This is a genomic window from Photobacterium kasasachensis (assembly GCF_050336885.1).
Lineage (GTDB): Bacteria > Pseudomonadota > Gammaproteobacteria > Enterobacterales > Vibrionaceae > Photobacterium > Photobacterium kasasachensis.
On the sequence record NZ_JAKJSH010000016.1, the window covers coordinates 1 to 57,671 of the forward strand.

46 protein-coding genes and 1 other RNA gene (1 of these 47 running past the window's edge) are annotated in these 57,671 nt (G+C 51.7%); 32 read left to right on the plus strand and 15 right to left on the minus strand.

From position 1 onward, the window contains the following. Positions 1 to 258 precede the first annotated feature (258 nt). The 15 genes from rnpB to lpxC all read left to right on the plus strand — a co-directional run bounded on the left by rnpB (position 259) and on the right by lpxC (position 17,710). An RNA gene (rnpB, locus tag L4D19_RS20725) (RNase P RNA component class A) lies at positions 259 to 641 on the plus strand. 374 nt (positions 642 to 1,015) lie between these two features. Beyond that, positions 1,016 to 1,963, plus strand: coding sequence for a 16S rRNA (cytosine(1402)-N(4))-methyltransferase RsmH (gene rsmH / locus L4D19_RS20730; RefSeq protein WP_160652229.1), 948 nt, complete (start codon positions 1,016 to 1,018; stop codon positions 1,961 to 1,963). Next, on the plus strand, positions 1,960 to 2,280 hold the full coding sequence (gene ftsL, locus L4D19_RS20735) for a cell division protein FtsL (RefSeq protein WP_239410088.1): 321 nt from the start codon (positions 1,960 to 1,962) through the stop codon (positions 2,278 to 2,280). Before rsmH ends, ftsL begins: the two co-directional genes overlap by 4 nt. A gap of 8 nt (positions 2,281 to 2,288) precedes the next feature. Beyond that, entirely contained in the window at positions 2,289 to 4,058 is a 1,770-nt protein-coding gene (locus L4D19_RS20740) for a penicillin-binding transpeptidase domain-containing protein (RefSeq protein WP_075762362.1), read from the plus strand. Further along, the gene (murE, locus tag L4D19_RS20745) at positions 4,045 to 5,556 is read left to right on the plus strand and encodes a UDP-N-acetylmuramoyl-L-alanyl-D-glutamate--2,6-diaminopimelate ligase (RefSeq protein WP_428454073.1); all 1,512 of its coding nucleotides are present in this window, start codon (positions 4,045 to 4,047) and stop codon (positions 5,554 to 5,556) included. The genes L4D19_RS20740 and murE overlap by 14 nt, the downstream gene beginning before the upstream one ends. After that, complete coding sequence (gene murF, locus L4D19_RS20750) at positions 5,553 to 6,956, plus strand: UDP-N-acetylmuramoyl-tripeptide--D-alanyl-D-alanine ligase (protein ID WP_428454074.1); 1,404 nt, start codon at positions 5,553 to 5,555, stop codon at positions 6,954 to 6,956. The genes murE and murF overlap by 4 nt, the downstream gene beginning before the upstream one ends. Beyond that, the gene (gene mraY / locus L4D19_RS20755; RefSeq protein WP_160652217.1) at positions 6,956 to 8,038 is read left to right on the plus strand and encodes a phospho-N-acetylmuramoyl-pentapeptide-transferase; all 1,083 of its coding nucleotides are present in this window, start codon (positions 6,956 to 6,958) and stop codon (positions 8,036 to 8,038) included. The genes murF and mraY overlap by 1 nt, the downstream gene beginning before the upstream one ends. Beyond that, a complete protein-coding gene (gene murD / locus L4D19_RS20760; RefSeq protein WP_428454075.1) occupies positions 8,039 to 9,376 on the plus strand; it encodes a UDP-N-acetylmuramoyl-L-alanine--D-glutamate ligase in 1,338 nt (445 codons plus the stop codon). After that, the gene (ftsW, locus tag L4D19_RS20765) at positions 9,376 to 10,584 is read left to right on the plus strand and encodes a cell division protein FtsW (RefSeq protein WP_428454076.1); all 1,209 of its coding nucleotides are present in this window, start codon (positions 9,376 to 9,378) and stop codon (positions 10,582 to 10,584) included. The genes murD and ftsW overlap by 1 nt, the downstream gene beginning before the upstream one ends. Beyond that, entirely contained in the window at positions 10,571 to 11,635 is a 1,065-nt protein-coding gene (gene murG / locus L4D19_RS20770; RefSeq protein WP_428454077.1) for an undecaprenyldiphospho-muramoylpentapeptide beta-N-acetylglucosaminyltransferase, read from the plus strand. The genes ftsW and murG overlap by 14 nt, the downstream gene beginning before the upstream one ends. Before the next feature lie 11 nt (positions 11,636 to 11,646). Beyond that, positions 11,647 to 13,107 (plus strand): UDP-N-acetylmuramate--L-alanine ligase, encoded by a 1,461-nt coding sequence (gene murC / locus L4D19_RS20775; RefSeq protein WP_428454078.1) that lies wholly within the window; start codon positions 11,647 to 11,649, stop codon positions 13,105 to 13,107. A 260-nt stretch (positions 13,108 to 13,367) separates the two neighbouring features. Then, entirely contained in the window at positions 13,368 to 14,123 is a 756-nt protein-coding gene (locus L4D19_RS20780) for a cell division protein FtsQ/DivIB (protein ID WP_428454174.1), read from the plus strand. 67 nt (positions 14,124 to 14,190) lie between these two features. Continuing rightward, complete coding sequence (ftsA, locus tag L4D19_RS20785; RefSeq protein WP_075762355.1) at positions 14,191 to 15,447, plus strand: cell division protein FtsA; 1,257 nt, start codon at positions 14,191 to 14,193, stop codon at positions 15,445 to 15,447. 34 nt (positions 15,448 to 15,481) lie between these two features. Next, positions 15,482 to 16,678, plus strand: coding sequence for a cell division protein FtsZ (gene ftsZ / locus L4D19_RS20790; protein WP_428454079.1), 1,197 nt, complete (start codon positions 15,482 to 15,484; stop codon positions 16,676 to 16,678). 114 nt (positions 16,679 to 16,792) lie between these two features. After that, the gene (gene lpxC / locus L4D19_RS20795; protein ID WP_075762353.1) at positions 16,793 to 17,710 is read left to right on the plus strand and encodes a UDP-3-O-acyl-N-acetylglucosamine deacetylase; all 918 of its coding nucleotides are present in this window, start codon (positions 16,793 to 16,795) and stop codon (positions 17,708 to 17,710) included. Positions 17,711 to 17,804: 94 nt separating this feature from the next. Here lpxC and L4D19_RS20800 read toward each other — a convergent pair whose 3' ends face one another. Further along, the gene (locus L4D19_RS20800; RefSeq protein WP_428454080.1) at positions 17,805 to 18,266 is read right to left on the minus strand and encodes a DUF721 domain-containing protein; all 462 of its coding nucleotides are present in this window, start codon (positions 18,264 to 18,266) and stop codon (positions 17,805 to 17,807) included. Positions 18,267 to 18,673: 407 nt separating this feature from the next. On the opposite strand from L4D19_RS20800, the gene secA reads away from it, so the two are divergent. Both secA and mutT read left to right on the plus strand, forming a co-directional pair. Then, positions 18,674 to 21,400: a preprotein translocase subunit SecA gene (gene secA, locus L4D19_RS20805; RefSeq protein WP_428454081.1), complete on the plus strand. Its 2,727-nt coding sequence runs from the start codon at positions 18,674 to 18,676 to the stop codon at positions 21,398 to 21,400. A gap of 156 nt (positions 21,401 to 21,556) precedes the next feature. Continuing rightward, a complete protein-coding gene (mutT, locus tag L4D19_RS20810) occupies positions 21,557 to 21,955 on the plus strand; it encodes an 8-oxo-dGTP diphosphatase MutT (RefSeq protein WP_428454082.1) in 399 nt (132 codons plus the stop codon). A 105-nt stretch (positions 21,956 to 22,060) separates the two neighbouring features. Here mutT and yacG read toward each other — a convergent pair whose 3' ends face one another. The 8 genes from yacG to nadC form a co-directional block, all read right to left on the minus strand. After that, the gene (yacG, locus tag L4D19_RS20815; RefSeq protein ID WP_428454083.1) at positions 22,061 to 22,282 is read right to left on the minus strand and encodes a DNA gyrase inhibitor YacG; all 222 of its coding nucleotides are present in this window, start codon (positions 22,280 to 22,282) and stop codon (positions 22,061 to 22,063) included. Positions 22,283 to 22,289: 7 nt separating this feature from the next. Continuing rightward, positions 22,290 to 23,027, minus strand: coding sequence for a cell division protein ZapD (gene zapD / locus L4D19_RS20820; protein ID WP_428454084.1), 738 nt, complete (start codon positions 23,025 to 23,027; stop codon positions 22,290 to 22,292). A 24-nt stretch (positions 23,028 to 23,051) separates the two neighbouring features. Beyond that, entirely contained in the window at positions 23,052 to 23,657 is a 606-nt protein-coding gene (gene coaE / locus L4D19_RS20825; RefSeq protein WP_428454085.1) for a dephospho-CoA kinase, read from the minus strand. A gap of 2 nt (positions 23,658 to 23,659) precedes the next feature. Further along, entirely contained in the window at positions 23,660 to 24,529 is an 870-nt protein-coding gene (locus L4D19_RS20830) for a prepilin peptidase (protein WP_428454175.1), read from the minus strand. A gap of 78 nt (positions 24,530 to 24,607) precedes the next feature. Then, entirely contained in the window at positions 24,608 to 25,834 is a 1,227-nt protein-coding gene (locus L4D19_RS20835; RefSeq protein ID WP_428454176.1) for a type II secretion system F family protein, read from the minus strand. A 14-nt stretch (positions 25,835 to 25,848) separates the two neighbouring features. Beyond that, on the minus strand, positions 25,849 to 27,552 hold the full coding sequence (gene pilB, locus L4D19_RS20840; protein ID WP_428454086.1) for a type IV-A pilus assembly ATPase PilB: 1,704 nt from the start codon (positions 27,550 to 27,552) through the stop codon (positions 25,849 to 25,851). Between the two features lie 3 nt (positions 27,553 to 27,555). Further along, positions 27,556 to 28,053 carry a pilin gene (locus L4D19_RS20845; RefSeq protein ID WP_428454087.1) on the minus strand — a complete coding sequence of 166 codons (498 nt, stop codon included), beginning with the start codon at positions 28,051 to 28,053 and terminating at the stop codon, positions 27,556 to 27,558. A gap of 374 nt (positions 28,054 to 28,427) precedes the next feature. Beyond that, on the minus strand, positions 28,428 to 29,315 hold the full coding sequence (gene nadC, locus L4D19_RS20850) for a carboxylating nicotinate-nucleotide diphosphorylase (protein ID WP_428454177.1): 888 nt from the start codon (positions 29,313 to 29,315) through the stop codon (positions 28,428 to 28,430). Positions 29,316 to 29,580: 265 nt separating this feature from the next. On the opposite strand from nadC, the gene ampD reads away from it, so the two are divergent. From ampD to lpdA, 5 genes are all read left to right on the plus strand, one after another. After that, complete coding sequence (gene ampD, locus L4D19_RS20855) at positions 29,581 to 30,135, plus strand: 1,6-anhydro-N-acetylmuramyl-L-alanine amidase AmpD (RefSeq protein ID WP_075762344.1); 555 nt, start codon at positions 29,581 to 29,583, stop codon at positions 30,133 to 30,135. A gap of 291 nt (positions 30,136 to 30,426) precedes the next feature. After that, complete coding sequence (pdhR, locus tag L4D19_RS20860) at positions 30,427 to 31,200, plus strand: pyruvate dehydrogenase complex transcriptional repressor PdhR (protein WP_075762343.1); 774 nt, start codon at positions 30,427 to 30,429, stop codon at positions 31,198 to 31,200. Positions 31,201 to 31,339: 139 nt separating this feature from the next. Then, a complete protein-coding gene (gene aceE / locus L4D19_RS20865) occupies positions 31,340 to 34,003 on the plus strand; it encodes a pyruvate dehydrogenase (acetyl-transferring), homodimeric type (protein WP_428454088.1) in 2,664 nt (887 codons plus the stop codon). 14 nt (positions 34,004 to 34,017) lie between these two features. Then, a complete protein-coding gene (aceF, locus tag L4D19_RS20870) occupies positions 34,018 to 35,886 on the plus strand; it encodes a pyruvate dehydrogenase complex dihydrolipoyllysine-residue acetyltransferase (RefSeq protein WP_428454089.1) in 1,869 nt (622 codons plus the stop codon). A gap of 197 nt (positions 35,887 to 36,083) precedes the next feature. Next, a complete protein-coding gene (gene lpdA / locus L4D19_RS20875; RefSeq protein WP_428454090.1) occupies positions 36,084 to 37,514 on the plus strand; it encodes a dihydrolipoyl dehydrogenase in 1,431 nt (476 codons plus the stop codon). 93 nt (positions 37,515 to 37,607) lie between these two features. On the opposite strand, the gene aphA is transcribed toward lpdA, so the two are convergent. Together aphA and L4D19_RS20885 are read right to left on the minus strand one after the other, a co-directional pair. Next, complete coding sequence (aphA, locus tag L4D19_RS20880) at positions 37,608 to 38,321, minus strand: acid phosphatase AphA (RefSeq protein ID WP_428454091.1); 714 nt, start codon at positions 38,319 to 38,321, stop codon at positions 37,608 to 37,610. Between the two features lie 247 nt (positions 38,322 to 38,568). Continuing rightward, positions 38,569 to 40,485 (minus strand): methyl-accepting chemotaxis protein, encoded by a 1,917-nt coding sequence (locus L4D19_RS20885; protein ID WP_428454092.1) that lies wholly within the window; start codon positions 40,483 to 40,485, stop codon positions 38,569 to 38,571. A 61-nt stretch (positions 40,486 to 40,546) separates the two neighbouring features. On the opposite strand from L4D19_RS20885, the gene L4D19_RS20890 reads away from it, so the two are divergent. Both L4D19_RS20890 and acnB read left to right on the plus strand, forming a co-directional pair. Further along, complete coding sequence (locus L4D19_RS20890; RefSeq protein ID WP_428454093.1) at positions 40,547 to 42,853, plus strand: patatin-like phospholipase family protein; 2,307 nt, start codon at positions 40,547 to 40,549, stop codon at positions 42,851 to 42,853. A gap of 231 nt (positions 42,854 to 43,084) precedes the next feature. Further along, positions 43,085 to 45,682: a bifunctional aconitate hydratase 2/2-methylisocitrate dehydratase gene (gene acnB, locus L4D19_RS20895; RefSeq protein WP_428454094.1), complete on the plus strand. Its 2,598-nt coding sequence runs from the start codon at positions 43,085 to 43,087 to the stop codon at positions 45,680 to 45,682. Positions 45,683 to 45,779: 97 nt separating this feature from the next. On the opposite strand, the gene L4D19_RS20900 is transcribed toward acnB, so the two are convergent. Together L4D19_RS20900 and L4D19_RS20905 are read right to left on the minus strand one after the other, a co-directional pair. Continuing rightward, positions 45,780 to 46,916 carry a glycerate kinase gene (locus L4D19_RS20900; RefSeq protein WP_428454095.1) on the minus strand — a complete coding sequence of 379 codons (1,137 nt, stop codon included), beginning with the start codon at positions 46,914 to 46,916 and terminating at the stop codon, positions 45,780 to 45,782. Positions 46,917 to 47,102: 186 nt separating this feature from the next. After that, positions 47,103 to 48,260, minus strand: coding sequence for a sugar diacid recognition domain-containing protein (locus tag L4D19_RS20905; RefSeq protein WP_428454096.1), 1,158 nt, complete (start codon positions 48,258 to 48,260; stop codon positions 47,103 to 47,105). A gap of 153 nt (positions 48,261 to 48,413) precedes the next feature. Between L4D19_RS20905 and L4D19_RS20910 the strand changes: the two genes are divergently transcribed. From L4D19_RS20910 to L4D19_RS20935, 6 genes are all read left to right on the plus strand, one after another. Next, positions 48,414 to 48,782, plus strand: a complete 369-nt coding sequence (locus L4D19_RS20910) for a YacL family protein (RefSeq protein ID WP_428454097.1) — start codon at positions 48,414 to 48,416, stop codon at positions 48,780 to 48,782. Positions 48,783 to 48,974: 192 nt separating this feature from the next. Then, positions 48,975 to 49,313 carry a P-II family nitrogen regulator gene (locus L4D19_RS20915; protein WP_075762333.1) on the plus strand — a complete coding sequence of 113 codons (339 nt, stop codon included), beginning with the start codon at positions 48,975 to 48,977 and terminating at the stop codon, positions 49,311 to 49,313. 27 nt (positions 49,314 to 49,340) lie between these two features. Then, positions 49,341 to 50,570 carry an ammonium transporter gene (locus tag L4D19_RS20920; protein WP_428454098.1) on the plus strand — a complete coding sequence of 410 codons (1,230 nt, stop codon included), beginning with the start codon at positions 49,341 to 49,343 and terminating at the stop codon, positions 50,568 to 50,570. A gap of 237 nt (positions 50,571 to 50,807) precedes the next feature. Further along, on the plus strand, positions 50,808 to 51,821 hold the full coding sequence (locus L4D19_RS20925; protein WP_428454099.1) for a Fe(3+) ABC transporter substrate-binding protein: 1,014 nt from the start codon (positions 50,808 to 50,810) through the stop codon (positions 51,819 to 51,821). Between the two features lie 179 nt (positions 51,822 to 52,000). Further along, the gene (locus tag L4D19_RS20930; protein ID WP_075762331.1) at positions 52,001 to 53,629 is read left to right on the plus strand and encodes an ABC transporter permease; all 1,629 of its coding nucleotides are present in this window, start codon (positions 52,001 to 52,003) and stop codon (positions 53,627 to 53,629) included. Continuing rightward, complete coding sequence (locus L4D19_RS20935; RefSeq protein ID WP_428454100.1) at positions 53,629 to 54,669, plus strand: ABC transporter ATP-binding protein; 1,041 nt, start codon at positions 53,629 to 53,631, stop codon at positions 54,667 to 54,669. The genes L4D19_RS20930 and L4D19_RS20935 overlap by 1 nt, the downstream gene beginning before the upstream one ends. Positions 54,670 to 54,763: 94 nt before the next feature. Here the strand turns inward: L4D19_RS20935 and L4D19_RS20940 are convergent, their stop codons facing one another. Continuing rightward, the gene (locus L4D19_RS20940; RefSeq protein ID WP_428454101.1) at positions 54,764 to 55,369 is read right to left on the minus strand and encodes a TetR/AcrR family transcriptional regulator; all 606 of its coding nucleotides are present in this window, start codon (positions 55,367 to 55,369) and stop codon (positions 54,764 to 54,766) included. Positions 55,370 to 55,594: 225 nt separating this feature from the next. Between L4D19_RS20940 and hpt the strand changes: the two genes are divergently transcribed. Further along, positions 55,595 to 56,128, plus strand: a complete 534-nt coding sequence (gene hpt / locus L4D19_RS20945; protein ID WP_428454102.1) for a hypoxanthine phosphoribosyltransferase — start codon at positions 55,595 to 55,597, stop codon at positions 56,126 to 56,128. A gap of 87 nt (positions 56,129 to 56,215) precedes the next feature. Here hpt and can read toward each other — a convergent pair whose 3' ends face one another. Further along, complete coding sequence (gene can, locus L4D19_RS20950; protein ID WP_075762328.1) at positions 56,216 to 56,869, minus strand: carbonate dehydratase; 654 nt, start codon at positions 56,867 to 56,869, stop codon at positions 56,216 to 56,218. 170 nt (positions 56,870 to 57,039) lie between these two features. On the opposite strand from can, the gene L4D19_RS20955 reads away from it, so the two are divergent. After that, on the plus strand, positions 57,040 to 57,671 hold the 5' portion of the coding sequence (locus L4D19_RS20955; protein ID WP_428454103.1) for an ABC transporter ATP-binding protein. 292 nt of this gene lie beyond the right edge of the window; the window shows 632 of its 924 coding nt (coding positions 1-632); the start codon lies at positions 57,040 to 57,042; its stop codon lies beyond the right edge, outside the window.

Sequence of the window (57,671 nt, forward strand, 5' to 3'; positions counted from 1 at the left end):
GGGTTAGGGTGGGGTTATGCGAAATGACCAGCCTTTGCCGTTGCTTGAAACTATCGCTACCCCCTCCCAGCCTCCCCCTTGAAAAAGGGGGAGGAGCAATAGCAGCGTGTCTTTAGTGTTCGCCACCTTGCTGGGCCAAAGGTACCAACTTGAAACTCGTTCCTAGTTACCCGCTTTCGGTAGCTTTTTCGACCGTTTCGGCTTGTTGTGGGATATTTCACTGGTAACTGTGACCCGAGTCCTATACAATCCGTCGCCGGAGTTGGCTAAGGTAACCGCTGCCTCGTTGATGTCCTTTGGGAGACTGACGGGGGGGAGGAAAGTCCGGGCTCCATAGGGCAGGGTGCCAGATAACGTCTGGGGGGCGTGAGCCCACGACCAGTGCAGCAGAGAGTAAACCGCCGATGGCTCGCTTGCGAGTACAGGTAAGGGTGAAAGGGTGCGGTAAGAGCGCACCGCGCGGCTAGTAATAGTTCGTGGCACGGTAAACTCCACCCGGAGCAAGACCAAATAGGTCCCTAATGGCGTGGCCCGCGTTGGGGACGGGTAGGTTGCTTGAGCCTGTGAGCGATTGCAGGCCTAGATGAATGGTTACCACCGCGTAAGCGGGACAGAACCCGGCTCATCAGCCAACTCCCCTCTTTTTGCATAGAAGGTGGTGCCATGCTTTGGAAACAAAGCGGGCATCACCTTTTATCGTTTTAGGGCTCAATTTCACAAAATTGAATTAATTAGCCCGTATCTGCCTAGTATCAATGTAAAACCTCCATATAGCATTATTATTTGTTTGTCAGAAATCGGGGCTCTCGCTTGACAACTTTTTTGTCTCATACGTACACTTTGCGGTGGGATTTTGCGGGAAAAGCCGTTTTTAACGATAAATAAATGTGCTTAATTACCTAATGCTATGAATTGGCAAGGTTATTTTCCTTCTGAATATACACTTTCAGGCTGAGGTTGTCGCAGCATACCTGGACATCCTTGGTTGGCTTTCACTACAGCTGAACTTATTTTTATGTCTGAACAATTTGAGCACGTTTCCGTTTTACTCCAAGAGTCTGTAGACGGTCTGGCTATTAAACCTGATGGAATTTATGTCGACGGGACTTTTGGCCGTGGTGGACACAGCCGATTGATTTTATCTCAGCTCGGTGAAAATGGTCGTCTATACAGTATTGACCGCGATCCGCAGGCGATTGCCGAAGCACAGAAAATTGATGATCCGCGCTTTACGATTATCCATGGCCCGTTTTCAGGCCTGGCTAAATATATGGAAGAGCGTGATCTGATCGGCCGGGTAGACGGTGTGCTGTTGGATCTTGGCGTGTCATCGCCGCAGCTGGACGATGCCGAGCGAGGCTTCAGCTTTATGCGTGACGGCCCGTTGGACATGCGGATGGATCCGACTTCCGGTGTTTCTGCTGCCGATTGGCTGGCAGAGGCGGACGCCGACGATATTGCCTGGGTATTGAAAGAGTTTGGTGAGGAGCGGTTTGCCAAGCGCATTGCCCGTGGCATTGTCGCGCACCGCGAGAACCCGGAGAAAGAGCCGCTGACACGTACCACACAGCTGGCCAGCCTGATTGCCGAGGTCTCCCCTTTCAGGGACAAACATAAACATCCGGCAACCCGTAGTTTCCAGGCTATCCGTATTTACATCAACAGTGAGCTGGAAGAGATTGATACGGCGTTGCACGGCGCCGTTAAAGTATTGGCTCCGGGCGGCCGACTGTCCGTGATCAGTTTCCACTCGCTGGAAGACCGGATGGTAAAACGCTTCATTCGCAAGCAGAGCAAAGGGCCGGAAGTACCGGCAGGCCTGCCGCTGACCGAAGATCAGATCAAGGCGCTGGGTACGGCCGACTTGAAGACGGTCGGTAAGGCCATCAAGCCGTCGAAGTCAGAAATTAGTGATAATACGCGCTCGCGAAGTTCAGTGTTGCGACTGGCTGAGCGCGTATGAGTTCGGCACCGGAACCCACAGAGAGCCTGGCTCGCCTGATCGCACGGGATCTCGTGTCGGTAGGGCGGGTACCGTCGGTGCTGCTGGTTCTGGTGCTTGTATCTGCCTTGGGGGTGGTATTGATCACCCATCATTCACGCCAGTTGATCGCCCAGCAGGAGCAGCTGCTGATTGAGCGGGATCAGCTGGATATCGAATGGCGAAATCAGATCCTTGAGGAAAACTCCCTGTCGGAACACAGTCGGATCGAGCGACTGGCCGAGAAGGAGCTTGAGATGAATCGCCCTTCCAGAGACAGTGAAGTCGTCGTACAGTAATAGGTTTGATGAATATATTTAAGCGCCAGCAATCAAAGAATCAGCGTCGCCAAAAAGCGCCACCGGTTTTTATTCCGTGGCGCTTTGGTGTTATATGCGGTTGCGTTGTATTGGCTTTGGTTGCCCTGGTTGGCCGGGCGGCCTACATTCAGGTGCTGGAGCCGGGCAAGCTGATACAGGAAGGCGATATGCGCTCGCTGAGGGTCAAGGCCATGCCTTCGGCCCGCGGGATCATTTCCGATCGTAACGATGAACACCTTGCTGTCAGTGTACCGGTTCAGGCCGTCTGGGCCGATCCGGTGCAAATCTATAAAAACGGGGGGATCCAGGTACCGGAACGTTGGTTCGCGCTGGCGGATGTCCTTGGACTGGATCGCCAGAAGCTGCTTGCCCGCCTTGAAAAAAACAAAAAGCGCCGCTTTATCTACCTCCAGCGCCAGGTCAGCCCGGCGATGGCGTCCTATGTCAACAAGCTTAAGCTGCCCGGCGTCGGCCTGAAAGATGAATCTCGCCGCTTTTATCCCGCCGGCGAAGTCAGTGCTCACCTGATAGGGGTGACGGGGATCGACAGTCATGGCCTTGAAGGTGTCGAAAGTACCTATGATGGCTGGCTGACCGGTGAACCGGGTCGCAGGACGGTACGCAAAGATCGTTATGGCCGGGTCGTTGAAAATATTTCCCTCAAGAAGCGCGAGCCGGGTCAGCCGTTGACCCTCAGTATCGACCAGCGCTTGCAGGCCGTTGCCTATCGTGCCGTGAAACAGGCGGTTGCCGATTATCAGGCGACCTCAGCCACGGTGGTGATGGTCGATGTACGTACCGGTGAGGTACTGGCGATGGTCAATGCCCCTTCCTATAACCCGAACAACCGCAACCAGCTACAGAGCTTCAGGATGCGCAACCGCTCCATTACCGATGCCATGGAGCCGGGGTCGACAATCAAGCCGTTTGTGGTCTTGGCTGCCATGGAAAATGGCGTGGCTGACGAAGATACCATTATCGATACCGGTAACGGCCTGATGCAGGTCGGTGGTAGCCGGGTCAGGGACGTGTCCCGGGTCGGTAAGGCCAATCTGGCCAAAATCCTCCAGAAATCCAGTAATATTGGGGTCAGCAAGCTCTCCCTGGCGATGCCGATCGATGCGGTGCTGGGCATGTACAGCAGCGTTGGTCTGGGGGATGCCTCGGGGATCAACCTGATAGGCGAGGCACAGGGCTTTTTCCCGGATCGCCGTCGCTGGTCGGATTTTGAAAGGGCAACACTGGCCTTCGGGTACGGGATTTCCGTGACGCCGATTCAGCTGGTACGCGCCTATGCCACGCTTGGGGCGATGGGCGTGAACCGCCCGTTGTCGATCTTAAAAACGGAAGATGTTGTCCCGGGACGCCAGGTTGCCTCGGTAGAAAATACTCGCAAGTTGCTGAATATGCTGGAGATGGTAACCGGCGAAGAGGGCAGCGCCAAACGAGCAGCCGTACCGGGCTATCGCGTCGGGGCGAAAACCGGTACCGCCAAGAAAGCGGCGGCGGGTGGATATAGCGATGAATACATTGCAATGACCGCCGGACTGGCACCGATCAGCAATCCTCGCCTGGCGATGGTGGTTGTAGTGAATGAGCCACAGGGTGACAAATATTACGGTGGCGCCATTGCGGCACCCATTTTCTCGGAAGTGATGGAAAGTGCACTTCAGATTTTGAATGTTCCACCGGATGCAGGAACAGGTGAACAGTTGAATATCGTCAATAACAGAGGCAATGCGCATGCCGGTACTTAATCAGAATAATAAAGTGGGAGCGTTGCTGTCTCCATGGGTGGCAGCACTGCCTGCCGAGCTTGCCGATATAAAGTTAACCGGGATGACACTGGACAGCCGTCAGGTACGTACCGGTGAGATGTTTGTGGCGGTTAACGGCCATGCGGTGGATGGACGGCGGTTTATCCCTGCTGCAATCGAAGCGGGCGCGGCTGTGATTTTGGCGGAGGCTGACGAGAGCTCCGACAACGGGACGGTGGCAAGCCAGAACGGGGTTGCGATTGTTTACCTTTACCAGCTTGGACAGCAGTTATCGGCGATAGCCCGTCGTCTTTATGGCCAGCCTGATGAGCAGTTGAAGCTTGTTGCTGTCACGGGAACCAACGGCAAGACCACTATCAGCCAATTGCTGGCACAGTGGGCCGAGCAGCTTGGCTATTGTGCCGGGGTGATGGGCACAACCGGTAACGGTTTGCTGCAGCAGTTGAAACCTGCAGTAAATACCACCGGTAGTGCGATTGAAATCCAGCAGGTACTAGCGGGGCTGGTTGAAGATGGTGCCAATTTTGCCGCGATGGAAGTCTCTTCTCATGGCTTGGTACAGGGGCGGGTCAAGGCTCTTGATTTTGCTGCAAGCATCTTTACCAACCTGAGCCGGGATCATCTTGATTATCATGGTGATATGGCCTCTTATGCCGCGGCTAAGCAAACCCTGTTTACCGACCACAACTCAGGCACTGCAATTATTAATGCCGATGACGAGGTTGGCCGCGAGTGGTTGCTCACATTGCCGGAAGCGGTAGCGGTTGTCAGTGATAAATCCCGTCTGAGTGGGCATGCCGGCCGTGCCTTGTGGCTTGAACAGGTGGAATATAGCACCCGTGGTGTAACCGTTTGTTTTGACTCCTCATGGGGGGGCGGACAGTTTACGGCACCGCTGGTTGGCTCATTTAACGTGATGAACCTGATGCTGGCGCTGGCGACCCTGCTGGCCACCGGACACGCTTTGCCGCGCCTGATTGAGACTGCGCCAAAGCTGCAAGCAGTGATTGGCCGAATGGAAGTTTTTCAAAAGCCTGACAAACCTATGATGGTTGTTGATTATGCTCATACCCCAGATGCGCTGGAAAAAGCTTTGCAGGCTCTACGCGTGCACTGTCGCGAAAAGTTATGGTGTATTTTCGGCTGCGGTGGAGATCGTGATAATGGCAAGCGCCCGATGATGGCTGAGATCGCAGAGCGGTTGGCAGATCACATCATTCTGACTGACGACAACCCGCGCAGTGAAGACCCTACTGTTATCATGGCGGATATGCAGGCCGGGCTGAAACAGCCGGATTCAGCTGCTGTGATCCATGACCGCCATGCCGCCTGTAAGTGGGCACTGACCCATGCCGGGGCAGACGATATTGTGCTGGTTGCCGGTAAGGGCCATGAAGATTATCAGATCCTTGCTGACCGGACTATTCACTACTCCGACCGCGAAACTGTCGAGGAACTACTGGAGAATAATGCATGATTGAAGTTCAGCTTTCACTGTTGGCTGAAGTACTTGAGGCTGAACTGATAGGTAGTGATGCGATCATTGCCGATGTGTCAACCGATACCCGCAAGATTGCGGATCAGACCCTGTTTATCGCGCTCAAGGGCGAGCGTTTCGATGCCCATGACTTTTGCCAGGCAGCCAAGGATAACGGGGCTGGCGCGCTGTTAGTGAGCAGGCACTTACCCATTGAGCTGCCACAACTGGTGGTTAAAGATACCCGCCTGGCACTGGGACAACTCGGAGCCTGGCTCAAGGCCAGAATGCAGCAGCAATATGGCCTGAAGACACTGGCACTGACGGGCAGTTGCGGCAAAACCACGGTCAAAGAAATGGTTGCCGCGATCCTGAGCCAGAAAGGCAAGGTGCTGGCGACCGGCGGCAACTTTAATAATGATATTGGTGTTCCCCTGACGCTGTTGCGCCTGGAGCCTGAACATGAATTTGCAGTGATTGAACTCGGTGCAAACCACCAGAAGGAAATCTCCTATACCACGACACTGGTGAAACCACAGGTTGCGCTGATCAACAACCTGGCTGCCGCACACCTTGAAGGGTTCGGCTCGCTGCAAGGGGTTGCCAAGGCCAAAGGCGAGATTTTTGAAGGCCTTGCGCCTGGTCGGGAAGACAGCGAGGTTGCGACGACGGCCATTATTAATCTTGATTCGAATGAACTGGCTATGTGGCAGCCTGCACTGGCCAGTCATCGGGTGGTGACTTTCTCTGCCACCCAGTCTGATGCTGATTTCTCGGTTAGTGACATATTTATTAACAGTCTGGGGCGGGCTTGTTTTACAATGCGCACCCCTGACGGTGACGTGCCTGTCGAGCTGACCTTGCCGGGTGCCCACAATATTGCCAATGCGCTGGCCGCTTCTGCGCTCAGTATGGCAATGGGAGCGACACTGGAGCAGATCAGGCAAGGGCTGGCAGAGGTGGAAAACGTCAAGGGGCGGGTTGATATTACCTCGCCGCGTTCAGGGCTTCGCCTCATCGACGATACCTATAATGCCAGTGTGGCTTCGGTGAAGGCTGCGATTGATCTGCTTGCGACTTTTTCGGGCCAGCGCTGGTTTGTGCTCGGTGATATGGCAGAGTTGGGCGATGACAGTGCAGCCCTGCACCGCGAAGTCGCTGAGTATGCCATGGCCAAACAGCTGGATCAGGTGCTGACATTTGGCCAGGCCAGTGCCGTGGTTAGTGAAATGAATCACGGACAACATTTTGATGATAAATCAGCCCTGATCCGCTTGCTGAAGGAACAGCTGCATCATCAACAACTTAATTCACAACATACTGAAATTACAGTGTTGGCAAAGGGAGCACGTAGTTCCCGAATGGAAGACGTTATTGCCGCGCTGCAGGAAAATGCATAATGATTTACTGGTTAGCTGACTTATTAGAGTCCACGTTCCCTTTTTTCCGTCTGTTTGAGTACCTGACGTTCCGTGCGATTGTCAGTGTGCTGACGGCATTGCTGCTCTCGCTGTGGATTGGTCCGCGTCTGATTGCCCGTCTGCAACTGCTGCAAATCGGCCAGGTTGTACGCCATGACGGCCCTGAGTCGCACTTTAGCAAGCGGGGTACGCCGACGATGGGTGGCATCATGATCCTGGCGGCGATAGCCATCACTGTGTTGCTGTGGGCTGATCTGTCTAACCCTTATGTCTGGGCGGTGCTTACCGTCATGCTGGGCTACGGTGCCGTCGGTTTTGTCGATGATTATCGCAAAGTCGTTCGTAAGAACACCGATGGCCTGATCGCGCGCTGGAAGTACTTCTGGCAGTCGGTGATTGCCTTTGGTGTCGCCTTTGCCCTGTATGTGCATGGTCAGGACACAGTGGCAACGCAGCTGGTGGTTCCATTTTTTAAAGATGTGATGCCACAGCTGGGCCTGTTTTATATTGTCTTCACTTATTTTGTCATTGTCGGTACCAGTAACGCGGTAAACCTGACCGATGGCCTTGACGGGCTGGCAATCATGCCGACGGTCATGGTGGCGGCCGGTATGGCATTCATTGCCTGGGCAACCGGTAACGTGAACTTTGCCAACTACCTGCATATTCCTTATCTGAAAGATGCCAGTGAACTGGTCGTGGTCTGTACGGCAATTGTTGGTGCAGGTCTGGGTTTCCTTTGGTTCAACACCTATCCGGCACAAGTCTTTATGGGCGATGTGGGCTCGCTGGCTTTGGGCGGGGCGCTGGGGACGATTGCCGTGCTGGTACGTCAGGAGCTACTGCTGGTGATTATGGGCGGTGTATTCGTGATGGAAACCGTATCGGTGATCCTGCAGGTCGGTTCGTACAAACTGCGTGGTCAGCGTATTTTCCGTATGGCGCCGATCCATCACCATTATGAACTCAAGGGTTGGCCGGAGCCGCGGGTTATTGTCCGTTTCTGGATCATTACCCTGATGCTGGTTCTGATTGCATTGGCAACTCTGAAGGTACGTTAAATGAATGGCTTAGACGGTGTGAAAAAGGTTGTGGTTATCGGCCTGGGAATGACCGGGCTGTCGGTGGTCAACCACCTGCTGCGTCAACCGGGCGAGATGGATATTAAAGTGATCGATACCCGTCCGACACCGCCTGGGCAAGATAAGCTGCCGCTGCAGGTTGCACTATGCAGCGGGAGCTGGAACATGGACTGGCTGCTGGCCGCAGATATGATCGTGGCCAGCCCCGGTATCGCCCTGGCGACCCCTGAGCTGGTGACAGCCGCAAAGGCGGGCATCGAGATAGTTGGCGATATCGAGTTGTTTGCCCGGGCGGTTAACAAGCCGGTTGTGGCAATCACCGGCTCGAACGGAAAAAGTACCGTTACCAGCCTGGTCGGTGAAATGGCCAGGGAAGCCGGGGTCAATGTGGGGGTCGGCGGCAATATTGGCTTTGCTGCCCTGGATATGCTGGCGCAGGATCATGATCTCTATGTGCTTGAGCTATCCAGTTTTCAGTTGGAAACCACCTCTTCACTGCAGCTGAAGGCGGCGGTCTATCTCAACCTTTCCGAAGATCATATGGATCGTTACAACGGTCTGGCAGACTACAGCCGGGCCAAAATGCGGATCTTTGACCATGCCGAGCTAGCGGTGTTTAACCGTGATGATCTGGCTACCCGCCCTGCGGCTTTTATCGGCGAGATAACCAGCTTTGGCTTTGATTCCGAAGCCTATGGCTTGATTAGCATTGATGGCGAGGAATACCTTGCTGTATCACAGCAGTCGGTGATGGCAACCCGGGAGATTGCCCTGGTTGGCCGTCACAACGTTGCCAACAGCCTGGCGGCACTGGCACTGGCCGATGCGGTAGAGATTGAACATTCGGCGGCATGCCGGGCATTAAAGCGATATAACGGCCTGGCTCACCGGTGCCAGCTGGTGGCCAGCTACCATAATGTCCAGTGGGTGAACGACTCGAAGGCAACCAATCTGGCCAGTACGCTGGCGGCACTAAAAGGACTGAACCTATCCGGCAAGCTGCATTTGCTGGTTGGAGGCGATGGCAAAGGGGCGGATTTTTCTGAACTTAAGCCCGTGTTAGCTGACTTAGATGTACAGTTATATTGTTATGGGCGGGACGGCTATCAGTTTGCCCCGCTTGTTGAAACCCCGTTATCGGTCGAGACCATGGAGCAGGCAATGATTATAGCGGCAGAAACAGCTCAGGCTGGTGATATGGTGTTGTTATCGCCTGCATGTGCCAGCTTTGACCAGTTCCCGAACTTTATGGCCCGGGGCGATGCCTTTGTCGAGCTGGCGACCGAGCTGCAGTTCAAAGTTGCCGGAGTGAGTTGATGCTGGGAGCGTTCAGAGAGAATTGCGCATCTTTCGGCGAATGGCTGACAAGGCCGGCGGCACCTAGCATGTATGATCGCCAGCTGGTGTGGATTGCACTGGCATTGATGGTGACCGGACTGGTGATGGTGACATCTGCCTCCGTGCCTGTTGCAACTCGACTGACCGATATGCCTTTCTACTTTGCCCTGCGTCACGGCTTTTTTCTGGCTTGCTCGCTGGTGATAGCCGGTTTCATGGTGCAAATTCCGCTTGAACGCTGGCGACAGCTTAGTGTGCCTATGCTGCTGGTCTCGATTTTGTCGTTGATTGCCGTGCTGGTCGTCGGACGGTCGGTTAATGGTGCTGCTCGCTGGATCCCGTTGGGGATATTTAACCTCCAGCCGGCAGAGGTGGCAAAGTTGTCGCTGTTTATCTTTTTGGCCGGTTATCTGGTCCGCCAGTACCATCAGGTTCGCGATAGCTTTTTTGGATTTATCAAACCGTTGGTCGTGCTGGCTGTGTTGGCCGGTTTGTTGCTGCAGCAGCCGGATCTGGGCTCATTCGTCGTTATGTTCGTTACCACCGTCGGCATGCTGTTTATTGCCGGCGCCAAATTATGGCAGTTTCTGGCGATGCTGGCAGCTGCGATGATGGGAATCGCCCTGCTGATTGTTTTTGAGCCGTATCGTTTGCGTCGGGTTACTTCGTTTATGGACCCGTGGGAGGATCCTTTTGGTAGCGGTTACCAGCTCACCCAGTCGCTGATGGCCTTTGGCCGCGGAGATTGGCTGGGTCAGGGGCTGGGCAACTCGATTCAGAAACTGGAATATTTACCCGAGGCGCATACGGATTTTGTGTTTGCCGTTCTGGCTGAAGAAGTCGGCCTGATTGGGGTGACGGTTGTACTGTTGTTGATTTTTTCCCTTGTTTTCAAAGCGCTATTTATCGGGCGCAAATGCCTGCAGTCAGGGCAGCTGTTTGGTGGCTTTCTGGCATTCGGCTTTGGCTTCTGGTTTGCCTTCCAGACTCTGGTCAATGTAGGAGCGGCCGCAGGGCTGGTCCCGACCAAGGGGCTGACACTGCCGCTGATCAGTTACGGTGGCTCCAGTTTATTTATCATGGCAACGGCAGTCGCCATATTGATACGCATTGATCATGAGCAGCGTCTCGCTGCCAAGTATGGTCCTGCAGAAGAATTAGATGATGACGACAATGAACAAGAATAAACGCCTGCTGGTGATGGCCGGTGGCACTGGTGGCCATGTTTTTCCCGGACTTGCCGTAGCCAAGAAGCTTCAGCAAGAGGGATGGGACATTCGCTGGCTGGGGACTGCCGACCGGATGGAGGCAGATCTGGTGCCAAAGCATGGTATCGAGATTGACTTTATCAAGGTGAAGGGGCTGCGGGGGCAGGGTATTGCCCGCTTGCTGGCGGCACCGTTTAAGATCCTGGGGGCGATTTTACAGGCGCGTCAATATATCAAGGCCTGGCAGCCCGATGCGGTATTGGGCATGGGCGGCTATGTCAGTGGTCCGGGTGGCGTTGCTGCCTGGCTTTCCGGTGTACCGGTTGTCCTGCATGAGCAAAATGCCGTGGCGGGGCTGACCAATCAGTGGCTCTCGCGCATTGCCTCGAAGGTGTTGCAGGCGTTTCCTGGCGCGTTTACCGATACCGAGGTTGTCGGTAACCCGGTGCGCAAGGATGTGACCTTGCTGCCTGCGCCGAGCGAGCGTTTTGCCGAACGCCAGGGGCCGATCCGTATTCTGGTGATGGGCGGCAGCCAGGGCGCTCGTATTTTGAATCAGACGATGCCAGAGGTTGCCGGCATACTGGGCGACAAGGTGACCATTTGGCACCAAGCGGGTAAAGGCAGCCTCGATGCCACCGAACAGGCTTACAGAGACAAAACAGTAACGGCTCACAAGGTAACCGAGTTTATCGATGATGTTGCTGCAGCCTATGCATGGGCGGACATTGTTGTCTGCCGCTCCGGTGCTCTGACAGTATCTGAGCTATCGGCTGCCGGCGTCGGCGCCATCTTTATCCCGTTTATGCACAAAGACCGCCAGCAGGCATTGAATGCCGATCACCTGGTGCAGTGCGGGGCGGCGAAAATGATTGAGCAAATGGATCTGACCGCACAGAGCCTGGCAGAAGAATTAAACCAATTAGACCGTGGCTCGCTTGTCAAGATGGCAAGTGCTGCGCGTGATGCAGCGATCCTTGACGCCGACGTGCGCGTTGCCGATGTGATCAAGTCGCTAGCAAATAAATAAGAGACAGAGTGATGAGTAAACTGGATAACCCGCAATTAGCAAAAATCAGAACCATGGTGCCAGAAATGCGCCGCGTTGAGCGTATTCACTTTGTTGGAATTGGCGGGGCCGGCATGAGCGGTATTGCCGAAGTATTGATTAATGAAGGCTATTGCGTGAGCGGCTCGGATATTGCCCCGAACGCTGTTACCGAGCGCCTGACAGAAAAAGGCGCCGAGCTTTTCTTTGGTCATGCCGCCAGTAACGTTGAGGGGGCGAGTGTGGTCGTGGCCTCTACGGCAATATCTGCCGATAACCCTGAACTGGCCACTGCACGTGAGCTGAGGATCCCGGTTGTGCGCCGGGCAGAGATGCTGGCCGAACTGATGCGCTATCGCCACGGTATTGCGATTGCCGGTACCCATGGCAAAACGACCACAACGGCACTGACCACCCAGATCTATTCGGAAGCAGGTCTCGATCCGACATTCGTCAACGGTGGCCTGGTGAAAAGTGCCGGTACCAATGCTCGCCTGGGCTCCAGCCGCTATCTGATTGCCGAGGCCGACGAGAGTGATGCCTCATTCCTGCACCTGCAGCCGATGGTGTGTGTGGTGACGAATATTGAAGCCGATCATATGGAAACCTATGGCGGCGACTTTGAGGTGCTGAAGCAGACCTTTGTCGACTTCCTTCATAATCTGCCTTTCTACGGCCTGGCCGTGATGTGTATTGATGATCCGGTTGTGCGTGAGCTGCTGCCGAGGATTGGCCGCCAGGTGATCACCTATGGCTTCTCTGAAGATGCCGATGTCCGCCTGGTCAACTATCGCCAGAAAGGCCAGCAGGGGCACTTTACCATTTTACGTTCGGGCAAGCCGGCGCTTGATATCGAGTTAAATATTCCGGGTCAGCACAATGCACTGAATGCCACGGCTGCCGTTGCGGTGGCAACCGAGGAAGGGGTTGAAGATGACGCGATTATTCGCGCGCTGGCAGAATTCCAGGGAACGGGCCGTCGCTTTGACCACCTGGGTGAGTTCGAGTCCGGCAACGGCAAAGTAATGCTGGTGGATGATTATGGCCACCACCCGAGTGAAGTGGACGTGACAATCAAGGCCGCAAGGGCTGGATGGCAGGAAAAGCGCCTGGTAATGGTGTTTCAGCCTCATCGTTACAGCCGTACCCGTGACTTATATGATGACTTTGCCAATGTACTGGAGCAGGTTGATGTGCTGGTGATGCTGGATGTATATGCAGCCGGAGAGGCTCCGATTGCCGGGGCCGATGGCCGCGCACTTTGCCGCACTATTCGCGGACGCGGCAAGATCGATCCGATTTTTGTCCCTAACAGCGAGGCATTGCCGTCTGCGTTGGCCAATATCATTCAGAATGATGATTTGGTATTAACTCAAGGCGCCGGTGATGTTGGCAAGATAGCCCGTCAACTGGCTGAAATGGAGCTGAATATTTCAGAAATGCGCCGGGATTGATTACTTATCAATAGTTGAAAGCAAAATGGTACATTTATTGCATCATTTTTAAGCGGCAAAGTGCCCGTGATATAACCATTTATTAGGTTTTGATCTCAGGATATGAAAGGAAACCTTCAACAATAGTTGGAGAGCAACGGGTTGGTCGGTATAATCGATCAACTTTGTGCATTCCTACCTGACTTTTCCAAGCGTCAGTTATCCCTCCCGGTGATGTTAGAGGGGTAATGATGATTGAGGTAAGGGCAAACAAACGTTATATGGCTGATGCAGTCTTAAAAAGAGTATCCCAGCCTTCTTTGGGTAAGGCGGCACATTGGGGAGGCGTGGCATTTTTTCTCTTTGTTATCGGTTTTATCGCCTGGCTGGTTAGTGCAGGGTTAAACTGGATGACAGACGCCAACCGGCTGCCGTTATCGCAGCTGGTGATTCAGGGAAAGCTTGAGTACCTGAGTGCCGACGATGTTCGCCAGGGAATACTGCAGTTGGATCACCTGGGCAGCTTCATGACCCAGGATGTCGATGAAATCCAGCTGGCTCTGGAAGCGTTACCTTGGATTTCGAGAGCGTCGGTACGAAAACAATGGCCTGACTCCATCAAGGTTTTTGTGGTTGAGCACCAGCCGGCTGCAATCTGGAACCAGCAATACCTGGTAAATACTGACGGTGCGGTGTTTGAGGCACCGGCGGAACAGGTCACAGAGAAACATCTGGCCGGGTTAAGCGGGCCGGATGGTAGCAGCCACGAAGTGCTGACCGCGTTGCATGAAATGCAACCAAGATTACAACTTGCCGGGTTCGACATTGCCAGATTGGCATTGAATGAACGCCGGGCCTGGCGAGTATGGCTAAAGAATGGAATTCGGCTCGAGTTGGGTCGAGAAGCCCGAATGGAGCGTCTAGAGCGTTTTATCGGCATATATCCGGAATTAGAGCAGCAGGGAAAAGCCATTGAGTACGTAGACTTGCGCTACGATACCGGGGCTGCTGTGGGTTGGAAAGTGGTTCCAGAATAATACAACCAGAACAAGCCTCTGAATAACCAGGGCAGTTCGGTGAGTATAACTATAAGAGCGTGCGCTAATGACGAAGGCGGCAGATAAAAAACTCATAGTGGGCCTGGATATCGGCACATCCAAAGTGAGTGCTTTGGTTGGGGAAGTCTTGCCAGATGGCAATGTAAATGTCATTGGTGTCGGCAGCAGCCCGTCACGGGGAATGGACAAAGGCGGGGTTAATGACCTTGAGTCCGTTGTCAAATCTGTTCAGCGCGCAGTCGATCAGGCTGAGCTGATGGCAGATTGCCAGATTTCCTCTGTGTTTTTGTCGTTATCCGGCAAACATATACGTTGCCAGACAGAAAAAGGCATGGTGCCTATTTCTGACAAAGAGGTAACGCAGGATGACGTTGATAATGTTATTCATACAGCGAAATCAGTAAAAATTAGCGATGAACACCGAACTTTGCATGTAATTCCTCAGGAATTTGCTATTGATTATCAAGAGGGAATTAAAAACCCTGTTGGATTATCAGGCGTTCGGATGGAAGCCAGTGTGCATTTGATCACCTGCCACAACGATATGGCTCGCAATATTGTAAAAGCGGTCGAGCGCTGTGGACTAAAGGTTGATCAGCTGATCTTCTCTGGTTTGGCTGCCAGCCATGCGGTACTGACAGCCGATGAGCGCGAACTGGGTGTTTGTGTGGTTGATATCGGTGGCGGTACCATGGATTTAGCGGTCTGGACCGGCGGAGCATTGCGGCATGCCGAAGTGATCCCTTACGCCGGCAATGTCGTGACCAGTGATATCGCCTATGCATTCGGTACGCCTCCGGGTGATGCCGAAGAAATTAAAGTGAAATTTGGCTGTGCGTTGAGCGAGCTGGTGAGCAAAGATGCGAAGGTCGATGTACCGAGTGTCGGTGGTCGACCGTCACGCAGCCTGCAGAGCCAGACACTGGCAGAAGTGATAGAACCCCGCTACAGCGAGCTGTTGGGGCTGGTTAATCAGAAACTGCTGGAAATACAAGAACAACTGCGTAATGCAGGGGTGAAGCACCATTTAGCGGCAGGTATCGTTCTAACCGGCGGTGCCGCACAGATGGAAGGCCTGATTGAATGTGCCGAGCGAGTTTTTCGCAATCAGGTACGGATCGGGCAACCGCTTGAGCTAAGTGGGCTGACTGATTATGTTCAGGCTCCGCATTATGCAACTGCAGTAGGTCTACTGCATTACGGAAAGGACAGTCAGACATTTGATGATGGTGAGCTGGAGCCGAAGCGTTCGGTATCCGGAATTTTCTCCAAAATCAGTGGCTGGCTAAGAAAAGAATTTTAAAACCTGATGCGAACAGGATAAACGGAGAGAACAAATGTTTGAACCGATGATGGAAATGTCTGATGAAGCGGTAATTAAGGTCATTGGCGTTGGCGGCGGCGGCGGTAATGCTGTCGATCACATGGTACGTGAGTCGATTGAAGGTGTTGAGTTCATCAGTGTCAATACTGATGCTCAGGCGCTTCGAAAAAGCAATGTAAGTACAGTGATCCAGATCGGTGGTGATATCACCAAAGGTTTGGGCGCGGGTGCGAACCCTCAGGTGGGGCGTGACTCGGCGCTGGAAGATCGTGAGGCGATCAAGGCTGAGCTGCAAGGCTCGGACATGATCTTCATCGCGGCAGGAATGGGTGGCGGTACCGGTACCGGTGCGGCTCCGATCATTGCTGAGGTGGCGAAAGAGCTGGGCATTCTTACTGTTGCAGTGGTGACTAAGCCATTTAGCTTTGAAGGTAAGAAGCGTATGGCATTTGCTGAGCAGGGTATCGAAGAGCTGTCAAAGCACGTCGACTCGCTGATCACGATTCCAAACGAAAAACTGCTGAAAGTGCTGGGCCGCGGTATTACTTTGCTGGACGCTTTTGCCAAGGCAAATGACGTACTCAAGAATGCGGTACAGGGCATTGCAGAACTAATTACCCGTCCGGGTATGATTAACGTCGACTTTGCTGACGTACGTACCGTGATGTCTGAAATGGGCCATGCCATGATGGGCAGCGGTGTTGCAACTGGCGATGACCGTGCTGAAGAAGCCGCTGAAATGGCAATCTCCAGCCCGTTGCTGGAAGACATCGACCTGGCTGGTGCTCGTGGTGTGTTGGTTAACATCACTGCCGGTCTGGATATGCGTCTTGACGAGTTTGAAACTGTGGGTAACACAGTGAAAGCCTTCGCATCAGACAACGCAACGGTTGTTATCGGTACGTCTCTGGACCCTGAGATGACGGATGAGTTGCGCGTAACGGTTGTTGCAACGGGTATTGGCAAAGAGAGCAAGCCGGATATCACTCTGGTGACGTCGTCTAAGCCGGTCCAGGCAGTTGCGCAGGAAAAGCCTGCTGCAGCAGCACCGGCTGTCGAGGAGACTAAGCCAGCACCGCTGAGCCAGCAGGCTCCTGCGGCCGAAGCAAATGTGCAACAAGGTTCATCTTCGGCAGCGGCGAAGTCAAAGCCTCAGGCTGACCATGACTACCTTGATATTCCAGCATTTTTACGCAAGCAGGCTGACTAGCCGGCGTAAATTGTTTGGGTTACCGCTCAATAAGTGGTAAGATGTTTGCCCATTTATCGTGCAATTGCACGGTAATGGGCCGATGTATTGGCTAATTTAAGTTGAGAAGAGCAGATGATCAGACAACGTACACTGAAAAGCATAGTGCAAACGACCGGGGTGGGACTTCACTCTGGACGTAAAGTCACGCTTATTCTGCGTCCTGCCGCTGCAAATACCGGTGTGATCTATCGTCGTACAGATTTGAATCCGCCTGTGGATTTTCCCGCAGATGCCGACTCTGTGCGTGATACCATGCTGTGTACCGCCCTTGTAAACGAGGAAGGTGTGCGCATCTCAACGGTTGAACACCTAAACGCAGCTTTGGCAGGTATGGGAATCGATAATGTGATTATCGAGGTTGATGCACCTGAAATCCCTATTATGGATGGCAGTGCAAGCCCGTTTATCTACCTGTTGCAGTCTGCCGGTATTGAGACCCTGGGCGCTCCTAAGCGTTTCTTGCGTATCAAAAAAACTGTTCGCGTCGAAGATGGCGACAAATGGGCTGAACTCCGTCCGTACAACGGGTTCCGTCTGGACTTCGCTATCGATTTTAATCACCCGGCGATTGAATCTGAGCAGCAGCGTTTAGTGTTGGACTTCTCGAGCCAGTCATTTGTCAAAGACATCAGCCGTGCCCGTACTTTCGGCTTCATGCGTGATATCGAGTACCTTCAGTCGCAGAACCTGTGTCTGGGTGGTAGCTTTGATAACGCCATTGTTCTGGATGATTACCGCATCCTGAATGACGAAGGCCTGCGCTTTGATAACGAGTTGGTGACGCACAAGGTGCTGGATGCGATTGGCGACCTGTACATGTGTGGCCATAACATTATCGGCGAGATGTGTGCCTATAAATCTGGCCACGCCCTGAACAACAAGGTGCTGCGTGCAGTCCTGGCTGATCAGGAAGCCTATGAATGGTCTACCTTCGAAGATGAGCGTGAAGTGCCGGTTACCTTTGCCCAGCCGGGTATGGTGCTCGCCTAAGCACAAATGCAGAATTAAAAAACGCCGGACATTGTCCGGCGTTTTTGTATCGATTGAATAATCACTGGCGCTGTTGCGCTATCTGTTGACATCATCACTCCCGGCGTTTATTCGCGGCCAATGCTGCCAGCCTCTCGAGCTTTTTCTTGACCTTGTCCGGCGCGTTCTTGGCCGTCGTCAGTAAATATTGGGCTGCCAGCGGCGATATTGGCTTCTGAACGATATCCGGCGCCTTGTCTTCCTGCTTTCTTTCGATCGCGGCCAGTGCCGGGTTCACCTTTACCTCGATACTTGCCAGTTGCGGCAGCAGTTGCTCGCGTAATTTTCGGATCAGATTGTTCCGCTCGTAGTTGAGCCGCATCGACCAGGATGCAGAAGCCGTTTCAATGATTAACGTACCCTGGCGATAGTTGCTGACCCGGCAGTGATCCGAGCAATCCAGATGCTGTTTGACGGCTTTGTCGAGTTTGCTCAGCGCGATAGCACGTTGCTGGATGTTGCCAATCTGGCTGTCATCAAGCAGGCTGGCGGTGGTTCGGGGGCGGTGATCACGCATGAGACATGTCCTAATTAGGGCTAAGTTCTAATTTTTCGAATATGAGTCGTAAGTCGTCCGCTTTTATCATAGGCGACCTCGTTAATATGTCATATTATACCAAGTCTATAGAATGCAGGTTAATGATTGGCTGTTTTCTATAGCAATGGCAGATATGCCTGGCCGCGAGGGGTGCAGCTGTTGCTAAAACACTGTCCCCAAGCAAAACATTGGTATTGTTTTCATCTAGCCCTTGAAATTAAACCAGAGGGTCACAATATCATTTATAACCATTGTTTTTCGTGTCGGCTTCTGTTGTCACATTCTTGTGGCGGATTCAGGCGGGACAGGAATCCCGGTTATGAAACCCAGATTAAGCGATTCAGCCAGTACTGAAGCTGAAATAACAAAGAGAAAACGGCAACGCCATGTTATCAAAACTACTGACCAAAGTTATCGGTAGCCGTAACGACCGCACTCTGCGTCGTTTGCGTAAAATTGTTGATCAGATCAACAAGCTAGAACCTCAATTAGAAAGCCTGCAAGACGAAGAGCTGAAAGCGAAAACTGCTGAGTTCCGTGAGCGTCTGGAACAAGGTGAAAACCTTGACCAGTTGCTACCAGAAGCTTTTGCAACCGTGCGTGAAGCGTCGAAGCGTGTATTTGGTATGCGTCACTTCGATGTCCAGCTGATTGGCGGCATGGTGCTTAACGATTGCCAAATCGCCGAGATGCGTACTGGTGAGGGTAAAACCCTGACGGCGACACTACCGGCTTACCTGAATGCCCTGACGGGTAAAGGCGTTCACATCGTTACGGTGAATGACTACCTGGCTGCACGTGATGCGGAAACTAACCGCCCTCTATTTGAATTCCTGGGCATGACTGTCGGCGTTAATGTGCCGAACATGCCGCCGCAAGCGAAGAAAGAAGCGTATGCGGCTGATATCTTGTACGGAACCAACAACGAGTTTGGTTTTGACTACCTGCGCGATAACATGGCTTTCCGTCCGGAAGATCGCGTTCAGCGTGAGCGTTTCTTCGCGGTAGTCGATGAAGTCGACTCCATCCTTATCGATGAAGCCCGTACCCCGTTGATCATCTCCGGTCCGGCAGAAGACAGCTCTGAGCTGTATATCCAGATCAACAAGCTGATCCCTGAACTGGTGAAACAGGATCAGGAAGACAGCGAAGAATACCGTGGTGAAGGCCACTATACTGTCGACGAGAAGGCCAAACAGGCCCACCTGACCGAAAATGGCCAGGAGTTTGTCGAAGAGCTGCTCAAGCAGAAAGAAATGATGGCCGAGGACGATACCCTGTACTCGCCAGCCAATATCAGTCTGCTGCACCATGTTCATGCCGCACTGCGTGCCCATGTTCTGTTCGAGCGTGATGTTGACTACATTGTTAAAGATGATGAAGTGATCATCGTTGATGAGCACACCGGCCGTACTATGCCGGGACGCCGTTGGTCTGAAGGCCTGCACCAGGCTGTAGAAGCCAAGGAAAATGTGAAGATCCAGAACGAGAACCAGACGCTGGCCTCGATCACCTTCCAGAACTACTTCCGTTTGTACTCCAAGCTGTCGGGCATGACAGGTACAGCCGATACCGAAGCGTTCGAATTCCAGTCAATCTACGGTCTGGAAACCGTTGTGCTGCCAACCAACAAGCCGATGATCCGTGATGATATGGGTGATCTGGTTTACATGACCGAGCAGGAAAAATTTGCTGCGATTAGCGAAGACATCAAAGAGCGTGTCGGCAAAGGTCAGCCGGTATTGGTCGGTACCGTATCGATTGAAAAATCTGAGCTTCTGTCTAACGCTCTGAAAAAGCAAGGCATCAAGCACCAGGTACTGAATGCCAAGTTCCACGAGAAGGAAGCTGACATTGTTGCCGAGGCAGGCCAGTCTGGCGCGGTAACCATTGCAACTAACATGGCGGGTCGTGGTACCGATATCGTACTGGGTGGCTCGTGGCAGAGTGACGTGGCCAAGCTTGATAACCCGACCGATGAGCAGGTTGCAGCGATAAAGGCTAAGTGGAAAGAAAGCCATGACGCTGTGCTGGCTGCCGGTGGTTTGCATATTATCGGTACTGAGCGCCATGAATCTCGTCGTATTGATAACCAGTTGCGTGGTCGTTCTGGTCGTCAGGGGGATCCGGGTTCATCTCGCTTCTACCTGTCGATGGAAGATGGCCTGATGCGCATCTTTGCCTCTGATCGTGTTTCCAACATGATGAAGAAGCTGGGTATGGAAGAAGGCGAAGCGATTGAGCACCCATGGGTGACTAAGGCGATTGAGAATGCCCAGCGCAAGGTAGAAGGACGTAACTTCGATATCCGTAAACAGCTGCTTGAATTCGATGATGTTGCCAATGATCAGCGTAAGGTGGTTTACGAGCTGCGTGACGAGCTGATGAATGCAGAAGACATCAGCGAGATGATCGAGCAGAATCGTGAAGATGTGATCCAGGCTGTTATCGATGGCCATATTCCGCCGCAATCTCTGGAAGAAATGTGGGATGTTTCTGGGCTGGAAGAGCGTCTGAAAACAGACTTCGATATGGAGCTGCCAATTCAGGAGTGGCTGGACACCGAAGAGAAGCTTTACGAAGAAGCACTGCGTGAGCGTATCGTCGAGAAGGCTGTAGAGATTTACCGTGAGAAAGAAGAGGTTGTCGGTGCTGCGGTACTGCGTAACTTCGAGAAGACGGTCATGCTGCAAAACCTTGATACGCTTTGGAAAGAGCACTTGGCTGCGATGGATCACCTGCGTCAGGGTATTCACCTGCGCGGCTATGCCCAGAAGAACCCTAAGCAGGAATACAAGCGCGAGTCGTTTGAGCTGTTCGAGGGAATGCTGGAGAGCCTTAAGTCTGATGTCATTATGATCCTCAGCAAGGTGCGTGTTCAGCAGCAGGAAGAAGTTGAGCGTCTGGAAGCGGAGCGTCGCCGTCAGGCAGAAGAGCTGGCTCGTCGTCAACAGTTCCAGCATCAGAACGCAGAAAGCCAGATTGCCGATGAAAGCACTGAAAGTGGCGAAAGCGCACCTTTCCAGCGTGAAGATCGCAAAGTGGGTCGAAATGAGCCTTGTCCATGTGGCTCCGGCAAGAAATACAAGCAGTGCCACGGCAAAATTAGCTAATTGATTAGCCGTAAAACAGTTTGATACAGTGAAAAGGCCGCGAAAGCGGCCTTTTGTTTAGTAGAAATAAAAAGCGGGATGGGCAGGGGCGTACTTTGGAAACATGTGGTTTTCGTGTGCACCGCTGGCGACTCGATATGGATAGCAGGTATCAGTTTGGAAAAGAAACAGGTCTGGATCTCGGCAGGGATCATTCTTAATGCTCAACAAGATGAGGTTTTTATTACCCGACGTGCAGCCAAAGCCCATAAGGGAGGATTTTGGGAGTTCGCCGGTGGCAAGGTCGAACGGGGAGAGACAGCCGAGCAGGCCGTGATCCGTGAGCTGGACGAGGAAGTCGGTATTCAGGCAACAGAGCTGGAGCACTTTATGGCGCTTGAACATGACTATCCGGAAAAGTTACTGAAGTTCGACTTCTTCCTGATCAAGGCATTTGAGGGCGAAGCCTACGGCAAGGAAGGGCAGCCTGGCGAGTGGGTCAAGTTGACGTGTTTGCGCGATTATGCGTTTCCTGAAGCCAACGAGGTGGTGCTGGATAAGCTGATGGGGATATAAATCCGGCTGGTTTTGGATTAAGGGTTATAGGTTATGGCCCCTGGGCCCTAGGATGAGCTGGCTTGGCTCTTCCTCGCACCCAGGGCCGAATATTCTCGTACCCTGTTAATAGCCCATATCTTCTGACCAACCGTCAGAATCGGACATATCCGGCGCGCCCGGTATGGCTTTTTCCTCTTCCGCCCATTCACCCAGGTCAATTAGCTGACAGCGCTTGGAGCAAAACGGACGAAATGGGCTTTCCACGCTCCACTTCACTTTCGATTGGCAGGTCGGGCATTTAACAATAGTAATGTTGCTTGAAAGCGCCGTATTAGATTGTGTCACATAAACCTCAGCAGATTGCTAGTTTAAAGTCGATGGCCTCGGCAATGCCTGCGCCTTCTTCAAAAGGCGAGAAGCGAATGGCAAAGCGGCTGCGATGACCCGATATCATAGGATATACCCCATAGCTAGGGCAAATCTCCAACCGTAACAAGCTGGCATCGTCGGCATCATGCTGGAAAAATCCACCGCGAGCGATTTGTGGCTGATACTGGCCCGAGTCTCGGGTCAGGCGGAGCCATAAGTTGAGCGCTTCGGTTAGCTCGGCAAGCTGCTTGAGCCAGTTGGCCATATCATTTTGCTTGTGTGCCAATGGTAAGTGTAGCCAGTGATGCAGGGCTGGGAGGTCAAAGCAGCAACTGCCGCCAGGAATAGAAAAGCGCTGCTTGATACCGCTAAGAAAGCGATCTTCGCGGATCTCCTGGCCGAGTCGGCTGGCAGTGATCAGCTGGTGATGAGCCAAATCAATGTTATCGAGAATCGCGAGCAGGGCGGATTGATCGACCCCGTCGATATTGAGCCAGCTTTTGAGCTTGGTGCGTTGTTTGTCGAGATCTTTCGCCAGCTCGGACTTGAGCTGGATCTGATCGAGAATTTCTAAGAGATCAAACAGGGCCCGGAAGAAGATCTGATGCTGCCACTGATCATTAAGCTGGCTGGCATGTGTCATTTGCCTGATCAAATACTCAAGACGCAGATAAATGCGTACTTTTTCGTTTAGCGGATGTTCAAAGCGGTTTGTTAGCATACTTGTTTATCCGAGGTTAACCCGTTACTGATAGTGAAGGCTCATCGCTAAATACTGCTGATGTAGTTCGGAAACGGCATCGTCGAGCTCGTTACTGTCGCCATTGTTGTTGATCACATCGTCGGCGGCGTCCAGGCGCTCCTGGCGTGAAGCCTGGGCTGCCAGGATCTTTTGGACATGGCTGGCGTCTACCTGATCGCGTTGCCGGGTGCGTGCTATTTGCACCTCTTCGCTCACATCCACGACCAGTAAGCGGTGGGCCATGGTCTGCAGGTTGTTTTCCACCATTAGCGGGATCACCAGCAGGCAGTAAGGTGACGTTGCTTGCGCGATATCGGCCTTCATCTGTTCCCTGATCATAGGGTGAAGAAGGGCATTTAACCAATCTTTCAAGCTGTTATCGTCAAAAATAGCCTGTCTTAGCTTACTGCGGTCCAGGGTGCCATCTGTCAGCAGAATGTCAGTTCCCAGCTTCTCGACAATGGCCTCAAGCCCGGGAGTACCTGGCTCTACGACTTCTCTGGCGACGATATCGGCATCAATAATATCAATGTTATAGCGGCCAAATCGCTCGGCAACGGTTGTTTTGCCGCTGCCGATGCCGCCGGTGAGTCCGATAACCATTGTCATGACTACAATCCCAGGTATGAAGTTAGGTACCAGTTCAGCATGGGTTCACCCCATAAGATGGCGATCCAGCCTGCCAGTGCCAGATAGGGGCCAAAGGAAAACGGGGTCTGAGAGTCTGAACTTTGTATACGCATCAAGATGATGCCACAGATCGCCCCGACCAAGGAAGACAAGAGTACAACAAAAGGCAGCAATTGCCAGCCGAGCCAGGCTCCCAGTGCTGCCAGGAGCTTAAAGTCACCGTAGCCCATGCCTTCCTTGCCGGTAAGCAGCTTAAAGCACCAATAAAGGCTCCAGAGTGACAGGTAGCCAGCCATGGCACCGATAACGGACTCTGTGAGTGATATAGGCCCCCAGCCCAGCAGGGCAACCAAAATACCGGCCCACAGCAGCGGCAGGGTGATCTGATCTGGCAGCAACATTTTGTCGAGATCGATAAAGGTCAGGGCAATAAGGGCAAAACTAAAGAAGATCACGGCGATTGCCCATTCGGATGCGGGCAGAACAATGGCTACGGTTGCCGTGACGATGGCGGTAAAAAGCTCGACGGCCGGATAGCGGGCACTGATTTTTGTCTGGCATGAGCTGCAACGCCCTTTGAGGAGCAACCAGCTGATAACAGGAATGTTCTCCCACATGCTGATTTGATGCTGGCAGTGCGGGCAGCGGGAGCGGGGCACGCTCAGATTAAAAGGAGGCGTGTTTTCTACCGGACCGAACTCCGGGAAACATTCGGCGCACTCGGCTTTCCACTGCCTTTCCATCATAACAGGCAGGCGGTAGATCACGACGTTGAGAAAGCTACCGACCAGCAGGCCGAAAATGGCCGCAAAAACAGGAAATAGCCATGGGTAGTAAGTCAGCAGTTCCATGAAAGACATCTCATACAAATATGTCAGGGTATTGTAGGGGATCACAACGGCAGATCCTAGGTTAAGCGCGACTGGCTTTTATCCCATCACGCTCATTAACTTAAAGATAGGCATATACATTGCCACCAACAGACCGCCAATCATGCCGCCAAGGAAAATAATAATCAGCGGCTCGAGGATTTTACCGAGGTTATCGACCGTATTATCGACATCATCTTCATACAAAGCGGCCATTTTATTGAGCATATCGTCTAACGAGCCGGACTCCTCACCAATCATTGTCATCTGTAGCATCAATTCAGGAAAGACATCGCTCTGGCGCAGGGCTATATGGAGTGGCATACCTGCAGCAGTGCTGCTGTGAGCCTCCTCGATAGCCTGCTCGATGTATTTGTTGCCGGCCGTTTTACCGGCGGACTGGAGGCCGCTCAGCAAGGGGATCCCGGCACTGAAAGTAGTGGCCAGGGTACGGGAAAACCTTGCCACCGTCGCCTTGAGCAAAACATTGCCGACGATAGGCAGCTTTAAATTGAGGCGGTGAATTGCCAGCTTGAATCGGCGAGAGCGCTGATAGCGAAAAATGAATAAAAACAGAAATGTTAACAGGCCAATGGCCAGATAAATGCCGTAGCCGAGCATAAAATCAGAGGCTTTGATCACCTGCTGGGTAAACCAGGGCAACTCGGCGCCGAAGTTGCTGAAGATGCTGGCAAACTGTGGGATGACAAACACCAGCATCATTATCGTGACACCGATTGATGTAAGGGTAACCATTGAAGGGTAGATCATCGCCTTGATGACTTTTTTTCGTGTTGACTCGTTTTTTTCCCGGTAGGTCGCGATGCGATCGAACACTTCAGGCAAATGGCCTGTTTGCTCGCCGGTGAGCACCAGATCGCAGTAGAAGTTATCAAACAGGGGGGAGCTGGTTTTCAGCGCCCGTGACAGCGATGCCCCTGCTTCTATCTGGGTGGTTACCTGGGCCAGAACCGCTCTGCCTTCTGCCTTGTTATGGCTGTTTGCCATCATTTTTAGCGCCTGGACAACCGGTACGCCCGAGGCAATCATTGTCGCCAGCTGGCGGGTGATGGCCGTAACATCGGCTGGCTTGAGCTGGTTTTTGAGCTTGCTTAGCGTCGATGGCTTGTGGCGTTTTATTTTTTTTACCTGGATCATCTGTTCGCCGAGCATAGTGCGAACGTCACGTTCCTGAAAGCCCAGGGTAATACCCGAGACTTTTTTCCCTGCCTGATTAACGCCCCGCCAATGGAAATAGCGAATTTTACTAACTTGTGCCATCGGTATTCCTTGTATGAACGTTAGCTAAAATGCAGCACCCGCTGCAGCTCTTCCAGGCTGGTGATACCTGCGCGGAGTGTGTCTATGCCAGACTGTTGCAGTGTCTGCATTCCCTGGCGGCAGGCTAGCTCTTCCAGCTCGAGGGTCGAGGCGCCTGCTATCAGCGCCTGGGCGAGCTCACGGCTAAACGGCATGACTTCATAGATCCCGACCCGGCCGAGGTAGCCTTGGTTACAGTCGTCGCACCCCTGCTTGTTGGCCTGGTAGACAGTGGCTGCATGCGGTATTTTCAGCTGTTCACATACCAGGCTATCAAGCTGCTGCTGTTGTTTGCAGCTACTGCACAGGCGGCGGGCGAGGCGCTGGGCAATGATCAGGCTGAGCGATGAGGCCAGGTTGAAGTCCTGTATTCCCATGTTGGTCAGACGGGTGATGGTTTCAGCTGCCGAATTGGTATGCAGGGTCGACAGCACCAAGTGGCCGGTTTGTGCCGCCTTGACCGCAATAGATCCGGTTTCCAGGTCCCGTATCTCGCCGACCATGACCACATCTGGATCCTGGCGCAGGAAGGATCTCAGCGCCTCGGCAAAGCCCAGTCCGATCTGGCTGTTGATCTGGACCTGGTTGATCCCCGGCAGGTTGATTTCAACCGGATCCTCGGCGGTAGAGATGTTTCGCTCATCGGTGTTGAGGATCTTTAGTCCGGTATAGAGTGATACTGTTTTGCCGCTTCCGGTGGGACCAGTCATTAAAATCATCCCCTGCGGCTTTTTCAGGGCGTGCAGATAAGCTTGTTTCTGCGGTTCGTTGTAGCCGAGGATATGAATATTCAAATTGGCGCTGGAACTGTCGAGGATCCGCAGTACCACTTTCTCCCCCCACAGTGTCGGCAGGGTCGAGACCCGAAGATCGATCGCCAGCGTCGGTGTCAGCTTAAGTTTAATCCGACCGTCCTGTGGCTGGCGGCGCTCGGCAATATTGAGTTTCGACATCACCTTGAGGCGAGTGGACAATCGTCGCGACAGGTGAGCCGGTGGCATGGCATGCTGGTGGAGGATGCCATCACAGCGAAATCGGATCCGGTATGATTCCTCGTAGGGCTCGAAGTGGATATCCGAAGCTTTCTTGCGTACGGCATCCATCAATACCTGGTTGATATAGCGGGTAACCGGGGCACTGTCCTGGCTGAGATCGGTTGCTTCATCAAGCAACTCGCCGTCACCTAAGTCAACCAGTTCGCCCAGATCGGCATCTGTCACGCTGCGCTGGTGCTGGAGCAAATGATGATTTTCGCCGATCTCGCTGCCGTAAATCCGCCGGATCGCGCTTTCCAGCTGCTTGGCTTCAAGCAGCAAAGGCTCGATATTTTTTCCGGTGGCAAAGCGAAATTCATCCAGGGCATCGATCTGGGTCGGATCGCTGAGGCCGATAAACAGGGTATTGTCGTTTACCTGCAGAGGGAGCACCCGGTGCTGGAGCACCAGTTCGCGCTGGTTGAGTGCTTTGCAGCATGCGTGGTAGTCGTATTGGTGAACGTCAATCAGTGCGATGGCAAAGATGTGCTCGAGGTGGCGGGCCAGTTCCGTGCCGCTGAATAAACCGAGCTCGACCATGGCAGAAGGCACACTGGTGCCTTCTGCCCGGACAACATCGACCACTTGCTGCTCCTGCTCCGGGCCAATCAGGCTAGCCTGGTGCAGGATAGAGGCGAGGTTGGTTTGCATTGATTAGCTCTGAGGGCAGAAGTCAGCTTTCCCGTTACCATCACAATCTATTTTCCATACTACGCCATGGGCATTAGATTTGGGTGCTAGCCTGACTTTGGCACCAGCAATTAATGGGCCTTTTGCTTTGCCTGTAGGAACTTCAGCAGTTACATATTTAGTATTATCGACTGTTACAACTCCATCTTTGATTTCTGCTGTTACATCTGATGAAACTTCAAAGAAATCGCCATTACCCTTATCGAATTCTTGTGCTGCAGGAACCCCGTTATTTCCGCTTGAACAGTCCAAAGTAGACTTACCTGCAGATACCGTGACATTCCCACTTAGTAAGCAAACACCAACAGCTGTTTTCATTGCAGTCGTAGCATTCAACATCTCAGTAGCGTGCGCACGCTTGGTATAATTTTGGTAGGCAGGCATTGCAAATGCGGACAATACGCCGATAATCGCCACCACAATCATTAGTTCTATTAATGTAAAACCTTTTTGTCCTTTCATCTTCTTGTCCTTCTTATTCTGTCAATAATCATTGAAATACAATGACCTCAGCATACTTATGGTTGCAATTGGTTGAATAATGTAAGAGTGATTACTCGGCCTACGTTTAATTTAAACTCATTGGCTTACATTGGTTGCATATTGGTAAGTGGTTGCCGACGCAAATTTTACTAATGAAATTATCAGGTTAGGGGGCTGTTGATGTATAGGTTATTTGGGGAAGGGGTAATACGAGAGCTGGTGGTAAGAGTCTAGTGGGATAGATTGAGGCGTTTGGGTATCAGAAAAAAGCAGCCGCTTGGATATCTGGCTGCTTTTTTGATAATAACGTGCTCAGTAGTTCGTATCACTGATCGCACGTTACTTAAACCGTATTACTTAAAGCGCATTGACAAGTCCATGGCTTTTAGGTGCTTGGTCAGCGCGCCTACTGAAATGTAGTCGACACCGGTCAGGGCAAATTCACGGATAGTCGCGAGCGTGACGTTGCCGGAGTTCTCCAGGGCCGCGCGGCCAGCGTTGATTTTCACCGCTTGGCGCATCATCTCGGTGGTGAAGTTATCGAGCATGATGATATCGGCACCGGCATCAATGGCCTGTTGCAGTTCATCCAGGCTCTCGGTCTCGATTTCCACCGGCTTGCCAGGGTTGAGTTGCTTGGCTGCTGTAATAGCCTGCTTAATACCGCCACAGGCAATGATGTGGTTTTCCTTGATGAGGTAGGCATCGAACACGCCGATACGGTGGTTGAAGCCGCCGCCGCAGGTTACGGCATATTTCAGCGCGCTGCGAAGACCAGGAACAGTTTTTCGGGTATCGAGCAGGCGGCACTGGGTGCCTTCCAGTTGCTTGGCATATTCTGCAACGGTTGTGGCACAACCGGACAGGGTCTGGATAAAGTTCATCGCGTTACGCTCGCCGGTCAGCAAGATACGGGATGGGCCGCTCAGGGTACACAGGGTTTGGTTGGGCTCGACGGCATCGCCATCCTGGACATGCCATTCGATGCTAACTTCATCGCCCAATTGCTTGAAGACTTCCTCAGCCCACATCTGACCGCAGAAGACACCGTGCTCGCGGGTGATGATAGTGGCGACGCCCTGGCTGTCAGCCGGGATCAGGCTGGCAGTGATATCGAGCGTCGGATCAATCGTTCCGCCCAGATCTTCACGTAAGGTGTCGGCGACGGCACGGGTAATTTCTTGTGGGAGTTGCTGCTTTAAGTAGTTTAAGCGCGATTCGCTGTCGTGCTTCTTTTCCATCTGAGTCATGACATGTCCGTAGCAAGGTTGAGCTGCTGTTGAGTGGGAAGTGGGTAGGTGTTTCCCGAGATCTTATGGCGACGATCATACATGGAGACTCAAAAAGATGCGAGATCCCAGATGGCGGATCTTAGTTCCCAAGAAAGCGGCTCCCCGTAGTCTGAAAAGCGGGAGAAGGAGAGGCGCTTGACATTGCCCCGTAGCTGGTGAAACCTGCCAGCAGTATCCAGTACCGCTGGGCAACAAGATCAGGAAGTATCAAGAAATGTTAACAATCGACAATACCCACTGGCTCGAAGGTGTTAAGCATGTCCCGTCCCCCTTCTACGATCAGCGAGAAGACAGCCAGGATATCTCGCTGCTGGTGATCCACAATATCAGCCTGCCGCCGGGGCAGTTTGGCGGCCCGTATATCGAGCAGCTTTTTACCGGTCAACTGAACCCGGAGGAACATCCCTATTTCGAGTTAATTTCAGGCTTTCGTGTCTCTGCTCACTGTTTAATTAGAAGGAATGGCGATATTATCCAGTTCGTTCCGTTTGATTGTCGTGCCTGGCATGCCGGCGTGTCGCAGTTTGCTGGCCGTGACAAGTGCAATGATTACTCAATCGGAATCGAGTTGGAAGGAACGGATACCCTCCCTTATACCCAGGCCCAGTACAATACATTGACTGAGCTGACCCGGGTTATTATTCAACATTACCCTGACATCAATGCTTCACGGATCACCGGGCACGAGTTTATTGCACCCGGGCGTAAAACAGATCCCGGTATCGCCTTCGATTGGCGGGCGTTTAAAACAGCGCTGCTGGAAAAATAGTGACCGTCGGGTGGAAAATTGTCATTTTCAAATTGGTCAGACCATTAAACGATTTTTCGCCCATATTTCCTTTCATGACTGTTGATGAATGATGTTCTCTATGTTTTAACAAGTTTTCATAAGTTGAAATTTTTGTTAAATCCCCCTCCATTCTATGATTTCCATCAAGTTGCTGGTGGACATCTTCAATTATTTATGTAAACTTTCCTTCCATAATTTAATTGGTAATACCAATTTACCCACTAACGGGTTATCCGAAACGCTATAAGTACAAGAAGCATAACGAAAAAAATGACTTATAAACGAATTCGCCAACCAAAGCTCTCCGATGCCATCGAGCAGGAACTAGAGCACCTGATCCTGGAAGGCACCCTGTCTCCGGGTCAGCAGCTGCCGCCTGAGCGCGAGCTGGCCAAGCAATTCGACGTTTCACGCCCGTCAGTAAGGGAAGCTATCCAGCGTCTTGAAGCTAAAAACCTCCTGACTCGCCGTCAGGGCGGGGGCACGTTTGTGACGGAAAAACTATGGCAGAGTTTTTCCGAGCCGCTGCTGGATTTGCTGAGCGCCCACCCGGAAACCCAGCTAGATTTACTTGAGTCTCGTCACGCCCTAGAAGGCCTGGCTGCTTACTATGCAGCCCTGCGAGGCAACGAAGAAGATTTCACTCGTATTCGTGACTGCCATAAGCGGATACAAGATGCCCAGCAGCAAGGCGATATGAAGGCCGAAGCCAGTGCAGTCATGCAGTACCTGATCGCGGTGACCGAATCCGCCCACAACGTGGTACTCCTGCACATTATCCGCAGCCTTGCACCATTGCTGGAGCAAAACGTATTACAAAACTTTGAACTCCTGAACCGCCGCCAAGATGTGGTGGGGAAGGTGAGAAAGCATCGAGCCAATATTGTCCAGGCGATTGTTTCTGGCGAGCCGGAAAAGGCCCGTGAAGCATCACATGCACATTTGGCTTATATCGAGGAAACCTTGTTGGATTTATCGCGTGAAGATAGCAGACGTGAACGCTCTCTTCGTCGGATTCAACAACGCAAGGACGGGCTGGATTAGTACCGCTCATTATACGTCGAGCCGGGTAGTAAACAGTCGCGACAATATACCAGTCGTCATAATTATCTGTTCATTCAGCGGATATAAAACACACGATTGGTATTAAGTTTTGTAGATTATCAACGAAAGGATAGATCGCATGTCTGAAGTCATGAAAAATGACGTGGACGCACTGGAAACTCAAGAGTGGCTAGCAGCCCTTGAATCAGTCGTTCGTGAAGAAGGTGTAGAGCGCGCACAGTACCTACTAGAGCAAGTACTGGATAAAGCACGTCTTGATGGCGTAGATATGCCAACAGGTATCACTACCAACTACATCAACACCATCCCATCAGATCAAGAACCAGCTTACCCTGGCGACACAACGCTTGAGCGCCGTATCCGCGCGATCATCCGTTGGAATGCTGCAATGATCGTACTACGCGGCTCCAAGAAAGATCTTGAGCTGGGTGGCCACATGGCATCTTTCCAGTCTGCTGCGGCGTTCTATGAGACTTGTTTCAACCACTTCTTCCGTGCTCCGAACGAGAAGGACGGTGGTGACCTAGTTTACTACCAGGGCCACATTTCCCCGGGTATCTACTCTCGTGCGTTTGTTGAAGGTCGTCTGACAGAAGAGCAGCTAGATAACTTCCGTCAAGAAGTAGACGGTAAAGGTATCCCTTCATACCCGCACCCTAAACTGATGCCTGAGTTCTGGCAGTTCCCGACTGTATCTATGGGTCTGGGTCCAATCTCTGCTATCTATCAAGCTCGTTTCCTTAAGTACCTGGCAGGCCGCGGCATGAAAGATACTTCTGAGCAGCGCGTTTATGCCTTCCTGGGTGACGGTGAGATGGATGAGCCAGAATCACGTGGTGCGATTTCATTCGCTGCGCGTGAGAAGCTGGACAACCTATGTTTCCTAATCAACTGTAACCTGCAGCGTCTTGACGGCCCGGTAATGGGTAACGGCAAGATCATCCAGGAGCTGGAAGGCCTGTTCAAAGGTGCTGGCTGGAACGTAGTCAAAGTTATCTGGGGTAACAACTGGGATTCTCTACTGGCGAAAGACACCTCGGGCAAGCTGCTACAGCTTATGAACGAGACTATCGACGGTGACTACCAGACATTCAAGTCGAAAGACGGCGCTTACGTTCGTGAGCACTTCTTCGGTAAGTACCCAGAAACAGCAGCACTGGTTGCTGATATGACTGACGATGAAATCTTCGCGCTTAAGCGTGGTGGTCACGAGTCATCTAAGCTGTACGCGGCATACAAGAACGCGGCAGAAACCAAAGACCGTCCAACTGTTATCCTTGCTAAGACTGTTAAAGGTTACGGCATGGGTGAAGCGGCTGAAGGTAAGAACATTGCGCACCAGGTTAAGAAGATGGACATGTCTTCTGTTATGCACCTGCGCAACCGCCTAGGCCTGCAAGACCTTGTTTCTGATGAAGACGTTAAGAACCTGCCTTACCTGAAACTGGAAGAAGGTTCGAAAGAGCACGAGTACCTACACGCTCGTCGTAACGCACTTCACGGCTACACGCCACAGCGTCTGCCTAACTTCACTGAAGAACTAGTGATCCCAGAAGTAGAAGAGTTCAAGCCACTGCTAGAAGAGCAAAAGCGTGACATCTCTACGACTATGGCATTCGTTCGTGCGCTAAACGTTCTACTTAAGAACAAGAACATCGGTAAGAACATCGTTCCTATCATTGCTGACGAAGCACGTACTTTCGGTATGGAAGGCCTGTTCCGTCAAATCGGTATCTACAACCCGCACGGCCAGCAGTACACACCGCAGGATCGTGACATCGTTTCTTACTACAAAGAAGCAACTTCGGGCCAGGTATTACAGGAAGGTATCAACGAGCTGGGTGCTATGTCTTCATGGGTTGCTGCGGCAACGTCATACAGCACCAACGATCTGCCAATGATCCCGTTCTACATCTACTACTCAATGTTCGGCTTCCAGCGTGTGGGCGACATGGCGTGGATGGCAGGTGACCAGCAGGCGCGTGGTTTCCTACTGGGTGCGACAGCAGGTCGTACTACCCTGAACGGCGAAGGTCTGCAGCACGAAGACGGTCACAGCCACATCATGGCTAACACTGTTCCTAACTGTATCTCTTACGACCCAACGTTCGCTTACGAGGTTGCTGTGATCATGCAAGACGGTATCCGTCGCATGTACGGCGAGCAAGAGAACGTGTTCTACTACCTAACGGTTATGAACGAAAACTACGCGATGCCAGCAATGCCAGAAGGCGCTGAAGAAGGCATCCGTAAGGGTATCTACAAGCTAGAATCTTACGCGGGTGATAAGTCTAAAGTTCAGCTAATGAGCTCTGGTACGATCATGAACGAAGTTCGTAAAGCCGCTCAGATCCTAAGCGACGACTACGGTATCGCTTCTGACATCTACTCTGTAACGTCTTTCAACGAACTAACTCGCGAAGGTCAGGACGTTGAGCGTTTCAACATGCTTCACCCAGAAGCAGAGCAGAAAGTACCTTACATTGCACAGGTAATGGGTACTGAGCCTGCAATCGCTGCAACTGACTACATGAAGAACTACGCCGAGCAAGTTCGTGCGTTCATGCCTTCTGAGTCTTTCAAAGTACTTGGTACTGATGGTTTCGGCCGCTCTGACAGCCGTGCGAACCTACGTCGTCACTTCGAAGTTAACGCAGGCTACGTCGTAGTTGCTGCACTGACCGAGCTGGCTAAGCGTGGTGATGTTGAGAAGTCTGTAGTTGCTGAAGCAATTGCGAAGTTCGACATCGACGCTGACAAGATCAACCCGCTATACGCGTAAGAGGTAAATTAAACATGGCAATCGAAATTAATGTACCTGACATCGGTGCGGATGAGGTTGAAGTCACTGAGATTCTTGTTAGCGTTGGCGACAAGGTTGAAGAAGAGCAGTCTCTGATCACTGTAGAAGGCGACAAGGCTTCTATGGAAGTACCAGCTTCTCAGGCGGGTATCGTTAAAGAAATCAAAGTGGCTGAAGGCGACAAGGTTTCTACCGGTTCTCTAATCATGATTTTCGAAGCCGAGGGTGCTGCAGCTGCAGCACCTGCTCCTGCGGCTGAAGCAGCGCCTGCTGCTCCAGCGCCGGCAGCAGCGGCTGAACTGAAAGAAGTTCACGTACCGGACATCGGCGGTGACGAAGTAGAAGTGACTGAAATCATGGTTGCAGTCGGCGACAGCATCGAAGAAGAACAGTCTCTTCTTACTGTTGAAGGCGACAAAGCATCAATGGAAGTACCTGCACCATTTGCCGGTACCCTAAAAGAGATCAAAGTAGCGGCAGGCGATAAAGTCTCGACTGGCTCACTTATCATGGTCTTCGAAACAGCAGGTTCAGGCGCTCCAGCAGCACCTGTAGCCGCAGAAGCGCCAGCGGCGGCTCCTGCAGCATCTGCAGCGAAAGAAGTTAACGTACCGGACATCGGTGGCGACGAAGTAGAAGTGACTGAAATCATGGTAGCTGTAGGCGACATGATTGAAGAAGAGCAGTCTCTGATCACTGTTGAAGGTGACAAGGCTTCTATGGAAGTACCTGCACCGTTTGCTGGTAAGGTTAAAGAAATCAAGATTGCAGCAGGTGACAAAGTGTCGACTGGCTCGCTAATCATGATCTTCGAGGTGGCGGGTGCAGCTCCAGCAGCGGCTCCTGCTCCTGCGGTAGCAGCGTCATCTGCTCCAGCAGCAGCGCCAGCTTCTACCGGGACGCCGGCCGCAGGCGACTTCCAGGAAAACAACGACTACGCTCACGCGTCTCCAGTTGTTCGCCGTCTTGCTCGCGAGTTCGGTGTTAACCTGTCTAAGGTTAAAGGTACTGGTCGTAAGAACCGTATCCTGAAAGAAGACGTACAGAACTTCGTTAAAGAAGCACTTAAGCGTCTTGAGTCGGGTGCTGCGGCATCTGGCAAAGGTGACGGCTCTGCACTGGGTCTACTACCATGGCCGAAAGTTGACTTCAGCAAGTTCGGTGAAACCGAAGTTCAGAAGCTTTCTCGCATCAAGAAGATCTCTGGTGCTAACCTACACCGTAACTGGGTGATGATCCCTCACGTTACACAGTGGGACAACGCAGACATCACAGCGCTTGAAGCTTTCCGTAAAGAGCAGAACGCGATTGAAGCGAAGAAAGACAGCGGCATGAAGATCACTCCGCTAGTATTCATCATGAAAGCAGTTGCGAAAGCGCTTGAAGCCTTCCCAGCGTTCAACTCTTCTCTATCAGAAGACGGTGAAAGCCTGATCCTGAAGAAGTACGTAAACGTGGGTATCGCGGTAGATACGCCAAACGGTCTTGTTGTTCCTGTCTTCAAGGACGTAAACAAGAAAGGTATCTACGAGCTTTCGGAAGAGCTGATGGCGGTGTCTAAGAAAGCACGTGCTGGTAAGCTGACTGCGGCAGACATGCAGGGTGGCTGTTTCACCATCTCTAGCCTTGGCGGCATTGGTGGTACTGCGTTCACACCTATCGTGAATGCGCCAGAAGTCGGTATCCTGGGTGTATCTAAGTCTGAAATGAAGCCAGTGTGGAACGGTAAAGAGTTCGAACCACGCCTACAGCTTCCACTGTCACTGTCATACGATCACCGTGTGATTGACGGTGCCGAAGGTGCACGCTTCATCACTTACCTGAACGGCTGTCTATCAGATATCCGCCGTTTGGTGCTTTAAGGTTTCACATCCGCAACGCCATGCCTGCAACAGCAGGCATGGAATTGTTGTGTAGCTCACAGGCTATGGCAATATACTTTTCACTTTGTTAACAGGTCTGTAAACTTGTTGGCAATCTGAAAGAAGAATGTACAACAGCAAATAAGTACAACTTACCTGATAGCCTGTTAGGGATAAAAGACTACAACGAGGTCATGATGAGTAAAGAAATTAAAGCCCAGGTAGTGGTGTTGGGTTCAGGCCCTGCTGGTTACTCTGCGGCATTCCGTTGCGCGGACTTAGGTCTAGATACGGTTCTAATCGAAAAATACAGCACGCTTGGTGGTGTATGTCTGAACGTGGGTTGTATCCCATCAAAAGCCCTTCTTCACGTAGCTAAAGTTATTGAAGAAGCGAAGGCGATGGCTGAGCACGGTGTTGTGTTCGGTGAGCCGCAGACAGATATCAACAAGATCCGTGTCTGGAAAGAAAAAGTAATCACTCAGCTGACTGGCGGTCTTGGCGGTATGGCTAAGATGCGTAAAGTTAACGTTGTTAACGGTTACGGTAAATTCACCGGTCCTAACACTATCGTAGTTGAAGGCGAAGAAGGCCAGACAACGGTTAACTTCGACAACGCGATTGTTGCGGCAGGTTCTCGTCCTATCGAGCTGCCTTTCATCCCGCATGAAGACCCACGCATCTGGGACTCAACTGACGCTCTTGAGCTAAAAGAAGTACCTAAGAAGATGTTGGTCATGGGTGGCGGTATCATCGGCCTGGAAATGGGTACGGTTTACCACTCGCTAGGTTCTCAGATCGACGTTGTTGAAATGTTCGATCAAGTGATCCCTGCAGCTGACAAGGATATCGTTCGCGTCTTCACCAAACGCATCAAGAAGAAATTCAACCTGATGCTGGAAACTAAGGTGACGGCAGTTGAAGCGAAAGAAGACGGTATCTACGTTTCAATGGAAGGCAAGAAAGCACCAGCTGAGCCTGTACGTTACGACGCTGTACTTGTGGCAATCGGCCGTGTACCAAACGGTAAGCTGATTGATGCAGAGAAAGCGGGTATCGAGGTTGACGAGCGCGGCTTTATTAACGTTGACAAGCAGATGCGTACCAACGTACCGCACATCCACGCTATCGGTGACATCGTTGGCCAGCCAATGCTTGCTCACAAAGGTGTGCATGAAGGCCACGTTGCGGCAGAAGTTATCTCTGGCAAGAAGCACTACTTCGATCCTAAAGTTATCCCTTCAATTGCCTACACTGAGCCAGAAGTGGCATGGGTTGGTAAGACAGAGAAAGAAGCAAAAGCCGAAGGCATCAACTACGAAGTGGCGACATTCCCATGGGCAGCTTCTGGTCGTGCAATCGCTTCTGACTGTGCAGACGGTATGACGAAGATGATCTTCGACAAAGACACGCACCGTGTGATCGGTGGTGCTATCGTTGGTACCAACGGTGGTGAGCTTCTGGGTGAAATCGGTCTGGCGATCGAGATGGGTTGTGATGCAGAGGATATTGCTCTGACTATCCACGCTCACCCAACGCTACACGAATCAGTGGGTCTTGCTGCTGAAGTATTCGAAGGTTCTATCACTGACCTTCCAAACCCGAAAGCGGTTAAGCGTAAGAAGTAATTCTTGCTGCTTCAAAAGATATGAAAAAAGCGCCCCAGGGCGCTTTTTTGGTTTTTGGATAATATACCAATTTGGATAACTGTCTGATTGGTATTAGTACTGAGAGTCCTTCACGATCTTCTCTCCGTAGATTCCGTTTTGCGGCACCGGCTTGTAGCTAGAGCTGGCGTTACGCATGATACGGATCCCTTCTGCTCCGGCATTGCGTGCAGAGATGATATCGCCGTCTGAGTCACCGTAGTACATCTTGATATTGTGCGCCTTAATGTGCTTGGTCTTGGTATATTCTGTCTTGCTAGAGCCGGCAAAAATCACTTTGTGCATGTTGTTAATGCCGAATGAATCCTTCAGGTACTGAGTGGAAATTTCACACTCCGAACCTGTACGGCCGGTGATGAAGTAAATATCGTCGCCACGCTTCTGGTGCATAGCAATCAGCTTCTTACCGATCTCTTTTGGCAAGCTGAAGTTTTCCCATTCACAGTTCATCTTATCCCAGAACTTCTGAGATTTAAGGTAGCTGTAGCCATTTGGCGAGAACACTTGCTGTCCGCGGTAAAAGCCTGGCGAACTGAACAGCACCGTGTCGTCGATATCAAAACCGACTGTCATTGGCTCCTTGCCCTCTAGGCTCTTTTCAATCTCCTCAACCGATACCCAATGAAGCTGGGCAGGTTCCCCCTGCTGCATGATTTGGATTGAGCTGTACCCGGTTTCGGTACCCGGCAATTTAGGATCGGCGAATACGGAACCAGATGCGAATGCGCAAGCCAGAAGGGAAGAAATTGCAATTTTAGTGAGTTTCATTGTTGGTTTTAGTTATTGATCAAATTGAGCTGCAAAAATACGCCTATGCGACATATTAAAGTTTGGAGGGTGTCACAAAATAATGCCCGTGCAGAATAATGTTATTTTGCGTTTTTAGATAGTTGCGAATTTGATTGTGAAGGCGTACAGGGAGGAACCCCTGTAGCTCCCCCTTGAAAAGGGGGAGAACTGGTGAGCTTTGTATTCCCTCCCCTTATTAAGGGGAGGACTAGTGGGGTTAAAGCCGTTACAGCTTGAACGTTCCTACCATGTCATCGAGGCGCTTGGACAGCTCGCGCAGCTCCTGACTCGAGTGAGCCAGTTCGGTGGCGGTATCGGCTGTGCGCTGGGTCGTCTCGTTGATTTCCTCGATATTGCAGTTGATATCGTTGACGACCGTTGACTGTTCTTCGGTAGCCGTTGCAACCTGGGTGTTCATATCGGAGATCAGGGTGATGCGATCGGCAATAGACACCAGTGCGCCGGATGCCTCGTCGGCTGCCGAGACACCGTCAGAGGTTAGCTGGCGGCTTTGTACGATAGCGCTAACCGCATTGCTGGCTTCTTCCTGCAGGCGGTTGATCATAGTTTGGATCTCGTCTGTCGAGTCGGCAGTCCGGCTTGCCAGGCTGCGTACCTCGTCGGCCACGACGGCAAAGCCACGGCCTTGTTCGCCGGCACGGGCTGCTTCGATTGCGGCATTGAGCGCCAGCAGGTTAGTCTGCTCCGAGATACCGCGGATCACGTCAAGGATGCTACCGATAGCCTGGGTATTGTTGGCAAGAGATTCGATCACCTCGCTGACGTTGGATACATCGTTGGATAGCTGGCTGATGCTGTCGCGTGCCTGTCCGACAACGGCCTGGCCGTTCTGGGTCTCGGATTCGGCATTATGAGCGGCATCGGCGGCCTGTGCGGCGTTGCCGGCAATCTCGTTAACCGTTGCGCCCATTTGGTTGATAGCGGTGACCACCTGAATCGTACGGTCACGCTGGGTGTTACTGTTATCCAGGGTCAGCTGAGCCTGGGAAGCGACCGATTCTGCAGCGCTGCGTAATGAATTACCAGTTTCGGCCACTTCACGCACCGAGTAGTGGATCTTGCCGATAAAGGTGTTGAAGCCTTCTGACAGCTGGGCGATCTCATCCTTGCCTTTGATATCGATTCGGTGGCGAAGGTCGCCTTCGCCTTCGCCAAGGTCTTTGAATACAGCAGCAAGGCGTTCGATAGGGCGGGTAATGTTGCTACCGAGCCAGATCGCCATCAGGACAAATACTGCTGCGATAGCGGCTGTCCAGACCATGATTTGGTTGCGTGCCTGGTTCAGTCCGGCAAAGGCTTCTTCCTTGGGTAGTTCGGCGACTACATACCATTCCATTGAAGGGATATAGCTGGTGGCAATCAGGGTATCGCTGCCGTTAATAGTCGCTTCGGCAACGTTGAAGTCATCCTTGTTCAGCAGCTGGCGAGAGACCTCGGTGCCGTACAGCTGGTTCAGATCACTGCCGCCCATCTTGCTCTTGTCTTTGTGCAGACGCACCATGCCGCTGGCATCGGTGAGGTAGACATAGCCAGTTTGTTCCAGCTTGAACTGGTTAATGAACCTGACCATTTCGTCCATAGACTTTGAGAGGCCCGCCATGCCGCGACCGTTAAGTTGCTGATAGTTAACAAACAGTTTGACCTCGCCGTTCGCTTCCTGGAATACGTTGAGCATATTGGCGTTGCCGCTGCCGGTAAAGCCGTAGAACCAGCTGTCCTGCTGCTGGTTAAGGCGGCGAAGAAAGCCATTTTGGTTCCAGTAGTTGCCTGTCGTACGATCCGCAACAGACGCGTCAAACAGGTTGTATTGAGTTCTGATATCATTGAGCTGTTTTATCAGTCGATCTTCTTGCTGCGGACGGCCGTTTTCTTTATACATATCCGTAATAAAACGGTTTGTTGCCAATTGTTGCGCCGCGGACTGTAGCAGTGACACTTCCTTGTCGATAGTATTGCGGATCTGCATCAGGTTTGCCGGTAGCTCTGATTCAAGCAAACGGCTTTCTACCACGCTGCGGGCCTGGTTTTGACCAATAGCGCCAACAAGGACTGTTGAGGCAAGTACGGCGAGGATCATCGCCATAATTAGTTTTTGTTTAATGGTGAGCTGGTTGAACTTCATAATGCTAGCTGCTTATCGATATAGTAATGAACGAACTGCTCGTTCATGGAAAAAGTTGCCAATGACCCAAATAAAGCCATCTGTTAGAAATCTCTCTCTGTGCATGTATCTGCCGAGTCGTTACATTACTTTAGTGATAATTCTCACATTAATTCAGGTGCTATTCTATCAGCCTGTTTTTGCTGCAGAACGGCCAAAAATTGGTGTCGTGCTAGGTGGCGGGGGAGCCAAGGGGGCTGCCCATATAGGGGTGCTCAAGGCGCTGGAAGATATGCAGATCCCGGTGGACTATATCGTGGGAACCAGCATGGGGGCCTATGTCGGCGGCCTCTATGCGACCGGCATGAGTGCCGATGATATCGAAGCGCTGCTGACGACGGTGGACTGGGGCAAAGGCTACGAGGACCGGGTCCAGCGCAGCGATCGTCGGGTCAGGGAGAAGCAACAGGAGGACCGCTTTCAGGTTAGTAGTGAAATTGGCTTTGATTTCTGGGAGCTGAAGGTACCCCGTGGTTTTGTCCAGGGACAGAGCATGGGTGAAATCCTGCGCACCACGTCCGGCAATCTGCCAACGATGAAAAGCTTTGATCGGTTGCCTATTCCCTATCGGGCGGTGGCGACCGATATCGAAAACCTGGAGCCGGTTATATTGGTAAGTGGTGACTTGGCCGAAGTGATGCAGGCCAGTATGTCGATTCCGGGGCTACTGCCGCCGATGGAGCTGGGTGACAAGCTATTGGTGGATGGCGGGATCACCAACAACCTGCCTGTTTCCGTCGTCAAGGCGATGGGGGCTGATATTGTGATTGCCGTTGATATCAGTAATGAGTTTAAGCGCCGTGATGATCTCAACAATTACTTTGCCGTGATGGATCAGCTGACCGATTTCATGGTGCGTGATAATGCGACTCGGCAGATAAAACTATTAAGTGACGAGGATGTGTTGATCCGCCCTGATATTCAGGGGATCACGACGGCAGATTTTGAGCAGATGCCAATGGCTTTTGAAAACGGCTATGCGGCTGCCATGGCACTGGAAGAACAGCTCAAAGGCTTGGGTGGGTCTATTTGGTATCAGAATTATATAGACAGCAAACAGCTCAAGCGTCGCACGTTGAACCATCTTGATCAGTTGAAGGTGGATGATATTCAGCTGGTTAACAACAGCCATTATTCGGATCAGGTGTTGCTGGATCGGCTGGAGCTCGAGCCGGGCTCGCGCATTAGCTCTGAAGAGTTGGCGGAAAGCGTACGAAATCTGTATGCCCTCGATCGTTTTGAGCGGATTGACTACCGGATCCAGAGTGAGGAAGGCGAGAATGTGGTGCTGGTCGAAGTTAAGGAGAAGAGCTGGGGACCTAACTTTATTGATCTCCGGTTTGCCCTGGAAGATGACTTCGAAAACAGTACCGATTATTCGATAGGCGTGGCGTTTAATGTGACCGGGCTAAGCGAAGCCGGGGCAGAGTGGCGGACTGAGTTGGAATACGGGACCGACAAACGGATTGCGACCGGGCTGTACCTGCCGTTTATCAAAAATCAGGAATGGTTTAGCCAGATTAGTGCCGAGTATAAAAACTCCGAGAAAAACGTGCCTGCAATTGGTGAGGAGCCAAGCCTCGAAGAAATCGACAGCTTTATTCCGGCGACCTACAACGACACGATTTTGGATGCTTCGTTTGGCTGGCAGCCGGAGCTATGGCAGGAGTTTCGGATAGGTCTTCGCTATATCTATGGCGAGACTGAATTTCCGGGCATTTTTGGTGATCTTGGCAAGGAGAAGCGGGAAAGCCAGATTGGATATGTGAGTTATACCCTCGATACCCTGGACGAGTTTATGCTGCCGAAACGCGGAAATTTGTTACAGGTCGAGCTTGCCGCATCGGATGACAACAACGAGTTTTTGGGGCTGGAGCTGACCGATCTTGCTTTTCATATCGACGCCAAATGGAAAGGTGCCTATACGATCGGGGATCATACCCTCATGGGCAAGGCCGAGATAGGCAGAGTGAAGTCGGATGAAAACCTAAGCCTGGATCCCAAAGAGCTCGGCGGCTTTTTGAACCTGTCGGGGATCCCGAAAAACAGCCTGTCCGGCAACAACAAACTCTTCGGTGCCCTTGTATACCGTTACCATCTGCTGGAGCAGGATTTTGGGCTGTTCAATTCGACGGTGTATGTCGGCAGTTCTGTAGAATGGGGCGGGGTGTATAACGATAGCGATATCCCGCTCAACGAAGCCCAGATGTATTGGGCCGGCAGTGTGTTCTCCGGTATTACGACGCCATTCGGGCCGCTTATCTTTGCATACGGCCAGACGGAGCAGAATAACAATGCCTATTACCTGTTCTTTGGCGCGGCGCTATAAGGCTAAAGTCGTAGGCGCTACGTCATAATTATGCTCAAAGTGTGAATGTTGTAAAAAGAGGGTGATTTTTAATTTTAAGTTAAAAATGGTATGCTGGTTGAACGGTTTTGGTCTCTTCTGCCTGTAGTGAGCGCTTAGTAAGAAGAATGACAGGGCGCATTGTGCAGAATAGATCAATCACTTCCAAGGATGTTTGGCCACTAGGCTAAACCGAAATAAGAGGAATATGTCGTGCTTGAAGCCTACCGTAAACACGTCGAAGAACGTGCTGCAGAAGGAGTTGTTGCTAAACCACTCGATGCTGAGCAGGTTGCAGCTCTGGTTGAGCTCCTGAAAAATCCACCAGCGGGTGAAGAAGCCTTCCTGCTGGATCTGTTTGAAAACCGTATTCCCCCTGGTGTTGATGAAGCGGCGTATGTGAAAGCCGGTTTCCTTGCAGCCCTCACCAAAGGTGAAGCTGCATCCCCGATTGTCAGCAATGCAAAAGCGGCTGAGCTATTGGGCACCATGCAAGGTGGTTACAACATTGAACCGCTGATTGCACTTCTTGATGATAGCGAGCTTGCGCCTATCGCCGTTAAAGCCCTTTCTCATACCTTGCTGATGTTCGATGCTTTCTACGATGTAGAAGAGAAGGCCAAGGCAGGTAACGAATTTGCCAAGCAAGTTATTCAGTCATGGGCTGATGCCGAATGGTTCCTGTCTAAACCTGAACTGGCTGAAAAAATTACCCTTACCGTGTTTAAGGTTACCGGTGAAACTAACACCGATGACCTGTCTCCGGCCCCAGACGCCTGGTCGCGTCCGGATATCCCGCTGCATGCCTTGGCGATGCTGAAGAATGAACGTGAAGGCATTGAGCCTGAGCAGCCAGGTGCGATTGGCCCGGTTAAGCAAATCGAAGCGCTTAAAGAAAAAGGCCACCAGTTGGTTTATGTCGGTGACGTTGTCGGTACCGGTTCATCCCGTAAGTCGGCGACTAACTCGGTATTGTGGTTCATGGGTGATGATATCCCGAATGTGCCGAACAAACGTGCTGGTGGTTATGTATTGGGCGGCAAGATCGCCCCAATCTTCTTCAACACAATGGAAGATGCCGGTGCACTGCCTATCGAAGTGGATGTGACAGCCCTAAACATGGGCGATGTGATTGATGTCTACCCGTACAAAGGCGAAGTTCGCAGCCATGACAGTGATGAAGTCGTCTCTACCTTTGCCCTTAAAACAGATGTCCTGATTGACGAAGTGCGTGCCGGCGGCCGTATTCCGTTGATCATTGGCCGTGGCCTGACAGATCGTGCTCGTCAGTCACTTGGTCTGGCTTCATCTGATGTGTTCCGCCGTCCTGGCGAAGTAGAAGATACCGGAAAAGGCTACAGCCTGGCGCAGAAGATGGTCGGTAAGGCCTGTGGTGTCGAGGGGATCCGTCCGGGCACATACTGTGAGCCTAAAATGACGACCGTCGGCTCTCAGGATACGACGGGTCCTATGACCCGTGATGAGCTGAAAGATTTGGCATGTCTTGGTTTCTCTGCCGAGCTAACTATGCAGTCGTTCTGCCATACATCGGCCTATCCAAAACCAATCGATGTGAATACCCACCATACATTGCCTGACTTTATCATGAACCGTGGTGGTGTTTCTCTGCGTCCGGGTGATGGTGTTATTCACTCTTGGCTAAACCGCATGCTATTGCCTGATACTGTCGGTACTGGTGGTGATTCGCACACCCGTTTCCCGCTGGGTATCTCGTTCCCGGCCGGTTCTGGTCTGGTCGCGTTTGCCGCGGCAACCGGCGTGATGCCGCTTGATATGCCTGAATCTATTCTGGTTCGCTTCAAGGGCGAGATGCAAGAAGGGATCACTTTGCGTGATCTGGTTCATGCCATCCCTTATTATGCGATCAAGCAGGGTCTGCTGACGGTTGAGAAAGCCGGTAAGGTCAACGAATTCTCCGGTCGAGTACTGGAAATTGAAGGTGTTGAGCACCTGACTGTCGAGCAGGCGTTCGAGCTGTCTGATGCCTCGGCTGAGCGTAGTGCGGCTGGCTGTACTGTTAAGCTATCTGAAGACTCGATTGCCGAGTACCTGAACTCCAACATTGTGATGCTTAAGTGGATGATCTCCGAAGGTTATGGCGATCGCCGTACCATCGAGCGCCGTATTACTGCGATGGAAGAGTGGCTGGCTAACCCTGAGCTGATGGAAGCCGATAAAGATGCAGAGTACGCGCATGTGATCGAAATCGATCTGGCAGATATCACTCAGCCGATCCTGTGTGCACCGAACGATCCGGATGATGCGCGTCTGCTGTCTGATGTGCAGGGAACTGAAATCGATGAGGTCTTTATCGGATCTTGTATGACCAACATCGGTCACTTCCGTGCGGCAGGTAAACTGCTTGAGAAGTTCGGTGGTCAGTTGGATACGCGTCTGTGGGTTGCTCCGCCAACCAAGATGGATAAGGATCAGCTAACGGAAGAAGGTTACTACGGTATCTTTGGCCGTGCCGGGGTACGTATTGAAACACCGGGGTGCTCATTATGTATGGGTAACCAGGCGCGAGTTGCGGATGAAGCGACGGTTATGTCGACCTCAACCCGTAATTTCCCGAACCGTCTGGGTACTGGTGCTAATGTTTACCTGTCATCAGCTGAGCTTGCTGCTGTCGGTGCTATTCTGGGTCGCATCCCGACCAAGGAAGAGTACCTGGAGTATGCGAAGCAGATCGATGCAACAGCTGCCGATACCTACCGCTATCTGAACTTCCATCGTATGGATAGTTACACCAAGAAAGCGGATGATGTGATTATTCAGGCCGCTGTTTAACCGCGAATCTGGATAACACCCAATAAGAAAGCCCTCGCACAGCGAGGGCTTTTTGTTTGCAGCTTGTTGTTACGGTACTGTTCTATGTGTTGAATACTTATCTTTTTCCGACTGTCAGCATTGCAGCGACGTTGCGTGCCGTCACCTGGACATTGCATGCCGCTTCTTCCAGTGCCTCGCTCAGGGCCATCGAACGTGGTACGACGCTGAAGACGGCATCGATACCGTGGTCGTAGACCACATCACAATCATCAGACAGGCTACCTGCGATCCCGATCACCGGAATATCGTATTTTTTCGCACTGCGAGCGACGCCAATCGGGGTCTTGCCGTGAATAGTCTGGCTGTCTATTCGTCCTTCGCCGGTAATAACCAGATCAGCATCGGCGACGGTGCCGGCCAGGTTGACCGCATCCATAACGATATCGATCCCCGGACGCAGGCTGGCATCGAGCAGGCCAAGCAGGGCAGCACCAAGGCCACCGGCAGCACCGGCACCGGCTATATCTTTAACGTCACGATCCAATTGATCTTTGATGATTCCTGCGTATCGGGCAAGGTTGCTATCGAGCTGCTGGATCATCTCGGCAGTCGCCCCTTTTTGCGGGCCGAATACGTGGGAAGCACCTTTGGGGCCGCATAGCGGATTATCGACATCGCAGGCGACTTCCAGTTTGATACCGGCCAGGCGAGGATCAAGCTGGCTGATGTCGATAGTGGCAAGCCGGGCGAGTTCACCGCCGCCATAACCAAGCTCTTTGCCTTCGACATCCTGCATTGTAATGCCGAGCGCCTGGGCCATCCCGATCCCGCCGTCGTTGGTGGCACTGCCGCCGATCCCGACAATGATATGTTCAACCCCCTTATCAAGAGCAGCCTTGATCAGTTCCCCGGTACCGAATGTCGTGGTCAGCAGCGGGTTACGTTGTTCAGGAGATACCAGATGCAGGCCGGAGGCGGCTGCCATTTCGATGATGGCGGTTTTTCCGTCACCCATTAACCCGTAAAAACCGTTGACCTGTTCGCCGAGTGGGCCTGTGACTTGCTGCTTGATAATCGAGCCGCCAGTGGCATCAACCAGTGACTGAACAGTTCCTTCTCCGCCGTCAGCCATCGGGATCTTGTGGTACTCGGCATCAGGCATCACTTGCCGGAATCCCGCCTCAATGGCAGTGGCGACTTCCATCGCCGTCAGGCTTTCTTTGTATGAGTCAGGGGCTATTACAATTTTCATGGTGAGAAACCTCCAGGCCAGCGGGTGAGCAGCATTGTCGCTTGAGGGAGGCTCTGACAGCCATGCAAGCGATCCAAAATAGTCGATAGCGTAAACTGTACCTGTTCAGATGAATGAATTCTTTGGCTGAAATAACAGATAATCAGTGTTTTTATGCTTTAATTTTGTGCGGTTGCACAATGCTGCTTATTGGTTGCGGCTGATGACAGCCAGATACAAACGTGTTTTTTCACTTATGTCGCTGAATCTTAATGATGTTACCTGCTCAATCTTGTCCAGCCGATAGCGCAGTGTATTGCGGTGGATATGTAAGGATTCGCACGTTTGGGCCAAATCGCAATTGTGGTCAAAATAGGCCTTGAGCGTTTTGAGCAAGATACCGCGAGGATCGCTTTTTTGCAGCTCTAGCAGGGGGTGGCGTAGCTGCTCGTAGCGCCAGCTATCATCTTGAATGGAACCGAGCAATACCGGCAGGATATGATCTTGATAGAACACAACCGTATTTTTCCCGCCAGGTGAGCGGGAATGGCTTTCTATGGTTGCCTTGGCTGTCAGGTAGGATTTAGGCCATCCTTCCAAACCGGAAAAATAGCCGCCCAGCGCCATTTGAGTGGTAAAACCGTTTTCTTTGGCAAGGCTTTTTAGCAGTTTGTTGATCTGTTTTTGTGCCAGGGGCTTAGACCAGCTATCCGCATCAAGTGAGATCGGTAGCAGAACCACAACTTCGTTCATCGAAACGGACGAAATACCGACAAGATTGTTGTGCTCTGGCTGCTCAAGCAACTGGACTAGACGTTGCAGGTGTTCGGCAGACAGGCTTTCTCCTTGAGTGGGAAAGGCTTGGACAATAGCGGCAACACGCGGTTGGGACAGATCCAGAGCCAGGCGCTCTGCGATAGCAAGCCGCTGGTTTTCGCTGAGATCGTTTCCCTGGATAAGTTGTAATACCAGTTCTTCACGGTGGCGCTTGTTCCATTGAAGTTTGGACATCAGCGCCTGGTGCTCGACAATCAGCTCGGCGGCCATTTTGACCAGTTCGCCGTAGCTGCGTACTTGTTCGGGCTCGCCAGAGATCCCGACGACGCCAATCGTCTGATCCTGAAAAACAATTGGCAGATTTATCCCCGGTTTAACTCCCTTGAGCTGCCCGGACATCACGGTGTCTATCTCGACAACCCGATTATCATCAAGGGCGAGAACGGCACCTTCGTGGCGTTGGTTGAGGCGGTTCGGATCCGTTGAGCCAATGATCCTGCCGTGCTCATCCATCACATTGACGGAATAGCGAATGATTTGCTTGGCGCGCTCGACAATCTGTCGGGCAATGGTGGCATTTAGTTGCATTCTTGTTCCAGATCCTGACAATGTGCGGACTTTATTGCGATTGGCACCGAGCGAAACCAGTTTTTGGCCTGCGAGCGGGCGTGTTGTGACGTAATTTTATTGTACCAAGCTTATCTGGCTGCTGGGTACTGAATGATGACAGAGAGGATAGCTATGGACTACGAATTTAAGAAAAATACCCTGGACGGTAGCTATCACGCCATTTTCTCTATGGGTCACGAGGCACTGGGGCGCTGGTTAATCGAAGAGGTGGGGAAGGACTTTTCCAGGATCGATGCTATTTTGGCCCAAATTGGTGCGCTGAAAAACAGCACCCGTGAATGGCGGCTGGTGGGAGAGGATTTAACCCTGAGCCTGCAGGACAATGAAGCGCTTGTCCAAGCTAACTATCTGTTTTCTGTAGATGATACTGAACTGGAAGAAGACATGAATTTTTATGATGACGAATGTATGTCTCTGTGTGGATTTGAGGATCTCGAGCAGATGTTGCATGCCTGGCGTGCATTTGTCACTCGCTTCTGACCGCCATCGTCTGACTCTGCATAATTTGCTTCTTTTCAGTGAAAGGGTTGCACCATAAAGGTGCGGCCCTTTTTCGTTGTTTTTATATGAAACGCCTAAGCAATTGAAAAACAAGGAGATAAAAAGTTGGCACAAAGCTTGTTTGTTAATCAACTGTAATCGGAAAGGAATTCAGAAGATTAGGAGCAGGCAATGAAATTGATAAACGCAATCATTAAACCATTTAAATTGGATGACGTCCGCGAAGCACTGGCAGATGTCGGTGTCGAGGGGATGACAGTCTCCGAGGTCAAGGGATTTGGCCGTCAGAAAGGACATACCGAGCTGTACCGTGGCGCAGAATATCAGGTGGACTTCCTGCCTAAAGTGAAGCTGGAAATTGCGACTCAGGCAGAGAACTTGGAAGCCATTGTCGAAGCCATTTCGAAAGCCGCTCAAACCGGGAAAATTGGTGACGGTAAGATTTTTGTTTATGACCTTGATCATGCCGTACGGATCCGTACCGGTGAAACCGATCTAGAAGCCTTATAAGAATTGGATGAGTAGGGGATGATGACCATGGAACTATCAACAACGGTAACAGAGCTGCGTTATGCACTCGATACTTTCTTTTTCTTGATGTCAGGTGCGCTGGTGATGTGGATGGCGGCAGGTTTCGCCATGCTAGAGGCTGGTCTGGTTCGCTCGAAGAATACCACCGAGATCCTGACTAAAAATATCTGCCTGTATGCGATTGCTTGTACCATGTACTTGCTGGTGGGTTACAACATTATGTATGTCGATAACGGTGAGGGTGGCTGGCTGCCATCGTTCGGTGCCCTGATTGGCTCCCAGGCCGAGGGTGCTGATCACTCACTGGAATCTGACTTCTTCTTCCAGGTGGTGTTTGTGGCAACAGCAATGTCGGTTGTATCCGGTGCCGTGGCCGAGCGTATGAAACTGTGGTCGTTCCTCATTTTCTCAGTCATTTTGACGGCCTTTATCTATCCGATGGAAGGATACTGGACATGGGGCGGTGGCTTCTTGTCAGAAGCAGGCTTCAGTGATTTTGCTGGCTCGGGTATTGTTCACATGGCCGGTGCGGCGGCAGCTTTGGCGGGTGTGCTACTACTGGGTGCCCGTAAAGGAAAGTACGGCAAGAACGGTTCAATCAACCCAATTCCCGGTTCGAACATGCCGCTGGCAACTCTGGGTACCTTTATCCTGTGGTTCGGCTGGTTCGGTTTCAACGGCGGTTCGCAGCTGATGGTATCAGACTTTGAAAATGCAACGGCAGTGGGCCAGATCTTCCTTAACACCAATGCGGCGGCGGCAGCCGGTGCTATCGCAGCGCTGGCAGTGTGTAAGACAACTTGGGGCAAAGCGGATTTGACCATGGTACTGAACGGTGCTCTGGCTGGTCTGGTCGCCATCACGGCTGACCCGTTATCTCCATCACCAGTGTCTGCGGTTGTTATCGGTGTGGTTGCCGGTGCGCTGGTTGTGTTTAGCATCATCGGCCTGGATAAAATCAAAATTGATGATCCTGTTGGTGCCATCTCGGTCCACGGTGTGTGCGGGTTCTTCGGTCTGATGGTGGTGCCATTCAACAATGCAGATGCTACTTTCGGTGCTCAGCTACTGGGTGCAGCAGTTATCTTTGGTTGGGTATTCGTAACAAGCTTTGCGGTGTGGGCGGTACTGAAAGCCACCATGGGTATCCGTGTGACGGAAGAGGAAGAAATGGCGGGAATGGATTTGCATGACTGTGGTATCGATGCCTACCCTGAATTTGTTAGCGTAAAATAAGGCTTAATCTTAATATGCAGTCATGTGTATTAAGGGTGACACACTTATTGATAAGTTGCTGAATAACTAAGAAACTAGTAACATATATTTAGTTCACATCTTTAAAAAATGCTGCCATTTGGCAGCATTTTTTTTGTGTTTAATTGTAACCACGCATTGTTTTAGCGTCGTGCTACAGTATAATTAGTTCGATATTGATAAACATTATCATTACATTTTGCATTAAGGGATGGATTAATGAAAAAGCTGTTGGCATCGGCGATTCTGCTTGGTTTGGCTGCTCCTCAGGTAGCAACTGCTGCTGAAGAAGTGAATGTATACTCTTACCGTCAGCCTTTCCTGGTTGAGCCTATGTTTAACGAGTTCACAAAAGAAACCGGCATTAAGGTTAACGTGAAATTCGCGAAAAAAGGTTTGGCAGAGAAGCTGCAGCAAGAAGGCGAATACAGCCCAGCAGATATGATTCTGACAACTGATATCAGCCGTCTGGTTGAGCTGGCAAACAAGAACCTGGTTCAGCCTGTTGATAGCAAAGTAATTGAGCAAAACGTACCGACTCAATACCGTGATAGCCAAGATGAGTGGTTTGCGCTGACACTGCGTTCACGTAACGTGTACTCTTCTCGTGACCGTGTTGGCCGTCTGCCTGCGGACTTTGACTATGCCGATCTGGCAAAACCTGAGTGGAAAGGCAAAATTTGTACTCGCTCTGGTAAGCACCCGTATAACGTTTCTCTGGTTTCTTCGATGATTGCCAACCATGGCGAAGCAGAAGCAAAAGAGTGGCTGGAAGGAGTTAAAGCCAACCTTGCCCGTAAGCCTCAGGGTAACGACCGTGCGCAGGTTAAGGCTGTCAAAGAAGGTCTGTGTGATCTGGCTATCGGCAACAGCTACTACCTAGGCAAGATGGTTAACGATGAGAAGCAGAAGGCATGGGCTGAAGCTGTTTACATCAACTTCCCTGGCCAGAAAGCAGACGGTACGCACGTTAACGTTAGCGGCATGGCAATGGCCAAGTACGCGCCTAACAAGGATAACGCGCAGAAGCTGATGGAATTTTTGACTGGCGATAAAGCCCAGCAGATGTACGCTGAAGTGAACTATGAGTACCCGGTTAAAGACGGCGTTAAGCGCTCTGAGCTGGTTGCATCTTGGGGTGACTTCCAGGCTGACGATCTATCGCTTGAAAAAGTGGCAGACTACCACAGCACAGCAATCAAACTGCTAGATGAAGTGAAGTTTGATCTGTAAGTTGTTACATAAAAATGGGGCGAGAAGCCCCATTTTTGCTTAAGCCCTAGTATCTTTTCCAATAACTTATGGTAGCTTCACTATCCCGAAAAAAAGTAGGGACTTTTGTGTGGTTCTATTGCAGCATCGGGTTGTAGCGACGCCATAAATTTATTGCAAAGAATACTAAGTAGTAAGCAATGAAAGAAAAATATATGTTTTGGCGGACCAGCGGCTGGGGGTTATCCCTACTGCTGGTTTTGCCTATTCTGGCGATTTTCTATACCGCGATAGGTGAGTCGGACGAAGTCTTCTCCCACTTGATGGGCACCGTCATGGCGACCTACACCAGCAATACGTTCTGGCTGGTGTCAGGCACAGTGCTGCTGGCACTGCTGTTTGGCCTGCCTGCGGCCTGGATCATGGCGATGTGTCGCCTTCCCGGTGAGAAAATATTGCAGTGGGCGCTGGTCCTGCCTCTGGCTATGCCGGGCTATATCATTGGTTATATCTATACGGACTGGTTTGACTATGCCGGGCCGATCCAAATTTTCCTGCGTGATGTGTTTGGCTGGCAGAGTATCCATGACTACTGGTTCCCGGATATCCGCTCTCTCGGTGGTGCCAGCATGGTACTGGCGCTCGTTCTCTACCCCTATATCTACCTTCTGGCGCGCGCGGCCTTTATGGAGCAGAGTGTCAGCTTGCTTCAGTCTGCCCGTTTGCTGCGCTGTTCTCCCTGGGACAGCTTCCGCCGGATTTCCCTGCCGCTGGCCCGTCCGTCGATTGCCGTCGGTATGTCGCTGGTGGCGATGGAGACCCTGGGCGATTTCGGTACCGTCAGCTATTTTGCTGTGAATACCCTGACAACGGCGGTGTATGATACTTGGTTGGGCTATTCCAACCTCAATGCGGCAGCGAAAATTTCAGCTATTATGTTGATGGTCATTTTTTTGCTGATCAGTGCCGAGCGCTTTAGTCGGCGTAAGCAGAAACTGTTTCAGCAAGAATTCGAGCACGGCGATGATGTTCGCTACAGCCTGACCGGAGCGAAGAAATGGCTGGCCCTTGGCTGGTGCTGGGGACTGGTGGGTTGTGCCTTTGTGATGCCGTTGCTGCAGCTTGGCTACTATGCCTGGCATTATTTTGCCGAGAGCTGGACGACCGAGTTTCAGCAGTACAGCATCAACAGCCTTGTGGTGTCGCTGGCTGCGGCCCTGTTTGCCGTGATGCTGGCACTGATTGTGAATTTCTACCATCGCCTGGATGGTCGCAGGTCGACCCTGGTGCCGATCCGCGCATCATCGCTCGGTTATGCCGTGCCGGGGACTGTATTGGCGATTGGGGTAATGATCCCGCTGACCAGTGCCGACCACCTGCTGAATGATTTTGCTATCAGCTTTGGTCTTGGCCGTCCGGGGCTGGTGTTCTCAGGGACGATGATCGCGATTATCTTTGCCTTTGTCGTTCGCTTCGCCGCGGTGGCAATCGGCAGTATCGAGAGCAGCCTGGCCAAGGTGCCGCCGTCACTGGATATGGCGTCAAAAACCATGGGCTATGCCTCGACCCAGATGTTGCGCCGGGTTCACCTGCCGCTGATCCGCCGGGGCTGCCTGATAGCAGGCTTGTTAGTCTTTATCGAGTCGATGAAAGAGCTTAATGCCGCCTTGCTGCTGCGGCCGTTTAATTTTGAAACCCTGGCAACCTATGTATTTAACTTCGCGTCAGACGAGCAGTTAGAACTTGCTGCCCTGCCGGCGATTTTATTGGTAATTGTTGGCCTGATCCCGCTGGTCATGGTTAACCGTTCTTTGGAGCAGAAACACTGATGAGCCATGCATTATCCGTCCAAAACCTGACCTGTACCTACAACGGCCAGGCGGTATTACAGAACCTCTCTCTGCCAGTCAAAGACAATGAAATCGTCTGTCTGCTGGGAGCCAGTGGCTGCGGTAAGACGACTTTGCTCAAGGCCATTGCCGGCCTGTTGCCGCTGGAGAGTGGTGATATTCATATCAACGGCCGTACGATTGCCGATCAGCACATATGGCTGCCGCCGGAAAAACGCAATATCGGGATGATTTTTCAAGACTATGCGTTGTTTCCCCATTTGACGGTGGCTGAGAATATCGCCTTTGGTCTGCGCGACTGGGACAAGGCTCGTATCGCTGCCAAAGTGAAGGAAATGCTCGAGCTGGTCCACCTTACCGGCCTGGATGGCCGTTATCCGCACCAGCTGTCGGGTGGACAGCAGCAGCGGGTTGCGATTGCTCGGGCTTTGGCCTGCGAGCCCGATCTGATCCTGCTTGATGAGCCATTTTCCAATATTGATACTCAGGTTCGTCACGGGCTGATCAAAGAGATCCGTCGTATCTTCAAGGCTCAGGGAGTAACAGCTATTTTCGTGACCCATAGCCGGGAAGAGGCGTTTGCCTTTGCCGATCGTCTGGCTGTCATGAACCATGGTGTTATTGAACAGTTCGGTTGTGCCACGGATCTGTATTATCACCCGAGCAGCCGTTTTGTGGCTGAGTTTCTCGGCTCGGGGTCGTATCTTCCGGCCACTGTTAAGAATGACAACCAGCTGTTTACTCCGTTCGGCGAGATCGGTATGAAGACCGAACAGCCGTATGGTCAGGAGACCAGTGTGGAATGGCTACTGCGTCCCCAAAACCTGAAGGTGAGACAGGCGCAGGATGGACAGGGAGTGATCACCGAGCAGCTGTTCATGGGGGATAACTGCCGCTATACCGTTGATTTTCAGGGACACACATTAGTGGTGAATTCGCATTTGATCTTGCAGGTGGGTGATCGTGTCAAAGTGGAAGTCGAGCCCCACGAGCCGGTGGTTTTCGCGACTGCCTGCTAATAGCCGGCTTACCTGTTCGGTATAGCAAGCAAGGCCAGCGGAATGCTGGCCTTGTTGATCAAAAATCAGGATTTGCCGGATCTCATGTTGCCATTTACTTCGCCAATAGCGCTGAAATGTAGGTGGCAGCCTGCTCGCGCATTTTGTCCTGATCCGGGTTGATGTTGGCTTGTAGGTAGAGGACATAGCAGATCCCGTGTAGTTGCCAGGCAAGCTCGTCTGGAGACTGCTGGGTATTCAGCTCTTGATGTTCAACTCCCTGGGCAAACATCTCTGCGAGGCGATCATGGCTTTGCTTGTTGTCGCCGATAAACTGCGGCCAGATCTCATCACGAACAGAGGTACTCCACTCGAACCACACTTTGATCCAGTCTTGCTGTTCGATGACCGCATCGATAAGATGGTGGGTGATACAGCTCAGGCGGGGGTAGAGCGGCTTGCTCTGGCTGCCCAGACATTCGGTGATCAGCTGACTGAAGCGATTTTCTACCTGAGTCAGGACTTGCTCAACCAGCGCTTCCCGGGTCGGGAAATAGTTAAATACGGTCGCTACGGATACATTGGCCATTTCAGCAATGTCGGCATGGCCTGCTCGGCCGATGCCTCGCCGGGCAAAAACCTCTAAGGCAAAATCAAGCAACTGTTGTTTTCGTTTTTCTGGAGAAAGACGTGTTCTGGTCTTTTTGACGATCGTATCCATTTCGTTTATTCCCTAGCCTTGAATATTTATTTAAGTTATATATTTGTTTTACATAATAACTTTACAATAGCAGTCAGTTGCATTCAAACTGGTTTTGTTCAAGTTGTGTCATATAATTGACAGCTTCGATAAAATAACTATTGTTCGGCAGGAATGTTAGAATAGAGATCCGTTGTGATAGTTAGCCTGCAGGCGGCTTATGCAGTCGTCCTGATGGAGAAAAAGATGAAGCATACAGTTGAAGTAATGATTTCTGAGCAGGATGTTCAGGCCCGCGTCAAAGAGCTGGGACAGCAAATTACCGAGTGTTACAAGGATTCCGAGAACCTTGTGATGGTCGGCTTACTACGAGGCTCTTTCGTGTTTATGGCTGATTTGGCGCGTGCGATTGAGCTTCCTCATGAAGTCGACTTCATGACTGCATCAAGTTATGGCAATACCATGGAAAGTAATCGTGACGTCCGTATCCTGAAGGATTTGGACGACGATATTCAGGGCAAAGACGTGTTGCTGGTCGAAGATATCATCGATACCGGTAACACTCTGAATAAAGTCTGCGAGATTTTATCGCTACGTGAACCAAACTCCATCCGCATCTGTACGCTGCTTGACAAGCCCGAGCGCCGTGAAGTGAAGGTGGATGTCGAGTGGATCGGCTTTGAGATCCCGGATGAGTTTGTTGTCGGTGTGGGGATTGACTATGCTCAGAAATACCGTCACCTGCCTTTCATTGGTAAAGTGGTTCCGCAGGAAGACTAAGCTGAAGAACCGGCTTTGGTACCCCCATAGCAAAAGCGACCGTGAGGTCGCTTTTTTGTTGCAATGTATAGCGCTATACAGCTGCGTTTAGGCTTTGACTGGCAAAATGGCTTCCATTGCTGTCTGATAGGCTTCTTCCAGGCCTTCGCGGCTGGTGGCTGCAACGCCCAGATCGCGAAGCACACCGTCGCCGATACCGTAGACCCAGCCATGGATTTTTATTTTCTGGCCCCGCTCCCATGCCTGCTGCATGATAGTGGAGTTGCCGAGGTTATAAACCTGGGTTGCGACATTGATTTCACAAAGCTTGTCGCTCCACTCTTCGCGAGGCAGGACACCAAGCTCCGGACGGTACTTCAGGTAAAGATCGCGGATATGCAGTAGCCAGTTGTTGATGAGGCCCAGTTGCGGGTTATCAATCGCCGCTGTAACGCCGCCACAGCCGTAGTGGCCACAGACAATGATGTGCCTTACCTTGAGCACGTCAACAGCGTACTGGACGACAGAGAGGCAATTTAAGTCGGTATGGATAACCTGGTTAGCAACGTTTCTGTGTACGAACAACTCTCCCGAGTCCAGGCCGGTCAGACGTTCGGCGGGTACACGGCTGTCAGCACAGCCAATCCATAGGTATTCAGGTTTCTGAGCTTTTGCTAGGTGGGAAAAGAACTCGGGCTTTTCTTCCTTAATATTCTCTGACCAAGAGAGATTATTTGCGAATAGCTGTTTAATATCTGCCATGATGATGCCTTTGTTTGATACATTCGTTATACCAATTCACATAAGTGTCAGTCCTGTTTACGCAGAGGCTGAAAGTTATGTAAACCGGCCCCACTATACACAAGCTGGTAAATTAGCAAATCGGATTAGTTATCCGTTGATGAAAATTTCTAACATAAAGATTGCATTTTATGAACGCATTGGAAATAAAAAATGTAAGTAAAAATTACAAGGGTGGCGTTAAGGCTTTGAAAGGTATGAGTCTTTCTGTTGGCGAAGGGGACTTCTTTGCTTTGCTCGGTCCGAATGGAGCCGGCAAGTCTACCACCATTGGAATCATTAGTTCGTTAGTTAACAAGACCTCTGGCTCGGTGAATGTCTTTGGCTATGATTTGGACACCCAGCTGGTAGAAGCCAAAAACCAGCTTGGACTGGTCCCGCAGGAATTTAATTTTAACCAGTTTGAAACTGTTGAGCAGATCGTGGTGAACCAGGCCGGTTACTACGGGGTCGAGAAGGGTGTGGCCAGGGAGCGAGCGAAGAAATACCTGACTCAGTTGGATCTATGGGAGAAGCGCAATGAGGTGTCCCGTAACCTGTCGGGCGGGATGAAGCGCCGCCTGATGATTGCCAGGGCGTTGATGCATGAGCCCAGGTTGCTGATCCTCGATGAGCCAACGGCTGGGGTCGATATCGAGCTGAGACGCTCGATGTGGGACTTTCTGTGTGAGATCAACCGTCAGGGTGTCACGATAATCCTGACGACTCACTACCTCGAGGAGGCCGAAATGCTTTGTCGCAATATCGGTATCATTAATCGGGG

What these genes read in the sequence shown, in the direction of transcription:
- L4D19_RS20885 (WP_428454092.1), bottom strand. Translation starts at nt 40,485, where the DNA reads ATGAAGTTCAACCAGCTCACCATTAAACAAAAACTAATTATGGCGATG.
- L4D19_RS20925 (WP_428454099.1), top strand. Translation starts at nt 50,808, where the DNA reads ATGAAAAAGCTGTTGGCATCGGCGATTCTGCTTGGTTTGGCTGCTCCT.
- L4D19_RS20905 (WP_428454096.1), bottom strand. Translation starts at nt 48,260, where the DNA reads ATGCAACTAAATGCCACCATTGCCCGACAGATTGTCGAGCGCGCCAAG.
- ampD (WP_075762344.1), top strand. Translation starts at nt 29,581, where the DNA reads ATGTTAACAATCGACAATACCCACTGGCTCGAAGGTGTTAAGCATGTC.
- L4D19_RS20890 (WP_428454093.1), top strand. Translation starts at nt 40,547, where the DNA reads ATGACCCAAATAAAGCCATCTGTTAGAAATCTCTCTCTGTGCATGTAT.
- L4D19_RS20830 (WP_428454175.1), bottom strand. Translation starts at nt 24,529, where the DNA reads ATGGAACTGCTGACTTACTACCCATGGCTATTTCCTGTTTTTGCGGCC.
- L4D19_RS20915 (WP_075762333.1), top strand. Translation starts at nt 48,975, where the DNA reads ATGAAATTGATAAACGCAATCATTAAACCATTTAAATTGGATGACGTC.
- aceF (WP_428454089.1), top strand. Translation starts at nt 34,018, where the DNA reads ATGGCAATCGAAATTAATGTACCTGACATCGGTGCGGATGAGGTTGAA.
- L4D19_RS20920 (WP_428454098.1), top strand. Translation starts at nt 49,341, where the DNA reads ATGGAACTATCAACAACGGTAACAGAGCTGCGTTATGCACTCGATACT.
- ftsL (WP_239410088.1), top strand. Translation starts at nt 1,960, where the DNA reads ATGAGTTCGGCACCGGAACCCACAGAGAGCCTGGCTCGCCTGATCGCA.
- pilB (WP_428454086.1), bottom strand. Translation starts at nt 27,552, where the DNA reads ATGCAAACCAACCTCGCCTCTATCCTGCACCAGGCTAGCCTGATTGGC.
- ftsA (WP_075762355.1), top strand. Translation starts at nt 14,191, where the DNA reads ATGACGAAGGCGGCAGATAAAAAACTCATAGTGGGCCTGGATATCGGC.
- murF (WP_428454074.1), top strand. Translation starts at nt 5,553, where the DNA reads ATGATTGAAGTTCAGCTTTCACTGTTGGCTGAAGTACTTGAGGCTGAA.
- zapD (WP_428454084.1), bottom strand. Translation starts at nt 23,027, where the DNA reads ATGCTAACAAACCGCTTTGAACATCCGCTAAACGAAAAAGTACGCATT.
- lpxC (WP_075762353.1), top strand. Translation starts at nt 16,793, where the DNA reads ATGATCAGACAACGTACACTGAAAAGCATAGTGCAAACGACCGGGGTG.
- rsmH (WP_160652229.1), top strand. Translation starts at nt 1,016, where the DNA reads ATGTCTGAACAATTTGAGCACGTTTCCGTTTTACTCCAAGAGTCTGTA.
- ftsW (WP_428454076.1), top strand. Translation starts at nt 9,376, where the DNA reads ATGCTGGGAGCGTTCAGAGAGAATTGCGCATCTTTCGGCGAATGGCTG.
- L4D19_RS20900 (WP_428454095.1), bottom strand. Translation starts at nt 46,916, where the DNA reads ATGAAAATTGTAATAGCCCCTGACTCATACAAAGAAAGCCTGACGGCG.
- secA (WP_428454081.1), top strand. Translation starts at nt 18,674, where the DNA reads ATGTTATCAAAACTACTGACCAAAGTTATCGGTAGCCGTAACGACCGC.
- L4D19_RS20940 (WP_428454101.1), bottom strand. Translation starts at nt 55,369, where the DNA reads ATGGATACGATCGTCAAAAAGACCAGAACACGTCTTTCTCCAGAAAAA.
- murG (WP_428454077.1), top strand. Translation starts at nt 10,571, where the DNA reads ATGAACAAGAATAAACGCCTGCTGGTGATGGCCGGTGGCACTGGTGGC.
- L4D19_RS20740 (WP_075762362.1), top strand. Translation starts at nt 2,289, where the DNA reads ATGAATATATTTAAGCGCCAGCAATCAAAGAATCAGCGTCGCCAAAAA.
- L4D19_RS20935 (WP_428454100.1), top strand. Translation starts at nt 53,629, where the DNA reads ATGAGCCATGCATTATCCGTCCAAAACCTGACCTGTACCTACAACGGC.
- can (WP_075762328.1), bottom strand. Translation starts at nt 56,869, where the DNA reads ATGGCAGATATTAAACAGCTATTCGCAAATAATCTCTCTTGGTCAGAG.
- lpdA (WP_428454090.1), top strand. Translation starts at nt 36,084, where the DNA reads ATGAGTAAAGAAATTAAAGCCCAGGTAGTGGTGTTGGGTTCAGGCCCT.
- L4D19_RS20800 (WP_428454080.1), bottom strand. Translation starts at nt 18,266, where the DNA reads ATGCGTGATCACCGCCCCCGAACCACCGCCAGCCTGCTTGATGACAGC.
- mraY (WP_160652217.1), top strand. Translation starts at nt 6,956, where the DNA reads ATGATTTACTGGTTAGCTGACTTATTAGAGTCCACGTTCCCTTTTTTC.
- aceE (WP_428454088.1), top strand. Translation starts at nt 31,340, where the DNA reads ATGTCTGAAGTCATGAAAAATGACGTGGACGCACTGGAAACTCAAGAG.
- murC (WP_428454078.1), top strand. Translation starts at nt 11,647, where the DNA reads ATGAGTAAACTGGATAACCCGCAATTAGCAAAAATCAGAACCATGGTG.
- murE (WP_428454073.1), top strand. Translation starts at nt 4,045, where the DNA reads ATGCCGGTACTTAATCAGAATAATAAAGTGGGAGCGTTGCTGTCTCCA.
- L4D19_RS20910 (WP_428454097.1), top strand. Translation starts at nt 48,414, where the DNA reads ATGGACTACGAATTTAAGAAAAATACCCTGGACGGTAGCTATCACGCC.
- L4D19_RS20845 (WP_428454087.1), bottom strand. Translation starts at nt 28,053, where the DNA reads ATGAAAGGACAAAAAGGTTTTACATTAATAGAACTAATGATTGTGGTG.
- coaE (WP_428454085.1), bottom strand. Translation starts at nt 23,657, where the DNA reads ATGACAATGGTTATCGGACTCACCGGCGGCATCGGCAGCGGCAAAACA.
- L4D19_RS20780 (WP_428454174.1), top strand. Translation starts at nt 13,368, where the DNA reads ATGGCTGATGCAGTCTTAAAAAGAGTATCCCAGCCTTCTTTGGGTAAG.
- aphA (WP_428454091.1), bottom strand. Translation starts at nt 38,321, where the DNA reads ATGAAACTCACTAAAATTGCAATTTCTTCCCTTCTGGCTTGCGCATTC.
- ftsZ (WP_428454079.1), top strand. Translation starts at nt 15,482, where the DNA reads ATGTTTGAACCGATGATGGAAATGTCTGATGAAGCGGTAATTAAGGTC.
- hpt (WP_428454102.1), top strand. Translation starts at nt 55,595, where the DNA reads ATGAAGCATACAGTTGAAGTAATGATTTCTGAGCAGGATGTTCAGGCC.
- murD (WP_428454075.1), top strand. Translation starts at nt 8,039, where the DNA reads ATGAATGGCTTAGACGGTGTGAAAAAGGTTGTGGTTATCGGCCTGGGA.
- L4D19_RS20930 (WP_075762331.1), top strand. Translation starts at nt 52,001, where the DNA reads ATGAAAGAAAAATATATGTTTTGGCGGACCAGCGGCTGGGGGTTATCC.
- pdhR (WP_075762343.1), top strand. Translation starts at nt 30,427, where the DNA reads ATGACTTATAAACGAATTCGCCAACCAAAGCTCTCCGATGCCATCGAG.
- nadC (WP_428454177.1), bottom strand. Translation starts at nt 29,315, where the DNA reads ATGGAAAAGAAGCACGACAGCGAATCGCGCTTAAACTACTTAAAGCAG.